The following is a 55,168-nucleotide window of genomic DNA, read 5'->3' on the forward strand; positions in this document are numbered from 1 at the left end:
GGGGGCCGGGGCGGCCCCGGGCCCGGGGCGGGGGGGGGGTTGGGGGGGGGGGGCCGCCCAAAAGCAACTAGTGCTTTGCGACGGCCCCTCTTCCGTTTACCCACCTGCGTCTTTTGGGAATCGTCGCAGGTTGCACTACTGTTGGTGAACAGTCCCAAGATGTGTTTGGGAGTTGACGACATCACCCGGTAGGCCAGCGAGAGCGGCTGACTGGGTTTCGCACGTTTAAAAACCGATCCTCCACGCGCGACCGGACGGACACCGCCGTGTGATCGGAACGAACAAGAAAGAGGCTTCATGCCCACTATTCAGCAGCTGGTCCGCAAGGGCCGCCACGACAAGAAGTCGGCCACGTCCACGGCCGCCCTGAAGGGCTCGCCGCAGCGCCGTGGCGTGTGCACCCGCGTGTACACCACCACCCCGAAGAAGCCGAACTCGGCCCTCCGAAAGGTCGCCCGCGTTCGCCTGACCTCCGGCATCGAGGTCTCCGCCTACATTCCGGGCGAGGGCCACAACCTGCAGGAGCACTCGATGGTGCTCGTCCGCGGTGGCCGAGTGAAGGACCTCCCGGGCGTCCGCTACAAGATCGTCCGCGGCTCCCTCGACACCCAGGGCGTCAAGGACCGCAAGCAGGCCCGTTCCCGCTACGGCGCGAAGAAGGAGAAGTAAACATGCCTCGTAAGGGTCCCGCCCCCAAGCGTCCCGTCGTCAACGACCCGGTGTACGGCTCGCCGCTGGTCACCCAGCTCATCAACAAGGTGCTGCTGGACGGCAAGAAGTCCACGGCCGAGCGCATCGTCTACGGCGCCCTCGAGGCCTGCCGCGAGAAGACCGGCACCGACCCGGTGCTGACGCTCAAGCGCGCCATCGAGAACGTCAAGCCGGCCCTCGAGGTCCGCTCCCGCCGAGTCGGCGGCGCGACCTACCAGGTCCCGGTCGAGGTCCGCCCCGGCCGCGGCAACACCCTGGCCCTGCGCTGGCTGCTCATGTTCTCGCGCCAGCGCCGCGAGAACACCATGATGGAGCGTCTCGCCAACGAGATCCTCGACGCCTCCAACGGCCTCGGCGCGTCCGTCAAGCGCCGCGAGGACACGCACAAGATGGCCGAGGCCAACCGCGCCTTCGCCCACTACCGCTGGTAGTGACCGCGAACGCCGGATGAGGCCCCCAGGGGCCCCGCGTCCGGCGCGGCTCCCGGGGGCCTTCGGGCTCCCGGGGGGATTCACGGCGAGCCACCGGGCCTGATCGGTGGCAAGATAGATCGAGCAACCCGACCGCTGGCGGTCGAGGCGAAGACGCGAATACGTCCTGAGCCCCCGCCACACGATTTGAAACGAGTGGGGAATCAAGTGGCAGAAGGCGCACTTCCCGTCAAGAAGGATCTGAAGAAGGTCCGCAACATCGGCATCATGGCTCACATCGATGCCGGCAAGACCACCACGACCGAGCGCATCCTGTTCTACACGGGCATCAACCGCAAGGTCGGCGAGACGCACGATGGCGCCTCGACCACCGACTGGATGGAGCAGGAGAAGGAGCGCGGCATCACCATCACGTCCGCCGCGGTCACCTGTTTCTGGAACGACAACCAGATCAACATCATCGACACCCCGGGCCACGTCGACTTCACCGTCGAGGTCGAGCGCTCCCTGCGCGTGCTCGATGGCGCCGTCGCCGTCTTCGACGGCAAGGAGGGCGTCGAGCCCCAGTCGGAGCAGGTCTGGCGTCAGGCCCAGAAGTACGACGTCCCCCGCATCTGCTTCGTCAACAAGATGGACAAGCTGGGCGCCGACTTCGAGTACACCGTCGGCACCATCATCGATCGCCTCGGCGCCAAGCCGCTGGTGATGCAGCTGCCGATCGGCGCCGAGGATGACTTCGACGGCGTCGTCGACCTGCTCGAGATGCGCGCGCTGACCTGGCGCGGCAAGACCGAGATCGGCACCGAGGCCACCGTCGAGGAGATCCCGGCGGATCTGGTCGACAAGGCCAACGAGTACCGCGAGAAGCTGCTCGAGTCCGTCGCCGAGTCCGACGAAGAGCTCATGGAGAAGTACTTCGGCGGCGAGGAGCTGACCCTCGACGAGATCAAGGGCGCCATCCGCAAGATGGTCATCAACTCCGAGATCTACCCGGTCTACTGCGGCACCGCCTACAAGAACAAGGGCGTCCAGCCCCTGCTCGACGCGGTCGTCGATTTCCTGCCGACCCCGCTCGACGTGGGCGAGGTGCACGGCCACCAGGTCGGCGACGAGTCCGTCGACATGGTCCGCAAGCCGTCCGCCGAGGAGCCGTTCTCCGCGCTGGCGTTCAAGATCGCCGCGCACCCGTTCTTCGGCAAGCTGACCTTCGTGCGCGTCTACTCCGGCCGCGTGGAGCCGGGCGCCCAGGTGCTCAACTCCACCAAGGAGAAGAAGGAGCGCGTCGGCAAGCTCTTCCAGATGCACGCCAACAAGGAGAACCCGGTCGACGAGGCCGTGGCCGGCAACATCTACGCGTTCATCGGCCTGAAGGACACCACCACCGGTGACACCCTCTGCGCCCAGGACGCCCCGATCGTTCTCGAGTCCATGACCTTCCCGGATCCGGTCATCTCCGTGGCCATCGAGCCGAAGTCGAAGGCCGACCAGGAGAAGCTGGGCACCGCGATCCAGCGCCTGGCCGAAGAGGACCCGACCTTCACCGTCCGCCTGGACGACGAGACCGGCCAGACCGTCATCGGCGGCATGGGCGAGCTCCACCTCGACGTCCTGGTCGACCGCATGAAGCGCGAGTTCAAGGTCGAGGCCAACGTCGGCGCCCCGCAGGTCGCGTACCGCGAGACCATCCGCAAGCCGGTCGAGAAGTACGACTACACCCACAAGAAGCAGACCGGTGGTTCCGGTCAGTTCGCCAAGGTCATCGTGTCGCTGGAGCCCTACGCCCCGTCGCAGGATGAGCTGGAGGAGGGCGAGTCGGCCACCTACAAGTTCGAGAACGCCGTCACCGGCGGCCGCGTGCCCAGGGAGTACATCCCCTCGGTGGACGCCGGCATCCAGGACGCCATGCAGTACGGCACCCTGGCGGGCTTCCCGCTGGTCAACATCAAGGCCACCCTGCTCGACGGCCAGTACCACGAGGTCGACTCCTCCGAGATGGCCTTCAAGATCGCCGGCTCCATGGCCCTCAAGGAGGCCGTGCAGAAGGCGAAGCCGGTCCTGCTCGAGCCGATGATGGCCGTCGAGGTCATCACGCCCGAGGAGTACATGGGCGAGGTCATCGGCGACATCAACTCCCGCCGTGGCCAGGTCAACTCCATGGAGGACCGCACGGGCGTCAAGGCCGTCAAGGCCCTGGTCCCGCTGTCCGAGATGTTCGGTTACGTCGGCGACCTGCGTTCCAAGACGCAGGGCCGCGCCAACTACACCATGATCTTCGATTCCTACGCCGAGGTCCCCTCCTCGGTGGCGCAGGAGATCATTTCCGACCGCACCGGCAACTAAGCCGGCGCCCGGCCCCGCCGGCCGCGTCGCCCCAGCGCGACACGGCCGGCGGAGCCGGAACCCGCTGATCCGCAGTGCCGCGGATCGGGCAGGGTAGCGGCCCGCACCACCCACCGCCGACCGGGACTTCTGGTCCCGCCGACGGGCGGTGCGCGGTGCCGGCCGTTACCCCGTAAGCGATGCTGGGGGCCGAGTTTGATATGGGCCCGGCCCTACCATTAGTATCGTGTAACTGGCACAGTGAAAATGCACTGTCCGCTCCCTTCTTTGCGTCCGAAAACGCCGCCTTTCGTCGGCATTTCACATGGCGTGGGGAGTGGGCGACCACAATCTGTGGCTACGAAAGTCGTGGCCACCATGACGTCCAGGAGGACTAACAGTGGCGAAGGCGAAGTTCGAGCGTACGAAGCCGCACGTCAACATCGGCACCATCGGTCACGTCGACCATGGCAAGACCACCACCACGGCTGCCATCACCAAGGTTCTGGCCGACGAGTACCCGGAGCTCAACGAGGCCTTCGCCTTCGACGCCATCGACAAGGCGCCGGAGGAGAAGGAGCGTGGCATCACCATCAACGTGTCCCACGTTGAGTACCAGACGGAGAAGCGCCACTACGCGCACGTCGACGCCCCGGGTCACGCCGACTACATCAAGAACATGATCACCGGTGCCGCCCAGATGGACGGCGCGATCCTGGTCGTGGCCGCCACCGATGGCCCGATGCCGCAGACCCGTGAGCACGTCCTCCTGGCCCGCCAGGTCGGCGTCCCCTACATCCTCGTCGCCCTGAACAAGTGCGACATGGTCGACGACGAAGAGATCATCGAGCTCGTCGAGATGGAGGTCCGCGAGCTGCTGGCCGAGCAGGACTACGACGAGGACGCCCCGATCGTCCACATCTCCGCGCTGAAGGCGCTGGAGGGCGACGCCGAGTGGACCAAGTCCATCGTCGAGCTCATGCAGGCCGTCGACGACAACGTGCCGGACCCGGTCCGCGAGACCGAGAAGCCGTTCCTGATGCCCGTCGAGGACATCTTCACCATCACCGGCCGCGGCACCGTCGCCACCGGTCGCGTCGAGCGCGGTCAGCTCAACGTGAACGATGAGGTCGAGATCCTGGGCATCAAGGAGCAGTCCCAGAAGACCACCGTCACGGGCATCGAGATGTTCCGCAAGCTGCTGGACTACACCGAGGCCGGCGACAACTGTGGCCTGCTGCTCCGCGGCATCAAGCGCGAGGACATCGAGCGCGGCCAGATCATCGCCAAGCCGGGCGCGTACACCCCGCACACCGAGTTCGAGGGCTCCGTCTACATCCTGTCCAAGGATGAGGGCGGCCGCCACACCCCGTTCTTCGACAACTACCGCCCGCAGTTCTACTTCCGCACCACCGACGTCACCGGCGTCGTGAAGCTGCCGGAGGGCACCGAGATGGTCATGCCGGGCGACAACGTCGACATGTCCGTCACCCTGATCCAGCCGGTCGCGATGGACGAGGGCCTGCGCTTCGCCATCCGCGAGGGTGGCCGCACCGTCGGCGCCGGCCGCGTCACCAAGATCACCAAGTAATTCCCGGTGTTCTAGCGGACTGATCCCGCCGGCTCGTCCGGCGGCATCGCCCGCGGCCTGAATGAGGGCCCTTCCCCGAGTTTCTCGGGGAGGGGCCCTTTTTCGCGTCCGGGGCGGGGTGGTGCGCGCGGGGCCGTTGTCAAGCATGTCGTCAAGCACCTGCTTTGCGACGGCCACCGCGCAGCTGGAGCGACCTTCGTCACAGTCTGCCGGGAGATTTGGGTGAAGGGGCCCGGTCGTGCTTTAATGGCCGGGTTGCTTTAACACGGCGTCACCGCCGCGAGCCCCGCCAGGCCCCAGGGAACCGGCGAAGTCGCGGACCGCGCCGATGGTGAAGTGAGCATGGCCACGAGAGCCGGAGACCGGGAAACCGGGCGACGGCGACGTGTCCTGCGGTCGAAAAGAGGGCGACACGCCCGACCGCGGGGACCGGTGTTGGCATGGCAAATACACAGCGGCAGTAGGCGAAGGGCACCCACGCTTTCACGGGGGAGCCTCTCCTTCAACTGGGATATCGGTCGTGAACCGCGCGCATGCGCACGGGGATCGCCGTCCTCTCGGAATGCATCGGCGCTGTGCTGCGCCATGCCCGACGACGGTGGTCACACGACAAATCGATAAACCAGCATCGACATTCTGGCGCTGGCCATGACCGGCTAGGCACACCGGCGCACAGAAGACAATGACAGGGTCGACGCCCCTCGAGGGCGCGCCGACCGAGGAGAGGACAAGCGTGGCGGGACAAAAGATCCGCATCAGGCTGAAGGCCTACGACCACGAGGCGATTGACGCGTCCGCGCGTCGCATCGTCGAGACGGTGACCCGTACGGGCGCCCGAGTGGTCGGCCCCGTGCCGTTGCCCACCGAAAAGAACGTGTACTGCGTCATCCGCTCGCCGCACAAGTACAAGGACTCGCGCGAGCACTTCGAGATGCGCACCCACAAGCGCCTGATCGACATTCTCGACCCGACCCCGAAGACCGTCGACGCCCTCATGCGCATCGACCTTCCGGCGTCCGTCGACGTCAACATTCAGTGAGCCTGGACTACGGCAGCGGAGACTAGATAATGAGTGAAAACGAGATCAAGGGCATCCTGGGCACCAAGCTCGGCATGACCCAGGTCTTCGACGAGGACAACCGGGTCGTCCCGGTGACCGTCGTCGAGGCCGGGCCGTGCGTTGTGACCCAGGTGCGCACGAAGGACGTGGACGGCTACGACGCCGTCCAGATCGCCTACGGCGAGATTGACCCCCGTAAGGCCAACAAGCCCCAGGCCGGCCACTTCAAGAAGGCCGGCGTGACCCCGCGTCGCCACACCGTGGAGATCCGGACCCCCGACGCCTCCTCGTACGAGGTCGGCCAGGAGGTCGGCGTGGACGTGTTCGGCGACATCGAGTTCGTCGACGTCACCGGCACCTCCAAGGGCAAGGGCTTCGCCGGCGCCATGAAGCGCCACGGCTTCGCCGGCCAGGGCGCCTCCCACGGCAACCAGGCCGCGCACCGTCGCGTCGGCGGCATCGGCGCCTGCGCCACGCCCGCCCGCGTGTTCAAGGGCAAGCGCATGGCCGGCCGCATGGGCAATGACCGGGTCACGACCCAGAACCTGAAGATCCAGAAGATCGACGCCGACGCCAACCTGCTCCTGATCAAGGGTGCGGTTCCGGGCATTCGCGGCGGCCTTCTGGTTGTCAAGACCGCTGTGAAGGGTGGTGCTCACGCATGACGAACCTCAAGCTTGACGTCCACACCGCCGACGGTGGCGTGAACGGCTCCGTGGAACTCCCGGCCGAGATCTTCGACGCCGAGGTGTCGACCGCCCTGATGCACCAGGTCGTCGTCGCCCAGCGCGCCGCGGCTCGCCAGGGCACCCACAAGACCAAGACCCGCGCCGAGGTGCGTGGCGGCGGCCGCAAGCCGTGGCGCCAGAAGGGCACCGGCCGCGCCCGCCAGGGCTCGATCCGTGCTCCGCACTGGACCGGCGGCGGCGTCGTCCACGGCCCCACGCCGCGCGACTACTCGCAGCGCACCCCCAAGAAGATGAAGGCGGCCGCCCTGCGCGGCGCCCTGACCGACCGAGTCCGCCACGACCGCATCCACGTGGTCGAGGAGCTCGTCGCCGGCCAGACCCCGTCCACCAAGACGGCGCGCACCTTCATCGAGCGTCTGACCGACCGCAATTCCGTGCTGGTCGTCCTCCCGCGCGAGGACGTCACGGCGTGGAAGTCCGTCAACAACCTGGCGAACGTCCACACCCTGTCGCAGGACCAGCTCAACACCTACGACGTGCTGAAGGCCGATGACGTCGTGTTCGCCGTGCAGGCGCTCAACGAGTTCATCGCCCGCAACGCCGGTGCGGAGGAGGAGAAGTAATGGCCACCATCGCGGATCCCCGTGACATCATCATCGCCCCGGTCGTGTCGGAGAAGTCCTACGGGCTGATGGAACAGAACGTGTACACGTTCCTGGTCCGTCCCGACGCCAACAAGACCCAGATCAAGATCGCGGTCCAGGAGATCTTCGGCGTGCAGGTCGCCAGCGTGAACACCGCCAACCGTGAGGGCAAGCGCAAGCGCTCCCGCACCGGTTACGGTCAGCGCAAGGCCACCAAGCGCGCGTACGTGACTCTCGCGGCCGGCAGCGATCCCATCGACATCTTCGGCGGTTCGGCCGCCTAAGGCTGGTCGACGAGGAAGTTAAGGAAGAGCAAAAGTATGGCTATTCGCAAGTACAAGCCGACTACGCCGGGTCGCCGCCAGAGCTCCGTCTCCGAGTTCAGCGAGGTCACTCGCTCGACTCCCGAGAAGTCTCTGCTGCGCCCGCTGTCGAAGACCGGTGGCCGCAACGTGCACGGCCACATCACCACCCGCCACAAGGGTGGTGGCCACAAGCGCCAGTACCGCGTCATCGATTTCCGCCGCAACGACAAGGACGGCGTGCCGGCCAAGGTCGCTCACATCGAGTACGACCCGAACCGCACCGCCAACATTGCGCTGCTGCACTACGTCGACGGCGAGAAGCGCTACATCGTTTCGCCGAAGGGCCTGAAGCAGGGCGCCATCGTCGAGTCCGGCGCCAACGCCGACATCAAGGTGGGCAACAACCTGCCGCTGCGCAACATCCCGACGGGTACGACCATCCACTGCGTCGAGCTCAAGCCGGGCGCCGGCGCCCAGCTGGCCCGCTCGGCCGGCACCTCCATCCAGCTGCTGGGCAAGGAAGGCAAGTACGCCATCCTGCGCATGCCGTCTTCGGAGATCCGCCGCGTCGACGCGCGCTGCCGCGCCACCGTGGGTGAGGTCGGCAACGCCGATCAGATCAACATCCGCTGGGGCAAGGCCGGCCGCATGCGCTGGAAGGGCTGGCGCCCGACCGTGCGCGGTGTCGTCATGAACCCGGTCGACCACCCGCACGGTGGCGGCGAGGGCAAGACCTCGGGTGGCCGCCACCCGGTGTCGCCGTGGGGCCAGAAGGAAGGCCGCACCCGCAAGCCCAACCGCCCGAGCGACCGGCTGATCGTCCGCCGCCGCCGCACCAACAAGAACAAGAAGCGCTAAGGAGGGAACAGAGAATGCCACGCAGCCTTAAGAAGGGCCCGTTCGTCGATGAGCACCTCCTTGCGAAGGTGGACGCTCAGAACGAGAAGGGCACCAAGCAGGTCATCAAGACCTGGTCCCGCCGCTCCACGATTCTCCCCGATTTCATCGGCCACACCTTCGCCGTCCACGACGGTCGCAAGCATGTGCCGGTGTTCGTGGACGACTCGATGGTCGGCCACAAGCTGGGCGAGTTCGCGCCCACGAAGACCTTCAAGGGTCACATCAAGGACGACAAGAAGGGACGTCGATAAGCCATGAGCAACGACATCACCTCCGCCCGCGCCACCGCGCGCTTCGTCCGCGTCACCCCGATGAAGGCCCGTCGCGTGCTGGACACGGTCCGCGGCAAGTCGGTCTCCGAGGCGCTCTCCATGCTGGAGTACGCCCCGCAGACCGCGTCCCAGCCGATCTCGAAGCTGGTCGCCTCCGCGGCGGCCAACGCCGAGAACAACTTCGGCCTGGACCCCCGCACCCTCGTCATCGCCCAGGCCTGGGCCGATGAGGGACCGACCATGAAGCGCTTCCGCCCCCGTGCGCAGGGCCGTGCTTTCCACGTCCGCAAGCGCACGAGCCACATCACCGTGGTCGTCGAGAGCCAGAAGGGAAGTGCTCAGTAGTGGGACAGAAGATCCATCCCCACGGCCTCCGGCTGGGAATCTCCAGCGACTGGAAGTCCCGCTGGTACGCCGACAAGCAGTACGCCGACTACCTCGCCGAGGACATCAAGATCCGTGATCTGCTGTCCACCGGCCTGGAGCGCGCCGGCATCTCCGACGTCGTCATCGAGCGCACGCGTGACCGCGTTCGCGTCGACATCCACACCGCCCGACCGGGCATCGTCATCGGTCGCCGCGGCTCGGAGGCCGACCGCATCCGCGGTGAGCTGGAGAAGCTCACCGGCAAGCAGGTCCAGCTGAACATCCTCGAGGTCAAGAACATCGACGCGGATGCCAAGCTGGTCGCCCAGTCCATCGCCGAGCAGCTGACCAACCGCGTGGCGTTCCGCCGCGCGATGCGCAAGGCCATCCAGTCCTCCATGCGCCAGCCGCAGGTTAAGGGCATCAAGGTCGTGTGCTCCGGTCGTCTGGGCGGTGCCGAGATGGGCCGCACCGAGCGCTACCACGAGGGTCGCGTGCCGCTGCACACCCTGCGCGCGGAGATCGACTACGGCACCCACGAGGCCCACACCACCTTCGGACGCATCGGCGTCAAGGTGTGGATCTACAAGGGTGACGTCATCGGTGGCCGCCGCGAGTCCGAGATGAACGCCGGTCGCGACGGTCAGCGCCGCGGCGACCGCCGTGAGCGCCCGCGTCGTGGTGGCCAGCGCCGCCAGCGGGCCTCCGAGAAGAAGGAGGGCTAAATGCTCATCCCGAAGCGCGTCAAGTACCGCCGCCAGCACCGTCCGCACCGTTCCGGCGTCGCCAAGGGCGGCACCCAGGTGACGTTCGGCGATTACGGCCTGCAGGCCCTGGAGCCGGCGTACATCACGAACCGCCAGATCGAGGCCGCCCGTATCGCCATCAACCGCCACGTCAAGCGTGGTGGCAAGGTGTGGATCCAGATTTTCCCGGATCGTCCGCTGACCCAGAAGCCGCTCGGCGTGCGCATGGGTTCCGGTAAGGGCCCCGTCGAGAAGTGGGTCGCCAACGTCAAGCCGGGTCGCATCATGTTCGAGATGTCCTACCCGGACGAGAAGACCGCAATGGAGGCGCTCAAGCGCGCCGGCGCGAAGCTTCCCTGCAAGACCCGAGTCGTCCGGAAGGAGGATCAGTACTGATGTCTAACGGCATTCCCGCCCACGAGCTCCGCTCGCTGGATAACGATGGCCTGGTCGCCAAGCTCAAGGAGTCCAAGGAGGAGCTGTTCAACCTCCGATTCCAGATGGCCACCGGTCAGCTGACCAACAACCGTCGACTGAGCGCCGTCCGCAAGGACATCGCCCGCATCTACACCGTGATGCGCGAGCGTGAGCTCGGCCTGTCCGCCGCCCCCACCGATGGTGATGCGGCATGAGCGAGGAAAACATGAACCAGACCGAGTCCGGCGCCCGCAAGGTCCGCTCCGGTTACGTCGTGTCCGACAAGATGCAGAAGACCATCGTCGTCGAGCTCGAGGACCGCAAGCAGCACCGCCTGTACGGCAAGATCCTGCGCACCAACTCCAAGGTGAAGGCCCACGATGAGAACGGGGAAGCCGGCATCGGCGACCGCGTGCGCATCGAGGAGTGCCGTCCGCTTTCCAAGGACAAGCACTTCCGCCTGATCGAGATCATCGAGAAGGCCCGCTAAGCGGTTCTTCGCGAGAGTCTCTTTCGCTTGACGACGCCCCCGTCCCCCCGGTTCGCCGGGGAGGCGGGGGCTTCGTCGTATCCGGGTGCGGGCACCTCGGCGGCGTCGTCAAGCAATCGGCGCGGATCCGCGACCGCGTGTACAAGGGATGCATGGGAGATGGCGGCGGTTCCGTGGACCGGGGGAAGATTGCGCTTGGCTGCATGGTCGCGGTGCTGGCGGTGATCGCGGCGGTGGTGATCCTGGGCGGCGTGCTTTTGTCGGGGCTTTCGGCGAAAGGCGATGGGGGAGAAACGAAGGCCGAGCTCGAGGAGCATGCGGCGCGGGAGTTGCCGGGCGTCGACGTGGAGGTCCGGGAGACCGTGGACAAGTCGCGCGACCTGTGGGTGACGGTCGGCGGGGAGGTGGCGTCGATCCCCGAGGTGATGGACGTCCACCGTGTGCTGGGGGAGATGGCGGCGATGGCCGAGGACGCGAACTGGGGGTTCGACGGCTCGGCGGCGGTGGAGCTCGATGACGCCCCGGTGCCCGTCGACGTGGCGTTCGACCACGGCACGGATGGCGCCGAATTGCGCGGGGTGCTGGAGGATCCGGCCGCACGGACGTTCCGGGCGCTGACGGTGCCGGCGCCGACGGAACCGATTGCGCTGGGCGGTGCGTCGTGCGACCTGTCCGACCCGCAGTGTTTCGGCGATCGCGCGAGTGCGGCGGCCACCGTGGAAGCGGCACCGTATCGGGCGCGGCCATCGGATTCCGGGCGGTTCATAGGGCACGTTGCCCTGGAGATCCCGGTATCCGATGCCGCGATGTCGGAGGAGGAGGAGGAGCGGCTCGAGCGCGGCCAGACGCAGGAGGGGGAGGAGATCCGCAGGTCCACTCGGGTGCGCATAGAGGTCGATGGTCCCGCCGACCGGGCGGCCGCCGCCGACATGGTGCGGTGGGCGGGTGATGCCGCCGGACGGATGGCCGTCGTCGGGCTCGCGGGGGATGGGCGGGTGCCGCCGCTGCGGATCGCCCCGTCGATGAGCATCGGTCACCTCGGCGTGCCGCGGGTGACCGTCGACGCGTACAACGTCGGGGACGGCCCGGGCGAGGTGCGTGCCGCCGTCGAGCGCGTTGCATCCGTGCTGGCCGAGTTGGAGCAGGCGTCGGGCGGCGTTCCGGGCGCGGACGAGGGCATCCACGTCACCGTCGACGGCCTGCCGGAGTACGGCAAGGTCGAGGTCGTGGTCGGCGGCTGTTCCGCGGAGCCGGCCGTGGAGGACGCGGAAAAGACGCTGCGGGCCCGGTTCGAGACATGCCGATGATGTAGGGGCTGCGGCGGGGCCCTCGCAAAGCAATGCCACCGCACCCGCGTGGCCCAGGGCGACCGGCGGGGGAGTGCGCCATACTGGGGGCATGAACATGCACCGCACGTGGTCCGAGATCGTCGCCGCCGACCCGGGGCATTCGCGCCGGTACGCGGAGCGGTGGGCGAATTTCGCCGCGCAGGGCCGCGACATCGACGGTGAGGCGCGGATGGTCGACGCGATGGCGCCGCGCGGTGGCCGCATCCTCGACGCCGGCTGCGGGCAGGGCCGCCTCGGCGGGTACCTCGCCGATCGCGGGCACCGGGTGCTCGGCGTCGACATCGACCCGTACCTCATCTCCGTCGCCCGCGAGGTCCAGCCGGGCGGCACCTGGAAGGTCGGCGACCTGGCGCGGCTGGGCGAGGTGCTTGCCGACGCTTCCGCGGACCCCGTCGCCGCCGAAGCCGGGCAGCACCCGACGGGCGATTTCGACGTCATCGTCGCCGCGGGCAACGTCCTGACGTTCATCGACCCCGCCGACCGCGGCGCCGTGCTCATCGGATTCCGCGACGCACTGGCCGGCGACGGCCGCGTGGTCATGGGGTTCGGCGCCGGGCGCGGCTGGTCGCTCGACGACTTCGAATCCGACGCGTTCGAGGCGGGGCTGCGCATCACCCACCGGTTCTCCACCTGGAACCTGCTGCCCTTCGGCGAAGACGCCAACTTCATCGTCGCCATCGCCGAACGGGCGTGAGGCCGGGGGCCTGTGCGCGGGCCGTCGCAAAGCAAGCACCCGCCCCGCGGCGATTTGGGCCGCCACCGGTGACCATGCAATAATTCACGGGTTGCGAGTGACGGTGTGCGTCAGCGCGGCGGCCACGCATGGTTCGATCCACGCCCCGGCCCCGGCTGAGACCCCCGAAACACCCGCAACCGAATCAGACCGCGTGCGCTCGGGACGGAAATCCGGCGCACACAGCAATCCAGGTCAAGGAGAACCGTAGTGATTCAGCAGGAATCGCGTCTGCGGGTCGCCGACAACACCGGTGCCAGGGAAATCCTGTGCATCCGCGTGCTCGGTGGCTCCACCCGACGCTTCGCCGGCATCGGCGATGTCATCGTGGCCACCGTCAAGGAGGCCACCCCGGGCGGCAACGTCAAGTCCGGCGAGATCGTCCGCGCCGTCGTCGTCCGCACCAAGAAGGAGACCCGTCGCCCCGACGGCTCCTACATCTCGTTCGACGAGAACGCCGCCGTCCTGATCAAGGCCGACAACGAGCCGCGCGGCACCCGCATCTTCGGCCCGGTCGCGCGTGAGCTTCGCGACAAGAAGTTCATGAAGATCGTGTCGCTCGCACCGGAGGTGATTTAAGTGAAGATCCGCAAGGGCGATACCGTCCTGGTCATCTCGGGTCCGGACAAGGGCGCGCAGGGCGAGGTCATCGAGGCCTACCCGACGCGCGACAAGGTCCTGGTCTCGGGCGTCAACAAGATCAAGAAGCACGTCGCGAACTCCGCTCCGGAGCGTGGCGCCTCGTCCGGTGGCATCGTCACCCAGGAGGCCCCGATCCACGTGTCGAACGTCATGCTCGTCGATGAAGAGGGCACCCCGACTCGCGTCGGCTACCGCTTCGATGAGGACGGCAAGAAGGTTCGCATCTCCCGTCGCACCGGGAAGGACATCTAAGCATGAGCGAGAACTACACCCCCCGCCTCAAGGCGCGCTACCGCGGTGAGATCCGCGAGAACCTGCAGAAGGAGTTCTCCTTCGAGAACGTCATGCAGATTCCGGGCGTCACCAAGGTCGTCGTCAACATGGGCGTCGGCGAGGCCGCCCGCGACTCCAAGCAGATCAACGGTGCGCTCCACGACCTGACCCTGATCACGGGCCAGAAGCCGGAGCTGCGTCGCGCGAAGAAGTCGATCGCCAACTTCAAGCTGCGCGAGGGCATGCCCATCGGCGCCCGCGTCACGCTGCGCGGCGACCGCATGTGGGAGTTCCTGGATCGTCTGCTGACGGTCGCCCTCCCGCGTATCCGCGACTTCCGCGGCCTGTCGGACAAGCAGTTCGACGGCCACGGCAACTACACCTTCGGTCTCTCCGAGCAGTCCATGTTCTACGAGATCGACATCGACAAGATGGACCGCCCCCGCGGCATGGACATCACGGTCGTCACCACCGCCACGAACAACGACGAGGGTCGCGCCCTGCTGCGCGAGCTCGGCTTCCCGTTCAAGACCGCCCAGCACCAGGACTAGTCTCCGACTGATCCGCGCCGGCAATCTGGCACCGAGACCCCCGCTTCCTTTCGAGGAGGCGGGGGTTTCGCGTTGCCGGGTTGCGCTTCGCGCCTGCTTTGCGACGCCGCCGTCGCCCCACGAGTGTGCGGCACACGGTCTCCACCGCACACTCGTCAGATGTGCAGCCCCTATCGTGCCCACGAGTGTGCGGTACGCGGCCTCCACCGCACACTCGTCAGATGTGCAGCCCCTGCCGGGCCCACGAGTGTGCGGTACAGGGCCCCTGGTGCACATTCGTCAAACCTGCAGCCCCGCCGCCCGTCGTTAAGCCGATGGTCGAGCGGCCGTCAGCCGTGCATTCCCATGCGAGGCTTCCGGGGCTGCCCGCCGGCCGAGGTTTCGTGCCGTGGAGATGCCAACGCGGCGTCGGCAAATGCGTTTGCGCAGGTCGGCGAAATCGGTGGCATCCATACGTCACGAGAGCCTGGCCGGCAGGGTCGACGTGGTGCGCGGTGGGGAGTGCGCTGCGGGGATGGGAGAAGGGGAAGCGGGGAAAGGGGGAGGGGAAGCGCGGAGGGAAGAAGGGGAAGCGGGGAGAGGGGGAAAGGGGGAGAGGAAGAGTGGATGGGAGAAGGGGAAGCGGGGAATGGGCGACGGGGAGCACCGGGGAGCGCGTCCCCATTTCGGGTGTGACGCGTGTGGTGTGACGCACCGCATACCCCGCGCAGGGGTGCGGGGGAAGCAGTGGCGGAAGGGGCGTGTGGCGGGCAAAACCGGTCGTCCGGGGCCGTCCGGAATCGCGCCAACCTGCGGTTTGTAACAAACCGATCACGAACGTCGGGCGACACGGTAACATCGGCATCCCTGGGCACTGGATGAAGATGCGGTAAGAACCGCAGGCCCACGACTTGACACGGCTCTCAAGAAACGGCACGGTTTCCACTCATGAAGAAGTCTCTCTCCACCAAGGTCCGCTCCGCGGCCATCGCCGCCGTCACGGTTCTGGGCCTCGGCCTGGGTGCCGCCGGCGCCGCCGCCCAGCCTGCCCTCCCGCCGCTCCCGGCCCTGCCGGCCACCCCGGGCATCCCGGCCCTGCCGGGTGTCCCGAACCTGAACCCGGCCCCGGCCACGGGCGCCAAGCAGGTCGTCGCGTTCGGCGACTCCTTCACCGCCAACGCCGGCAAGTCCGGCCCGCGCGGCCTGGAGCCGGGCCAGACCCCGGTCGTGGCCAACTGCGCCACCGACATGGAGAACTGGCCGAAGATCGCCGCGCACCAGGCCGGCAAGTCCATCGGCGACTGGTCCTGCAACGGCATGGGCGGCGCCCCGGTCGTGCAGCTGGTCGGCTACGTCGAGGCCGCCATCATGCACGGCGACCTGGGCCCGGGCACCGAGGACGTCGTCTTCATGTACGGCGGCATGGACGCCCTGCAGTGGGTCGACGTCGCCGGCAAGATGCAGAACATGGGCCAGCTGAACAACACGCTGTACCAGCAGGAGCTGCAGCACGTCGCCAACCGCATCCGCGAGGTTGCGCCGGGCGCGCAGATCCACCTGGCCTCGTACCCGGAGTACGCGACCAACGACCAGCTCTGCCTGGTCAACCTGCCGGGCCAGACCGTGCCGATCCCGGCGCCGGGCGGCACGCAGATCCAGCAGGCCTTCCGTGACTCGATCGCCAACGCCGCGCAGTTCATCGGCGCGAACTTCATCGACGTCTACCAGGCCACCATCGGCCACGGCACCTGCAATCCGGATGACAACCAGCGCTTCGTCGCCGGTTTCATGGACCCGGCCATGGGCCCGATGACGAACCACCCGACCATCAAGGGCCAGTACGCGATGGGCGACATCGTCGCCCCGCACATCCGCTAGACACGGACTTCTTCGCAGTTGCCCCGCCCGGGGCCGGTCACATGGCCGGCTTCGGGCGGGGTTTTGCGCGTCGCGGGCCAGGTCATGGCTTGACGACGCCCACGCGGGCCGTCGTCAAGCCCGATCTGCCGGAGGGGCGAGAGCGATTTGGGTGCGAGGCGTAGCTGCTGGTAGGTTGGACCGGTCCGCTCCACGGACGCGTATCCCGCCATGCCATCGGCACGGCGGCGCGCCCCGAGCAGGATTGCCAAGCTGAAACTTTGCTGAAGGCCCCCCGCCCCGATCCAGCGTCCCGCGCGTATCGGGTGGCGAGCCATCCGGGCTACTGAACCCGGCTGGCGCCAGTTGCCCCGAAAATCGCGTGGATCACGTGATGGGGTGGGAAGGAACCGCAGCGAGAAAGGAATGCGGTCACTCAACATGACCATGACTGATCCCATCGCCGACATGCTGTCGCGCGTGCGCAACGCCAACAACGCGTACCACGACACCGTCACGATGCCGTCGTCCAAGATCAAGGCGAACATCGCCGGAATCCTCAAGCAGGAGGGTTACATCGAGGACTACAGCGTCGAGGACGCCAAGGTCGGCAAGACCCTGACCCTGAACCTCAAGTACGGCCCCTCCCGTGAGCGTTCGATCGCCGGCGTCCGCCGCGTGTCGAAGCCGGGTCTGCGCGTGTACGCGAAGTCCACCAACCTGCCGAAGGTCCTCGGCGGCCTGGGCGTGGCCATCATCTCCACGTCCCAGGGCCTGCTGACCGACCGTCAGGCCACCGAGAAGAAGGTGGGCGGGGAAGTCCTCGCCTACGTCTGGTAAGGGGGATATCGAAAAATGTCGCGTATCGGCAAGAACCCCATCGCCGTCCCGAACGGCGTCACCGCCACCATCGAAGGCCAGGACGTCACCGTCAAGGGCCCGAAGGGCGAGCTGTCCGTCACCATCCCGGCGCCCATCACGGCGTCGCAGGAGGACGGCAAGATCGTCGTCGCCCGTCCGGACGACCACCGCAAGAACCGTTCCCTCCACGGTCTGTCCCGCTCGCTGATCGACAACATGGTCGTCGGCGTCACGCAGGGCTACACCATCAAGATGGAGATCTTCGGCGTGGGCTACCGCGTGCAGAAGAAGGGCAAGGACCTCGAGTTCGCCCTCGGTTACTCCCACCCGGTCCTCATCGAGGCCCCCGAGGGCGTGACCTTCGACGTCGACGGCAACACCAAGCTGTCGGTTTCGGGCATCGACAAGCAGCAGGTCGGACAGATCGCCGCCAACATCCGTCGTCTGCGGAAGGACGACCCCTACAAGGGCAAGGGCATCCGCTACGAGGGCGAGCAGATCCGTCGCAAGGTCGGAAAGACGGGTAAGTAATGAGCAACAACAACGAAAAGCGCCTCCCGGTCGGCAAGGACATCTCGACGCGTCGCCGCGTCGCCCGCGCCCGCCGCCACGCGCGCCTGCGCAAGAACATCCGCGGCACCGCCGAGACCCCGCGTCTCGTGGTCCACCGCTCCTCGCGCCACATGACCGCCCAGATCATCGACGACTCGATCGGCCGCACCCTGGCCTCGGCGTCGACGCTGGACGCGGACATCCGCGGCGTCGAGGGCGACAAGAAGGCCCGCAGCGCCAAGGTCGGCGAGGTCCTCGCCGCCCGCGCCAAGGACGCCGGCATCGATTCGGTCGTCTTCGACCGCGGTGGTTACCAGTACCACGGCCGCGTGGCCGCGCTGGCCGACGCCGCCCGCGAAGGTGGCCTGAAGTTCTAATGATGCAGACCAATAAGTTCTACGGAAGGAACGCGTGATGCCGGGACGTGAACGGCGTGACGGCGGACGTGGCTCCGCCGACAACCAGAACAACAACAACCGCCGCGACGATCGTCGCGACGGCGGCCGCGGTGGCCGCGACAACCGTCGCCAGCAGGACGAGCGCAACCAGTTCCTGGAGCGCGTCGTCACCATCAACCGCGTGTCCAAGGTCGTGAAGGGCGGTCGTCGCTTCAGCTTCACCGCTCTCGTGATCGTGGGCGACGGCGAGGGCAACGTGGGCGTCGGCTACGGCAAGGCGAAGGAGGTGCCGGCTGCGATCCAGAAGGGCGCCGAGGAGGCTCGCAAGAACTTCTTCCGCGTCCCGATGATCGGCGGCACCATCACCCACCCGGTTCAGGGCGAGGCCGCTGCCGGCGTCGTCATGCTCCGCCCGGCGGCGCCGGGTACCGGCGTCATCGCCGGTGGCGCCGTCCGCCCGGTGCTCGAGTGCGCCGGCGTGCAGGACGTGCTGTCGAAGTCCCTGGGCTCCGACAACGCCATCAACGTCGTCCACGCCACCGTGGACGCCCTCAAGCAGCTGGTGCGCCCCGAAGAGGTCGCCGCTCGTCGCGGCAAGACCCTCGAAGAGGTCGCCCCGGCCGGTATGCTGCGCGCTCGCGCGGGTCAGGGAGCGTGATTGACATGGCTCTGAAGATCACCCAGCTCCGCGGCACCGCGGGAACCAAGCAGAACCAGAAGGACTCGCTGCGCACCCTCGGCCTGAAGCGCCGGCACCAGTCCGTGGTCCGTCCGGATACCCCGGAGGTCCGCGGCCTGATCAACGCCGTGCGTCACATGGTCGAGGTCGAAGAAGTGGCGGGGGAGTAGGCACATCATGACTGATCCCATCAAGCTCCACGACCTGGCTCCGGCCCCGGGCGCCAAGAAGGACAAGACCCGCGTTGGCCGCGGTGAGGCGTCCAAGGGCAAGACCGCCGGTCGCGGCACCAAGGGCACCAAGGCCCGCAAGCAGGTTTCGGCGGCGTTCGAGGGCGGCCAGATGCCGCTGCACATGCGCCTGCCGAAGCTCAAGGGCTTCAAGAACCCGGCGAAGGTGACCTTCCAGGTCGTCAACGTCGCGGATCTGGCCCGTCTCTTCCCGGAGGGTGGCGACGTCACCGTCGCCGACCTGGTCGCCAAGGGCGCCGTGCGCCCGAAGCAGCCGGTGAAGGTCCTCGGCAACGGTGACATCGACGTCAAGGTCAACGTCACCGCCGACAAGTTCTCGGGCTCCGCGAAGTCCAAGATCGAGGCCGCGGGCGGTTCCGTCACCGAGGCGTAAAACCCTCTGGCGCGATCGCACCAGCGACCCACGAAGAACCGCGGTTCCGGCTCCGGCCGGACCGCGGTTTTTTCGTGCCCGCAGACGCAGGGGTAGCCCGTTTTCGGCCGTTACCGCGCCGTGATGGGACCGGAATCGGGCGGCGCTGCTAGACTCACAGAGTCCAATTACGTCCACTATCAGTTCGCCCGCGAACCAGGCCCGCAGCGTCACACCGCGCAGGCCACGGACGACGCCCCTCCCGCCCCCACCGCCTCACGGCGACGGGCGCCGGGCCGTCGTAAAGCGGGTTCAGGAGGATGCACGTGCCTTCCGGTTTCCTGGCGGCCCTGCGCGACCCCGATCTGCGGAAAAAGATCCTGTTCACCCTGGGCATGATCATTCTGTACCGCATCGGCGCGCAGATCCCCACCCCGGGCGTCGACTACCAGACGGTGGCGGCACGCCTTGAGCAGATCACGCAGGACCAGTCCAGCGTGTACTCGCTCATCAACTTGTTCTCGGGCGGCGCCCTGCTGCAGATGGCCATCTTCGGCATCGGCATCATGCCGTACATCACCGCGTCGATCATCGTGCAGCTGTTGACGGTGGTGATCCCGCACTTCGAGCAGCTGAAGAAGGAAGGCCAATCCGGCCAGGCCAAGATGACGCAGTACACGCGCTATCTGACGGTCGCCCTGGCGCTGCTGCAGTCGTCCGGCATCGTCGCCATGGCCGACCGCGGCGCCCTGCTCGGCGGCAACCAGTCGCTGCTGGTGGAGGGCGCGGGCCTGTTTGACATGATCGTCATGGTCCTCGTGCTCACCTCCGGCGCCGTGCTGGTGATGTGGTTCGGCGAGCTGATCACCGACCGCGGCGTCGGCAACGGCATGTCGCTGATGATTTTCGCCGGCATCGCCGCCCAGATGCCCGCCGAGGGCGCCGGCATCCTGCAGTCCGCCGGCGGCCTGGTCTTCGCCACCGTCATGGCCGCCGTGCTGGTGCTCATCATCGGCGTCATCTTCATCGAGCAGGGCCAGCGCCGCATCCCGGTGCAGTACGCCAAGCGCATGGTCGGCCGCCGCCAGTACGGCGGGTCGTCGACCTACCTGCCGCTGAAGGTCAACCAGGCCGGCGTCATCCCGGTCATCTTCGCGTCGTCGCTGATCTACGTGCCGGTGCTGATCACCCAGATCGTGCAGTCCGGCCAGGAGAACCCGTCGCAGGACAACTGGTGGCAGCAGAACGTCATCCAGTACCTGCTGTCGCCGTCGAGCTGGCAGTACATCGTCATCTTCTTCGCCATGATCGTGTTCTTCTCGTACTTCTACACCTCGGTGCAGTACGACCCGAACGATCAGGCCGAGAACATGAAGAAGTACGGCGGCTTCATCCCGGGCTTCCGCCCCGGCCGGCCCACCGCCGAGTACCTCGGCTACGTGATCACCCGCCTGCTGGCGGTCGGCTCGCTGTACCTGGCGCTCATCGCCGTTCTGCCGAACTTCATGCTCGATCTGGGCATCGGCAGCAACCAGGGCGGCATGGCCGGCGGTATGTTCGGTGGTACGGCCCTGCTGATTCTCGTGTCCGTCGCGCTGACGACCGTGAAGCAGATCGAAAGCCAGCTCATGCAACGCAACTACGAAGGGTTCTTGAAGTAATGCGACTCGTTCTCCTTGGTCCCCCCGGTGCCGGCAAGGGCACCCAGGCCGCCATTCTTTCCGAGAAGCTGGGCGTGCCCCACATTTCGACCGGTGATCTGTTCCGCGCGAACATCGGCGAGGGCACCCCGCTCGGCATCGAGGCGAAGTCCTACATGGACGCCGGCAACCTGGTCCCCGACGACGTGACGGTCCGCATGGTCGAGTCGCGCCTGGAGGAGGACGACGCGAAGGCCGGTTTCCTGCTGGACGGTTTCCCCCGCACGGTGCCGCAGGCCGATGAGCTCGAGCGCATCCTGAAGGGCCTCGGCCTGGAGCTCGACGGCGTCGTGCAGTTCGACGTGTCGGAGGACGTCGTGGTGGAGCGCATGCTCGCCCGCGGCCGCGCCGACGACACCGAGGACGTCATCCGCAACCGCATGCAGGTCTACGCGCGCGAGACCGCGCCGCTGCTGGACCACTACGCGGACAAGGTCGTCAAGATCAAGGCGGAGGGTTCCGTCGAGGAGATCAACGCGGCCACGATGACCGAGCTGGACAAGCTCAAGTAGTTCTCCACTTCGCGTGACCCGGGGCCCCGTGCCCCGGGTTTTTGCTTTGCGACGTCACGGTGCCCCGCCCGTGCGCCCGCGGGCGGCGGGGGTAGTCTTTCGGATCGTGATCAGAATCCGACGCAAGCGCCCCACCGTCCCCGCGAAGTCCGCCGCCGAGCTCGATGCGATGCAGGCGGCCGGCGAGATCGTCGGCCGCGCGCTGGTGGCGGTGCGCGATGCCGCGGTGCCGGGGGCGACCACGCAGGACCTCAACGACGTCGCGCACGAGGTCATCACCTCCGCCGGCGCGGTGCCGTCGTTCCTCGGCTACGAGGGCTTCCCGGCGTCGGTGTGCGCCTCGGTCAACGAGGTCATCGTCCACGGCATCCCGTCGCGCGACCGCGTGCTCGCCGAGGGCGATCTGGTGTCCATCGATTGCGGCGCGATCCTCGATGGGTGGCACGGCGATTCGGCTCTCACGTTCGGCGTCGGAAAGCTCCCTGAAGAGTGGGAGAAGCTCAACGTCGCAACCTCCGAGGTGCTCGACGCCGGCATCGCGGCGATGGTGCCGGGCGCGCGGCTGACGGACATTTCCCATGCGCTCGAGCAGGCGACGCGGGCCGCGGAGCTGCGCCACGACATCGAGCTGGGCATCGTCGACGGTTACGGCGGCCACGGCATCGGCCGCGAGCTGCACATGGAGCCGTTCCTGGCCAACGAGGGCAAGGCCGGCAAGGGGCCGGTGATCCAGGAGGGGTCGGTGCTGGCCATCGAGCCGATGCTCATCCTCGGCGGCGAGTGGGGCTCCGACGAGCTCGGCGACGGCTGGACCGTCGTGTCCGCCGACGGCCAGCCGTCGTCGCACTGGGAGCACACCGTCGCTGCTACGGCGCAGGGCCCGCGGATTCTCACGCCGCGGCCGTAGGCGGTTCCGGGGCCCGCTTGGCGACGCCCACCGGTGACCCCCGCCACCCGGGCCGTCGCAAAGTGACGCAACAGTCGCCCGGTGCGCGGGAGGCGGGAATACCTGAAGTATTCTCAGGTCCATGCCCGCGCCCGGTGACCCCACCTGCGCGACCCGCGGCGACGACCGCGGGCCCGCACGTGGCGCGGCCCCGAACTCCGATTGATCGAGGTCCGATGAATTCCTCCCGCATACTCAACTCGCTGCTGTTCAAGATCATCGTGGCGATCCTGCTCGGCATCGCCTGCAGCTTCTTCTTCCCGGACTGGCTGGCGAGGGTGTTCGTCACCTTCAACTCGCTGTTCAGCGGGTTCCTCGGGTTCTTCGTGCCCGTGCTGATCTTCGCCCTGATCACGCCCGCGATTTCGTCGCTGGGGCGCGGCGCCGGCAAGTGGCTCGGCGTCACCGTCGGCATCGCGTACGCGTCGACGATCATCTCCGGGCTCATGGCCTACGGCGTGTCCGTGGCCACGTACTCGTGGCTGCTGGCGGACCAGCAGCTGTTCGAGGCCGCCGACATCGACGAGGGTGGTTTGTCTCCGTACTTCACCATCGAGATGGATCCGCCGTTCGCGGTGATGTCGGCGCTGCTGCTGGCGTTCACCGTCGGCATCGCCATGACGGCCGTGAAGTCGGACACGCTGCAGGAGGCCGCGGAGGAGCTGCGGTCGGTGATCATGAAGGTGATCGAAAAGTTCGTCATCCCGCTGCTGCCGCCGTTCATCTTCGGCATGTTCCTGTCGATGGGCATGAACGGCAACCTCACCGAGACCCTGTCGGCGTTCCTGAAGGTCCTGGTGCTGGCGACGCTGATGACGTGGGTCGTGCTGATCCTCCAGTACCTGCTCGCCGGCGCGTACGCGGGCGTCAACCCGTTCCGGGCGCTGAAGAACATGCTGCCGGCGTACTTCACCGCGCTGGGCACGTCGTCGTCGGCGGCGACCATCCCGGTGACGCTGAAGTCGACGCGCAACAACGGCGTCAGCGAGTCCGTCGCCGGTTTCGTCGTGCCGCTGGGCGCGACGGTGCACCTGTCGGGTTCGATGATGAAGATCGGCCTGTTCGCCTTCGCCGTCATGTACCTCACCGACGCCGAGCTGTCGTTCGGCATGGCGCTCGGGTTCATCCTGATGCTGGGCATCATGATGGTCGCGGCGCCGGGCGTGCCGGGTGGCGCCATCATGGCGGCGGTCGGCCTGCTGCAGACGCAGCTCGGTTTCGACGAGTCGCAGATCGCCTTGATGATCGCCGCGTACATCGCCATCGATTCCTTCGGCACCGCCTGCAACGTCACGGGCGATGGTGCGATCGCGCTGACCGTCAACAAGATGGCGCGCGGCGATCTGGGCGGCGAGAAGTTCAACGATCCGCTGCCGGCCGCCGCCACCGCCGATGACGCCAAGGTGGATAGCGCCAACACCAACGTCGACTCCGCAGGCTCCGCCGACTCGGCCAAGCCCGCCAACCCCGCCGACTCGGCCAACCCCGCCGCCGGGTACGACCCCCTGCGTTCCGACGACTCCGCCTGGGGCCCGAACCGCTAGCTGCCGCCCGGCCCGCTTGGTGACGGCCGACGGGGCTGCACGTTTGACGAGTGTGCGCCACGAGGCCCGTACCGCACACTCGTGGGCGGCATGGGGGCTGCACGTTTGACGAGTGTGCGCCAGGGGGCGTGTATCGCACACTCGTGGGGGAGATGGGGGCTTCAGGTTTGACGAGTGTGCAGTAGAGGGCGTGTGCCGCACACTCGTGGGGGAGCGGCGTCGTCGCAAAGCTGTGGGCGGGTCCGTGCCCGCGTGCCCGTGCTCGCATAGGCGGACAGCTCCCGGAGTGCGCCGCCCGGCCCGCGCCATCTCCCATCTTTCATCTCCCATTGCCCTGCGCCGGCACCCTCCCGCTCCCGTGTGCTGGCCGTCCGAGAGCGGTCCCGTGCCCTATGGGTGCCACCGATTTTCGCGACCTGCGGAAATGCGTTTGTCAAGCGGCGTTGGTATCTATAGGGCACGAGACCCGTGTGCGGATCGTGGGAGCCGCTCGGGGAATGGTCGGATGATGGTCGGGGGCCGGCCGGAGTGTGGGCGCGGGGCTGGCCGGGGAGGGGACGCGGGGCCGAGGGGTGCCTCGCCTGCCGCACTTCGCTTGCTTGACGACGGCCGGCGGGGCTTCACATTTGACGAGTGTGCGCCAGGAGGCCTGTACCGCACACTCGTGGGCGAGATCGGGGCTTCACATTTGACGAGTGTGCGCCAGAGGGCGTGTACCGCACACTCGTGGGGGAGCGGCGTCGTCGTAAAGCTGTGGCCGGATCCGCGTGCGTGCCCGAGCGTTCGTGCCGGTCCTTGTGTGGCGGTGGCCGGGTCCGTGCCCGTGCCGGCGCGTCCGTGCCAGTCCTCGCTTGGCGGAGTCGGATGCCGGAGCGCGCGCGGCGGCCCGCGCGGGACGTGACCAACGCCATTTTGAATAACCGCAGCTCGCGGGTAGGGTGGTCCGTTGGCGAGGGACACGTGTGCCCGAGCCGCGCCGCGGCATTGCCGCGCAACGTAGCAAAGACATCAGCCAACGGGCCCATAACGGGGCCCGAGAAACGTGGAGGACATGGCTAAGGAAGGCGCAATCGAGGTTGAGGGCCGCGTCGTCGAGCCCCTGCCGAACGCGATGTTCCGAGTGGAGCTGGACAACGGGCACAAGGTGCTCGCCCACATCAGTGGAAAGATGCGCCAGCACTACATCCGCATTCTCCCGGAGGACCGGGTCGTCGTGGAGCTTTCCCCGTACGACCTGGAACGCGGCCGAATCGTCTACCGCTACAAGTAAGACTCCATCACTCCACCGTCCTAGCGGAACGTGACGCCCACCCAGGTGGGCACGGGGAAGACCAGCACGCCCGGCACTCGCCGGAACCGCGCCCTTCCCGGCGTCCCGTCAGAACACCTCCGGCAACGGTGGCCGGAGCCCCGCGCTTTTCAACCCGCCCACCCGGCGTCCGACCGGGCCACGGCGGGGTCTCGGGCGGGGACGGCAGTGGAGCAAACCACCGCACCAACCGGAAGGAATTGCCTAATGGCACGCCTTGCTGGAGTTGACCTGCCGCGCAACAAGCGCATGCAGGTCGCTCTCACCTACATCTACGGCATCGGCCCCGCCCGTGCCTCCGAGCTGCTGGACAAGACCGGCATCTCCCCGGATCTGCGCACCGACGATCTGTCGGATGAGCAGGTCTCGTCCCTGCGCGACGTCATCGAAGCCACCTGGAAGGTGGAGGGCGACCTCCGCCGCGAGGTTCAGGCCGACATTCGCCGCAAGATCGAGATCGGCTGCTACCAGGGCCTGCGCCACCGTCGTGGCCTGCCCGTCCGTGGCCAGCGCACCAAGACCAACGCTCGTACCCGCAAGGGTCCGAAGAAGACGATCGCCGGGAAGAAGAAGTAAACATGGCAGCTCCGAAGTCCGCCCGCGGCCGCCGTACCGGCCGTCGCGTCGCGAAGAAGAACGTGGCCCAGGGCCACGCCTACATCAAGTCCACCTTCAACAACACCATCGTGTCCATCACGGACCCGAAGGGTGCCGTCATCTCGTGGGCCTCGTCGGGCCACGTCGGGTTCAAGGGCTCCCGCAAGTCCACCCCGTTCGCCGCTCAGATGGCCGCCGAGAACGCTGCGCGCAAGGCGCAGGAGCACGGCATGAAGAAGGTCGACGTGTTCGTCAAGGGCCCGGGTTCGGGCCGCGAAACCGCCATCCGTTCCCTCCAGGCCGCCGGCCTCGAGGTCAGCTCGATCTCCGACGTGACCCCGCAGCCGCACAACGGCTGCCGTCCGCCGAAGCGTCGTCGCGTCTAAGAGAAGGGAAAGAGGAGAACAAAATGGCCCGTTATACCGGACCCGCAACCCGTAAGTCCCGTCGTCTCCGCGTCGACCTCGTCGGCGGCGACATGTCCTTCGAGCGCCGCCCCTACCCGCCCGGGCAGGCCGGCCGCGCCCGCATCAAGGAGTCGGAGTACCTGCTCCAGCTGCAGGAGAAGCAGAAGGCCCGCTTCACCTACGGCGTCATGGAGAAGCAGTTCCGCCGCTACTACGCCGAGGCGAACCGTCGCACCGGCAAGACCGGCGACAACCTCGTCATCCTGCTCGAGTCGCGCCTGGACAACGTCGTGTACCGCGCCGGTCTGGCGCGCACCCGCCGCCAGGCCCGTCAGCTGGTGTCGCACGGCCACTTCACCGTCAACGGCAAGAAGATCAACGTGCCGTCGTTCCAGGTGACGCAGTACGACATCATCGACGTGCGCCCGAAGTCGCGCAAGATGCTGTGGTTCGAGGAGGCCCAGGAGACCCTGGTCGACGCCGTCGTCCCGGCTTGGCTCCAGGTCGTCCCCGAGACGCTGCGCATCCTCGTGCACCAGCTGCCCGAGCGCGCCCAGATCGACATTCCGCTGCAGGAGCAGCTCATCGTCGAGTTCTACTCGAAGTAAGGCTTCGCGCGGGCCCCTCGCGGGTGCCCGCCGGACCACTTCGACCCGGCTTTGCGACGACGACGGTCACCGTCGTCAAGCGGAAAAGCCGGGGCACCTTCGCATCCCCATTCCCTAGGCGTCAAATAGCGGTCGCCACCAGGAGGATCACATCTCATGCTCATTTCCCAGCGTCCCACGCTCACCGAGGATTTCATCGATTCCTCCCGCTCCCGGTTCGTCATCGAGCCGCTGGAGCCGGGTTTCGGCTACACCCTCGGCAACTCGCTTCGCCGTACCCTGCTGTCGTCCATCCCGGGCGCGGCGGTCACGAGCATCCGCGTTGACGGCGTGCTGCACGAGTTCACCACCATCCCGGGCGTGAAGGAGGATGTCTCCGACATCATCCTGAACATCAAGGGCCTGGTGCTGAGCTCGGACTTCGACGAGCCGGCCACCGTGTACCTGCGTCGCGAGGGCGGCGGAGCCGTCACCGCGGCCGACGTGGAGTGCCCGGCGGGCGTGGAGATCCACAACCCGGATCACCACATCGCCACGCTCAACGAGTCGGGTCGCCTGGACATCGAGATGGTCGTCGAGCGCGGCCGCGGTTACGTTCCCGCCCAGCCGAACTCCGGCGGCGAGATCGGCCGCATCCCGGTCGACCAGATCTACTCCCCGGTCCTGAAGGTCAGCTACAAGGTCGAGGCGACCCGCGTCGAGCAGCGCACCGACTTCGACAAGCTGGTCATCGACGTGGAGACGAAGAACTCCATCACCGCCCGCGACGCCATGGCGTCGGCCGGCAAGACCCTGGTGGAGCTCTTCGGCCTGGCCCGCGAGCTCAACGAGGCCGCCGAGGGCATCGAGATCGGCCCGTCCCCGCAGCAGAACGAGGACATCGCCGCCTACTCCATGCCTATCGAGGACCTGGACTTTTCCATGCGCTCCTACAACTGCCTGAAGCGCGAGGAGATCCACACGGTCGGCGAGCTCGCCGCCCGCACGGAGTCGGATCTGCTGGACATCCGGAACTTCGGCGACAAGTCCATCAACGAGGTCAAGGTCAAGCTCTCGGAGCTGGGCCTGTCCCTGAAGGATTCGCCGAACGATTTCGACCCGTCCACCGTTGAGGGCTACGACGCCGAGACCGGCGAATGGACCGAGGACGCGGAGGTCGGCTACGACGAGTAGCCGCTGACAGCGCACGCGACTTAAAAACACGAGGAGAATCCCATGCCCAAGCCCAAGAAGGGCGCCCGTCTCGGCGGCTCCGCTTCCCACCAGAAGAAGATTCTGGCGAACCTGGCGAAGCAGCTGTTCGAGCACGGCCAGATCAAGACCACCGACACCAAGGCCAAGCTGCTGCGCCCCTACGCGGAGAAGCTGATCACCAAGGCCAAGGGCGGCACCCTGGCGGACCGCCGCAACGCCGCGAAGCTGCTGAACGACAACTACGTCGTCCAGCACCTTTTCGACGAGCTGGCGCCGAAGTTCGCCAACCGCGAGGGCGGCTACACCCGCATCATCAAGCTGGGTAACCGCAAGGGCGACAACGCCCCCATCTCGCTGATCGCCCTGGTCACCGAGGAGACCGCTTCCGCCGAGGCGACCCGCGCCACCCGCGCGGCCGCGTCGAAGAAGGCCGAGGAGGCCGAGCAGGCCGAGCCGACCGAGGAGGAGGCCCCCGAGGTCGAGGCCGAGGAGTCCACCGACGCCGAGGCTGAGGCCGAGGCCAAGGACGCCGAGAAGGCCGACGAGAAGTAGGCCCCCGCGGCTCCGCTTTTCACGCGAGCGCCCCACCACCCGTTGATCCGGGAGGTGGGGCGCTCGCCGTTTTCGTCCCGGGCGCGGTTTTCGTCTCGGACGCGGTTTTCGTCCCCGCCTGGTTTGTGCCCGGGCGCCGGGGCGGGGGAGGATTGGCGCGTGCATGATGCGGACGTGAATGAGCGGGAATCCCCCGAGATGGTGCGCCTGCGCCTGGACATCGCCTACGACGGCACGGATTTCCACGGCTGGGCGGCGCAGGGCGGGGCGTCGGGGGCGAGCCTGCGGACGGTGCAGGGCACCATCGAGGATGCGCTGTCGAAGGTGCTGCGCCAGGATGCGCAGCTCACCGTCGCCGGCCGCACGGATGCCGGGGTGCACGCGCTGGCGCAGGTCGCCCACGTCGACGTCACGCGGGAGTCCCTGGACACCCGTTCCATCGCGGGTGATCCGACCCGGCTGGTGCGGCGGCTGGCGCGGCTCTTGCCCGATGACGTCTCCATTCGGGCCTGCTCCTTCGCCCCGGATGGCTTCGACGCGAGGTTTTCCGCTTTGCGACGCCACTACGTCTACCGCATCACCACCGCAGATGCCGGGCCGCTTCCGACCCGTTCGCGGGACACCGCGGCATGGACCAGGAAGGTCGACCTGGACGTGCTGCAGGCCTCGGCGGAGGTCCTCGTCGGCCTCCACGACTTCGCCGCGTTTTGCAAGCACCGCCCGAATGCCACGACCATCCGCGATCTGCAGGCCTTCGAGTGGCGCGATGCGTCGACCCCGTCGGAGCCGGAACTGTACGAGGCCCGCGTCACCGCGGACGCCTTCTGCTGGTCGATGGTGCGGTCTCTGGTCGGTTCCTGCTTGGCGACGGCCGAGGGACGGCGCGCACGCGACTTCACCGAGGGGCTCCTCGAGGAGCGCGAGCGGTCGCCGCTGGTGCCCGTCGCGCCGGCCAAGGGCCTGGCGCTGGCCGGGGTGGATTACCCCGATGACGGCGAGCTGGCGGCCCGCGCGATGAGGACCAGGGACGTCCGCGTACTGCCCGGCGAGGAGCACCGCGCCGTGGGCAAGGGCTGCCCGGACACGAACCCGTGGTTCGACGGAATGCCCGACCGCTAGACTGGCCGGGTCCCGCATTCCCCCAGTGTCCCCGGAGGCGCATCAACCGTGATCTGGCCCGCCATCGTGATGGTCCTGCTTCTCGTCGCCCCCGGGGCGATCCTCGCCGTGGCCTCGGGCCTGCGCACGGGGTGGGCGGTGGCCGCCGGCCCCGCGCTGACCTTCGCCGTCACCGGCCTGGCCGGGTGGCTCTTCGGCGCCGTCGACGTCGCCTACACCACCGTCACCGTCGCACTGGCGTGGCTGGCGATGGTCGCCCTCGCGCTGGTGTGGCGGCTGCTCTGGCGCAAGCGCGGCAGGGCGTCCGACGAAGCATCTGCAGAGGCACCGGGGGAGGTACCGGCAGAGGTCTCCGGGGAATCGTCGTCACGCAGGGAGCCGGGCCGATGGGGGCGCGCCCTCATCGCGCTGCCGGCCGCCGTCGGCGTTGTCGTGGCCTTCACGACCCTCGCCTGGGCGTCCCTGTCGCGGATGAACCGGTCGCCCGGCGGCATCGAATCCATCCAGCAATCCTGGGACGTGCACTGGCACGGCGCCGTGATCAAGTACGCGCTGGACACCGGCATGGTGTCCTCGGCGCGCATGGGCGAGATCCAGAACCTGGAAACCGGCGGCGACATGTACTACCCGGCCGCCTGGCACGCCTTCGGCGCCACGCTTTCCGACGTGTCGGGGATGAGCGTGCCGGCCACCGTCAACATCCTGGGCCTGGTAGCCCCGGCCCTGCTGCTGCCTATCGGCGCGGCGGCGCTGGCGTGGCGGATGATCGACCGCGGCGGGTGGACGGCGTCCATCGGCGCGGGCCTGGCCGCCGTGGTGACCACCGCACTGCCGGTGCTGGCGCCCATCGGCATCTACGTCGGCGCCTGGCCCTACCTGTTGGGCATCGCGCTGACCGGCGTCGCCTTCGCGGTGCTGTCGTCGGTGCCGCACGCGCCGATCCGCATGTTCGCCGGCGCGCTGGCGCTCATCGGCATCGGCCAGCTCCACCCCTCCGGCGTGCCCGCCACCGCGCTGCTGCTGGGCATCTGGTGGCTGTTCGGCCGCCTGTGGCGCCCGGCCCGCCCGGAGCTCGGGGCGGTCAAGGCGCGGCTGCGCGACGTCGGGCTGCTGGCGGTGCCGGGCGTGGCCGCCGCGGCGCTGCTGCTGCCGCAGTGGCTGTCCGGCGAGCGCCAGGCCGAGGACATCCGCGCCGAGACCGCCACGGTCGACGTCGACCGCTTCGGCGCCTGGTACCGCGCGGTGACCATGCTCACCCGCCACGCGGAGGACTTCGGCACCGTCAAGCCGGCGGTCATCATCGGCCTGCTCGGCCTGGTCGTCGTCGCCGTGCTCATGCGCCGCGCCTGGCCGGTCGTGGCGTGGGCGGTGTCGGTGGTGTTCACCGCGCATGCGATCAACACGTTCGGCGGGGCCTTCGGCGACGCGCTGGGCATCTACACCGGCCTGCACTACTCGACGCCGCACCGCCTGGTCCTGCAAACCGCGCTGCTCTACGCCGCTGCCGCCGGCGCCGCCGTGGCCCTGGTGCTCGCGGCGGTGGGGGCGTACGCGGGCCGTCGCAAAGCAACGGGCGACACCTTCGCCGACCGGCTCGCCCGCACGCGGACCGGCCAGGTGCCCGTGATCGGCCTGCTCGTCGCGGCGGCGCTGACCGCCGGCTTCGTGCCGTGGGCCGTCCACCGCATGGCGCCCGTCAACGACCACGCGTACCTGCAGATCCGCGACAACCGCCTGACCAGCGAGCGCGACCTGCGCGCCTTCGACTGGCTGGCGCAGCAGCCGGAAGCCCACGAGCACCGGGTGTTCACCAACCCCAACGAGGGCTCGGCGTGGATGTACATGCGCAACGACATCCCGACCGTCTTCCGCCACTTCGTGTGGCCCGACGCCGACAAGACCACCGCGACGTCGATGGTCTACTGGCACACCGACAAGATCGGCTGGGGCGAGCCGTGGAGCCCGACCGCCGCCAACCAGGTCGACCTGGCGCTGAAGAAGCTCGACATCGGCTTCATCTACGTGTCGCCGCCGTACTTCTGGGGCGACCAGCGCATCAACATGCGCATGCAGGAGGGCGCGTGGTGGTCGCGCGGGCTGACGCCGGTGTACCGCGACGGGGAGGTCACCATCTACGCCGTCAATGCGGCGATCGACCCGGAGCGCATCGAGGAGATGCGCAAGCAGTCGCCGATGGACATGCCGCCGATGACCACCCGCGGCGAGGCGGGCGTGGCGCAGCCCGGCGACGACGATTACGACGACCCGCACGCCTGGGTGCCGGACTTCTCCGAGGCCTACCGCGGCGAGGGCTCGATCCTGCCCGAGGGGCAGGAGCCGCTGACGCTGAAGGCGAAGTAGGGGAGACCCCGGCCGGCCGCCCGATCACACCCGCCACATCCGTGACATGCATCACGGGGTGGCGGGTTCGCCGCTTTTGGGTGGGTTCACCCGCCGCGACAACGTAGGGTGTGTGACCATGCGCAAGTTCCCCACGTTCGCCGCCCTCGCCGCTTCGGCCATGCTGCTCGCCGGTTGCTCCGGCGGCAGCGTCGACACCGGGTCCGAGACGATCGCCGATACGTCGGCGACGCCGCAGCCCAGCGCCAGTGAGCTGGCCGAGCGCCCGGAGACCCCGCAGGCGCCGTCGTCGGGCCCGACCGTGGCGGAGGTCCCCGAGGATCGCTTCATGCCGCCGGGCGCCCAGGGCGCGCGGATCTTCCGCCTCGCCGATGGGGCGACGGAGTGCTTCGCCAACGCGCTCGGCCCGGATTCCTTCCTCACGTGCCGCACGAACTTCGCCAACCCCCCGATGGTGCAGAGCTACGACGGCGGCGACGTCCCCGCCAACGCCGTGACGTGGTCGCCGGGTGCGGCGCCGACGTTCGCGCACATGAACTTCCCGGACAACGGCTTCGCCCCGGAGACCCTGCACCCCTATGAGCGCGTGAGCTTCTTCGGCTTCACCTGCACCGCCTACGGCGACGCGACGGTGGAGTGCTCGGGACCGGGCGGCCGCGCGTCGCTCGACGCCGGCAACGTCACGGGTGCGGAGGTCCCGGAGGCCAAGCCGGCCCCGGCCCCCGCCCCGGAGCAGGCTCCCGCGCCGGCCGCCCCGGAGCTGCCGGGCATCGAGCTGCCGGGCGTGCCGGACATCTTCGGCCCGCAGCCGGGCCAGTAGGGCACGGCTTTACGACGACGCCCGTCACCCCTTCGCTGGAATCTTGAACCGTACCGTTTTCGGTACGGTTCAAGCGTTTCTCGGGCTCCAGTAAACGTTGACCTGCTCAAAGCGTACCGATAATGGTACGGTTTAAGCATGGTGGGAACGTATCGGGACAGGCTTCGCGCCGTGGCGGCCGACAACGACGGCTATGTCACGCCACGGTTGGCCGAAGATGCCGGTGTGCCGGCCGTCGAGCTGCGCAAGTTGGCGGCTCGCGGTGCCTTCGAAAAGAAAATGCGGGGCGTTTACCGCGATGCGTTTCATCCGGCGGGCGTGAACGATCCGCTGAGAGAGCTTCTCCTGTCGTTGGGCGAGGGGGCACATTTGGCGGCCGAGACGGTGCTTGCCCTGCATGGCCTCGGGGACGTCAATCCCCGCCGCGTGTACGTGGCATCCCCGCAGCGTCACCAGCGTGCGCTTCCGGAGAATGTCGTCCTGCTCAAGGCAATCGACGGGGCCCGGGTGACCTACGTCGACGGGTTGCCGTGCCAACCCGTATCTGATGCACTTGGGGCAGTGCGGGGGAAGCTGCTCGGGGAAAGGTTCGATGAGGCGCTCGACAGGGCGCTGCACGAGGGGTTGATCCGTGCTCGCGACCATGACGAGCTAAGAGAAAGTTCCTGAATGACGTATGCCAGCGAACCCTCCAACCTTTCTTCCCTGAACCGGCGATGCAACAACCTCGAAGGGAACGATCAGCTCTCCGTCACTCGCAGGCAAAACCTGATGGCGTTGGTCGTCGTCGGACAATTGCTTCCGGAGGGCGTGGCGAAAGGTGGGAGCGCCATGGCCCTTCGATATGGGGCTGAGGCGCGCTTCACTTCGGATTTCGATGCGACGCGGAGACGTGCGGAGAGCGAATTCAAGGAACAATTTGCCAATCGGTTGGAGGAAGGCTGGTGCGGCTTTACCGGCGTACTCAAGCAACTGCCTGCGCCGGTGCCGCGAGGTGTTCCCGGTGAGTACGTGATGACCCCGTTCGAGATCAAGCTTCAGTTCAGGGGCAAGAGCTGGAAGACAGTGAAGTTCGAGCTGGGCCACGATGAGGTCGGCGGGGCAGAGGCCGGCGAACGCATGATGTCCGAAGATCTGGCGGTGCTGTTCACCGACCTCGGTTTTCCTGAACCTGGTCCGGTGAAGGTCATGCGCGCCGAGAATCAGATCGCGCAGAAACTCCATGCGGCGACATGCCCGGGGAGCGACCGGGCCCACGACCTGATTGACCTCCAGCTCCTTTTGTCCAATGAAGACATCGACTTCGTTTTGGCGCGGGAGCTGTGCGTGCGCACATTTCGCTACCGGCGTGGGCATGCCTGGCCACCAAAGGTCACCGAGAACGAATCCTGGAAAACCGTCTACGAGGCTGCTGCCGACGAGCTCGGGCCGGATGCGAAGGTCGGTGACCTGTCGGAAGCCATTACGTGGACTCGGCGATTGATCGACAAGATCGACCGCGCCTAGCCGTCAGACCTTCGCCGAAAAGATCGGCAGTGGCCTGACGGGCGTTTTCTCGTCCCCGATGGCCAGATGCCACGCATGGTCCCCGATGATCAGGCGCGGCACCGGGACCGGGCCGGGGGCGGATGAGGGGGCGGCGGGGTCGTCGCAAAGCATGATCGTGGCGACCGGCGCGGGCCTGGCCACGCGGGCCCTGCCGTCGAGGACGAGCACGTCCAGGGTTGCATCGCCGGCGGTGGTGACCAGGACCGCGCCGTGGTCGAGCAGCGGCCCGAACGCGGCCGGGCGGTGCGTGCGGATGCCCACGCGCGCGCCGGTGATGAGCGTGGGCACGAGGAGATCCGGAAGCCGTGCGGGAGCGGCGACGACGTCGAGGCGCTCCAGTGACGGCAGCGACATGACCAGCGGGCCTCCGTCGCGCGAGGTGCCGACCAGCTGGGCCGGGGCGCGCGGGACGTCGACGTCATGGGCGGGCGTGAACCAGAGATGCGGGCGGCGGACGTGGCCGCGGCCCGGGGCGCGCGCCAGCAGGCGATCGGGAGTGGTGGCGGACGCGGTGTCCGAGCCGGTGCCGGCGACCGCGCCGAACTCCCCGGCGGACAGCGGCCGCGCGCGGAAGCCGAGCAGCCCCAGGCGGTGAATGAAGAATTCCAGGCGCGCCCCGTCGTGCTCCGCGGGGCCTCCGACCAGCACCGAGGTCCACGGTGCCTCGGCGACGCCCAACTGGTCGGCGAAACCCCGGTAACGGTGCGCGGCCTCGCCCGCGTGGCGCGCCGGGCTGCGGTGCACGGCGACGACGTCGACGGGGACGGGGCATTCGGCCACGGCGTCGACCAGCGCCGACATGGGCAGGACGTCGTTGGCCGCGGCGACGATGCGGGCCCCGTTCGACGGCGCGGGATGCGGGCCGCGCCACCGGTCGCGCAGTGCCCTGCCCCGGACCGGGACGTGCACTCCGGCGACGGTGGCCGCCGAACCGCCGACCAGCAACGCCGCAGCGTTGTCCCCGATGAACCCGGCCAACGCCGACCAATCCATTGCGCCACCCCCGGCATCCCCGCGCGCCGCCCCAACGGCGGCCGTCGACGGGCAGCGTAACCGCGGCTGGCCTAGGCTGCCCGGCGAAGACATTGGGTGCCGACGATTCGGGGGGACGTCTCATGCCTCGCACTCCAACCACGCCCGCGCAGATCAGCGGGCACCGATTCCTGGTCCGACGCGTGGAGCACGCGCTGGTGCGCGCCGATGCCCGGATGCTCCACGATCCGCTGCGCACGCGCGGCCGGGCGGTGGCCGCGGGGGCGGCGCTGCTGGTCCTGGTGCTGGCCGGGACGGTGATCATGGGGCTGATCCGCCCGCGCGACGGTGCCGCCGACGGCGACCTCGTCCTGGTGCGCGACACCGGCGCGCTGCACGTGCGCATCGACGACCGCATTCACCCGGTGGCCAATCTCGCCTCGGCCCGGCTGGTCCTGGGCCAGCCGGTGGAGCCGGTGCGGGTGGGCCCGGGTGCGCTTGACGACGTCGTGGCCGGCCATCCCGTGGGCATCCCCGGCGCACCCGCGATCGCCGCGGCCGAGCCGCCGGGAGCCCCGGCGGCGGTGGGCGTGTGCGAGAACGCCGAACCCGCGCTGCACGAGCCGATCGCCGTCCGGGAGACGGTGGCGCGCACCGGCGCGCTGCCCGCCGACGATGGCGTGGCGGCGCTGCTGCACGACGGCGACCGACTGTGGCTGGTCCATGGCGGCCGGCGGGCGCTCATCGATGCCTCGGACCCCACGGTGGCGCGGGCGCTCGGGCTGGCGGCGGCGCCGGTGCGGCCGGCCGGGCCGGCACTCCTCGGGGCGCTGCCGGAGATCGCTCCCGTCGCCGTCCCGGAGCTGCCCGGTGCCGGTGAACCGGCGCCGTGGCCGGCGCCGTTCGACAGGGTCGGCCGGGTCGTCGAGGTCGCCGAGCGGCGCGTGGTGGTGCTGGCCGACGGCGCCGTGGATGTGCCGCCGGTGGTCGCCGAGGTTTTCGCCGCCCGCTTCGGCACGGCGGTCGCCACCGAACCGGACTTGGCCGCCGTGCCCGTCGCCGCCGCCCCCGATGCCAGCTCGCTGCCCGCGGACATCACGGGGTGGGCACCTGCCGACGGCTGGTTGTGCGTGGACGCGGATGAGAGGGCGACGGTGGTGACCGTCGGGAAGCAACCCTCCGGGGTCGTGCCCTACCCGCAGGCGGACGGCGCGGGCCCGGCCATGGACGGGTTCGCCGGCGGCGCGCCGGGCACCGTCGCCGTGGACACCGGCGCCGGCGTGCACCTGGTCACACCGGAGGGCACGCGGCACCAGGTCGAGGATCGGCGCACGCTGGCCGCGCTCGGCTATCCCTCGGCGGTGCCGGTGCCGTGGCGGGTGCTGTCGTCCCTGCGCGAGGGGCCGGAGCTGACGCGAGCGGCGGCGTTGGCGGCCGTGTGAGCGGTGCCCGCTGACCATAGGATTGCGGCGGTGACCACCGCCGCAACGACCAGGGCCAGCGCCCGCACCCGCAGGCCGGGCGCCGGATCGACCGGTTCGGCCGGAGGGGGAGGTGCTGCGGCGGCATCGGTGCCGCCGTCGGGGCCGCCCGCCCACGTCACCGCCGCGACGGGGTCGACCATGCCGACGCCGATGCCCGGCGCAGAGGACACCGGCGACGACGTCGCGGTGATGATGCCCCGGACCTGAACCGGCGACAATTCCGGGTGGCGCGACAGCAGCAGCGCCGCCGTTCCGGAAACCAGCGGGGCGGCGAAGCTCGTGCCGACGATCGGGGCCGTGCGCGACCCCGTGATCTGGAGATCGGCCATGGTCTCGCCATCGGGTGCGGGGCCCACGACCGGTCCGCCCGGGGCGGCGACGTCGACCCAGTCGGCGGCCACGGCGTACCCGGCGGGGACGGCCTCTGCGGGGGCTGCGTCGGCTGGAGCGGCCTCGACGGCGACGGATTCTGCGGCGGTGACGGCGATGACCTCGTCGAGGATCGCCGGCCACGCCACGGCCCCCTCGGGGCAATCGCCGCCGGTGTTGCCCGCGGCGGCGACGATCACCGCACCGGACTCTTCGGCGCGCAGCACGGCGGCGGTGACCTCCGGGGCACCGGGCGGGACGACGCCGGGCGGCGCGCACGAGGTCAGCGACACGTTGATGACCCGCGCGCCGCGCTCCACCGCCGCATCGATGGCGGTGGCCAGCGACCCCAGCGTCCCCTCTTCGCCGGTGGTGTGGCGGATGCTCAGCAGCGTCGCCCCCGGTGCGACGCCCGCGACCGTGTCGTTGCCAGGGCGACCGGCGGCCAATCCCGCGACGAAGGTGCCGTGGGCATCGCAGTCGTGGAACGCCCCGGCCCCGCCGGTGACGTCGCCGCCGTCGAGCACCCCGCCGAGCCGAGGATGGTCGGCCACCCCGGTGTCGATGATCGCGATGGTCACCCCGGCGCCGTCGGCCAGCGCCCATGCATCGCGGAAGCGCAGGGCCCGCTCGGCGACGGTCGGCCGGGCCAGGATCGCCGGCGACGATGCCGCCGTGGTGGTGCAGCGGGTTTGGGCGAGGGCGGTGTGGGTGGAGACCGTGGAAGGAAAGGGGGCGGAGGGGAAGAGGGTGGCCGTCGCAAAGCAGCACAGTGCCGCCGACCAGGCGGCGGCGCGCATCGCCGGCCTCACCGGATCAGCCCCGCGGCGAGGTCCGGGATGCCCGCCACCACCGCGGCCAGGGGCAGGGACACGGCGATGGCGACGGCCTCGACGAGCTCGAGTATGCGGCGCATCGTCGGGGTGATGCGCGTGGCCGGCACCGCCGTGATGGCCGTCGCCGCCAGCAGCGGGGCGAGGATCAGTAGCGCGATCGCCCACCGGCCCGCGTCCCACTGCGACAGGGCCAGGCCGACCAGCAGCAGCGCTCCGGCGCAGGCCAGCGCGGCCGAGGGGATGAGGCGGGCGTGGCTGCGCGACTGGATCAGGCACAGGACCGTCACCGCCGCCAGCAGGCCGATCGCCCAGCCGCCGGGCGAGCCCGCCACGATCGGGGCGGCCGCGGCGACGAGGACCATCGCGGCGCCGGCGACCATGCCGTCGAGCAGGCGGCCGGCGCGCGAGGCGATGACGTCGACGGGATCGTCAGGGTCGGGGTCATCCGGGAACGGCTCGCCGGCCGCCGGGATGCGCGGCACCCGCACGCCCGCCACCGCGACGCCGATGCCGGGTGCGGCGGCCAACCCGATGACCGCGACGGCGATGGCCAGCGCGGCCGCCGGGACCAGCGCATCGAACCAGGCCAGGCCCGCCGCGAACCCCGCCGCGCCGATGGCCGCCGCCGCGCCCGCCGACCCCGCCACCGTCAGCGCCGCGGCGACGTCGCGCCGGGCCGGGCGCAGCACCAGCAACGCCAGCGACGCGACGAGCCCGCCGGGGATCAGCCCGGCCGCAAACCGCCAGTCCGCCCCGGCCCCGCCTGCCGGGATGCCGGTCAGCGCGGCCCCCGCCACGGCGGCCAGGACCAGCACCTGGCAGGCCAGCAGCAACGCGGCCGCCGCGCTCCCGCCCCGGCGCAGGGCGATGCGCAGCCCACCGCCGGCGGCCAACGCCAGCAGCCCGGCCACGCCCGCGGCGAGCACCGCGTCATGCGGCGACATCGCCAGCACCCCGGCCACCGCGACGGCGGTGGCCGCCGCCGCGACGACCAGCCCCACCGCCGCGTCGGCGACGCCCACCCCGGGCGCATCGTCTGCGAGCACGTCGGCGACGTCGACGACCATCGGCGGCGGCGCCGGCCCGGGATCGTCGGCGATGACGATCCGATCGCCGTCGCACACCCCCGCATCGGCCAGGCCGATTTCGGGGTCGGCGACGGTGCCGTCGGGAAGCCTCACCCGCCACGACGCGCCCGGCGCGTCCCCGGCCCCGATGACGTCGATCATCTCCGGCAGCACCGCCGCCACCGGCGCATGCGCCGGCACGAGCAGGTCCGCCCGGCGCGTCCCGGCACCGTCGCCGGCCAGCAGGTCGGCGCGGATCCGCAGCATGTTGGCGCGCGTCGTCGCAGTGTGCGACATGTTTTCTCCCCATCCCCGCGCGGGCCCCGCCCCCGCGTGTCGGTGCGCCCGTTCCCCCGTTGGCCGGGCGCGTCCCATCAGGGTGGCTTATGCTCTGCGTCGCGTCCAGCCGAAGGCGGCTGGGGTCACTCGGGGGAGGGCTTTGACGATGGGGGATGCGCGTTCGCGCTTGACGACGGCCACCGGTGCCGCCACCACGGCCACCGCATCGGGGGCGCCGGGGGCCATTGCGGAACAGCCGGTGCCAGCGTGGGACGGCGGGCGCGGCCCGCGGATCCCCGGCCCGGCGCCGCGGCCGGGGGACATCCGGCCCGACGCGCCGCCGGAGGCGCCGGAGCCGAAGCAGGTGCCGCTGATGCGGGCGCTGCTGCCGGTGGTGATGCTCGTGGCGGTGGTGGGCATGGTCGCGGTGATGGTGGTGTCGGGGTCGGCGCGCAATCCGATCACGTTCATGTTCCCGCTGCTCATGGTGGTCTCCACGTTGGGGATGATGGCCGGCGGCGCGTCCGGGTCGGCCGACGTCGGCCCCGCCCGGCGCGACTACCAGCGGCATCTGGCCAGCGTGCGCCGGGCGGTGGCCGATGCCGTGGGGATGCAGCGGGCCAGCGTCGTCCACGTCCACCCCGATCCGTCGGATGCGTGGACGCTGGCGGGGACGTGGCGGATGTGGGAGAGGTCGCCGGACGACGATGATTTCGGCGCGGTGCGCATCGGCACCGGCCCGCATGGTCCGGCGACGCCGGTGACGCCGCCGGCGGTGGCCGCCCCGGAGAAGCTCGACCCGGTCTCCGCGGTGGCGCTGCGCCACGTGGTGCGGTCGGCGCGGTCGGTGCCGGATCTGCCCGTCGCCGTCGACGTCGGTGCGTTTCCGCTGGTGGCGGTGCGCGGCGAGTGCGGCGACGCGTTGTCGCTGGCCCGCGCCATGATCGCCCAGCTCGCGGTGGCGCACCATCCCGGGGATTTGGCCATCGCGGTGGCCGGGGTCGGTCCGGAGTGGGAGTGGGTGAAGTGGCTGCCGCACAACGCGCACCCGCGTCGGGCGGATGCCTCGGGCCCGGTGCGGTTGCGCGCGTCGTCGGCGCCGGAACTGGCCGGGCTCCTCGACGGCGTCGACGCCCCGCTCACCGTCATCGTCGCCGATGGCCGCGATCTCGACCGGGATCCGGCGCACCTCGACGTGCTGCTCGCCGCCCGCCCGGAGGACGGCGCCACCGTCTCGGTGATCGCGGTGCCCGTCCCCGATGGTGACGGTGCTGGTGCGACGTCCGCGGCAGCTGTGTCGTCCGGGTTGGCGCTCACCGTCGCCGCCGGACGGGTGCTGGCCACCACGGCCGCCGGCGACGAGGACATCGCCGCTGCCGACGGGCTCGGCGCCGGCGCCGCGGAGTCGCTGGCCCGGCGTCTGGCGCGCCACGCCCCGCCGCGCTCGGCGGGGGAGGAGGGCCCTCGCCGCGACCCCGTGCTCGCCGAGCTCGACCTGGCGCCGCCTCCGGAGCAGCTGCGGTTCCGGCAGCGCCTCGGGGCCGAACGGTTGCGCGTGCCCGTCGGCGTCGACGCCGATGGTTCGGTGCTGCACCTGGACCTCAAGGAGTCGGCCGAGGGCGGCGTCGGCCCGCATGGGCTGTGCATCGGCGCGACGGGCTCGGGCAAGTCGGAGTTCCTCAAATCGGCGGTCCTCGCGCTGGCCGCCACGCACGGTCCCGACCAGCTCAACCTGGTCCTCGTGGACTTCAAGGGCGGCGCGACATTCCTGGGCCTGGAGAGCCTGCCGCATGTGTCGGCGGTGATCACCAACCTCGCCGACGAGCTGTTCCTGGTCGACCGCATGCAGGACGCCATCCGCGGCGAGAAGACCCGCCGCCAGGAGCTGCTGCGCGCGGCGGGCAACTTCCCGGGTGTCGCGGAGTACGAGGCCGCCCGCCGCGCCGGGCGCACCGACTTGGCGCCCCTGCCCGCGCTGGTCATCGTCGTCGACGAGTTCTCGGAGCTGCTCGGCCACCGCCCGGAGTTCGCCGAGCTCTTCGTCGCCGTCGGCCGCCTGGGCCGCTCGCTGCACATGCATCTGCTGCTGGCCAGCCAGCGCCTGGAGGAGGGGCGGTTGCGCGGCCTCGACAGCCACCTGTCCTACCGCATCGGCCTGAAGACCTTCTCCGCCGCCGAGTCCCGCAGCGTCCTCGGCGTCCCCGACGCCCACCACCTGCCGGCCACTCCCGGCGCGGGTTTCCTCAAGACCGATTCCGGCGCGCCCGTGCGCTTCCACTCCGCGTACGTCTCCGGGCCGGTGCCCGCCGATGCCGCGCCCGGTGCGCGGGGGCCGGGGGCGGCCCACGGCCTGCGGGTGTCGCGGTTCGCGGCGGCCTGCGGGCCGGGCGGTGCCGACGCCGATTCGCGTGACGACGCCGTGGAGGCGCCGGTGAACCGGGGGCCGTCGCAAAGCATCTTGGAGGCGACCGTCGGCGCGATGGCCGGGCACCCGCATGCCGCGCACCGGGTGTGGCTGCCGCCGCTGCCCGCGCGGACCGCGCTGGCCGATGCGGCCGACTCGTCGCTGCCCGCGCTGACGGCGTCGGTGGGGCTCGTCGACCGGCCGCTGGAGCAGCGGCAGGACCCGTTCGTCGTCGACCTGTCGGGCACCGGCGGGCACGCCGCGATCGTCGGGGCACCGAGGTCGGGCAAGTCGACGGCGGTGCGCACGCTCGTCGCGTCGATGGCGCTGACCACGCCGCCGGAGCAGCTGCACGTCCACGTCATCGACTACGGGGCCGGCGGTCTGGCGGATCTGGCGGGGCTGCCGCAGGTGGCGTCGGTGGCGCATCGGGGGGACGTCGACAAGCTCAACCGGGTGATCTCGGCGGTGTCGGGCGAGGTCGCGGCGCGGGAGGAGCGGCACCGCGCCCGCGGGTGGCACACCATCGCCGAGGCGCGGGCCGGTGGGGAACCGGACGTGCTGCTCGTCGTCGACGGGTGGCCGGCGCTGCGGCAGGAGCACCAGGCGCTGGGCGACCGCGTGCAGGCGATCCTGTCGGACGGGCTGGCCGTCGGCGTGCACGTGGCGCTGACCGCGCACAGGTGGACCGAGCTGCGCCCGGCCGTGCGCGACCTGCTGGGCACGCGCATCGAGCTGCGGCAGGCCGAGGCCATCGACTCCGTCGTCGACCGCAAGGCCGCCAAGCTCGTGCCCGACGCGCCGGGCCGGGGGCTGTCGCCCGACGGGTGCGGCGTGCTCGTCGCCCATGCCGGGCCCGCCGATGTCGCCGAGGTTGCGGCGGCGTGCCGGGCCCGCGGCGATGCGCCCGTGCCGCCGCTGAAGATGCTTCCCGCGCGGGTCGGATGGCCCGAGGTGGAGGCCGCGGTGGCCGCCGGGGCCGTGGCCGTGGGGCTTGACGAGGACGCGCTGGCGCCGGTGCACTTCGACGCCGCCCGCGACCGCCACCTGCTCATCTTCGGCTCGGCCGGGTCGGGGCGGACGACGGCGCTGCGGACGGTGATCACCGGGCTGCTGCGGACCCGGCCGACGCTGAAATTCCTCGTCGTCGACTACCGGCGCGGCCTGCTCGATGCGGTGCCGCCGGAGCGGCTGGCCGGGTACGCGGGCTCGCCGGCGGTGGCCGAGCCGCTGGTCGCCGAACTGGCCGCGGCCCTGCGCGGCCGCCTGCCGGGCCCCGACGTCACCCCGGAGCAGCTGCGCGCGCGGGATTGGTGGACCGGGCCCGACATCGCGGTCGTCGTAGACGATTACGACCTCGTCTCCGGCACGCGCGGGTCGCCGCTGACGCCGTTGGGCGAGTTCATCCCGCACGCCGCCGACATCGGCCTGCACGTGGTGCTGGCCCGGCGCACGGGTGCGGCGACCCGATCGCTGCACGACCCGGTGCTCGGGGCGGCGAAGGACCAGGGCGCGACGGGCCTGGTGCTCGACGGCTCGCGCGACGACGGCCCGCTGCTGGGCGTGGCCCTGCGCCAGCGCCCGCCCGGCCGCGGCACGTGGGTCGCGCACGGCCGGCCGCCGCGGGTGGTGCAGGTGGCGCTGCCGCCGGAACCGGGCCCGGCCAATGCATCGGAGGTGAGCGGCGATGGCGAAGGCTGACGCGCGATCGACGCCGACGGTCCTCCACGCGTGGGGTCCCGCGGCCTGCGCGCCGGAGGGGGATGCGGCGCTCATCGATGGTGCCGGGGCGGCGCCGGACGTCGTCATCACCCCGTCGAATTGGGGTGGCCGGCGTCGCGAGCTGTTCGCGCAGGAGCTGGTGCGCCGGGGTTTCGACCCCCGCATCGGCGACTTGGCCACGGAGCTGATGGGCCTGGAGCGCCCGTCGGTCGCCCACAGCATCCTCGTGGAGGTCGAGGCCGGCCGGATCTGCGTGTCTCGCCTCGTCTTCGATGCCGGGCTCGCCGATTCGCGGTTGTCCTTCCGCGGCGGCGACGCACTGGAGATCATCCGCGAGGTCGCCGCCGAGTTGCTGGCCGGCGCCGACGTCGTCGACGAGGTTCTGGACACCTCCGACGTCGAGTTCATCGTCGCGTCCGGCTCCGATCACCTCGTCGCCGACATGCGCCGCCGCGGCTGGCTCGCCTTCCCGGTCCCGATGGAGCTGGTGGGCACCGCATCGCGTGACGACGCCTCCGCCCACCCCCTTCGCCCCGGAGCCGACCGCGACGTGGTGTCCCGGCAGTCTGCGTCCGGGCGGCCGGTGGCCGGTGGGGCGGGGTCCGAGCGGCCGGGGTCCGGTCGGGCGGTGGCCGACGATGCTCCGCAGGAAGCGGGCGCAGATGGGGGATTGGCCGCCTGGGGCTTGGCCGACGGGGGATTGGATGTGGCCGCATTGCGGCGTCGGGCCCGGGCCAGGGAGAACACTCGTCGCCGCCCGTCCCATCCGGCGCAGGTGATGGCGTCGGTGGCGGGCGCGGTGGTGGCGTGCGTCCTCGCGGTGACGGCGATCGCGCTCATCGTCGATGGACCCGTGGGGACGGCGTGGCGCGACGACGCCGTCCTCGCCGCCGCCGCGGGCGACGGGAGTGGTGGCCCCAATGGCGGCGAGCCGGATCCGGGTGATGCGGCCGGGTCAGGTCCAGGAGACGGTCCCCATGCCGGTACTCACTCTGAGGCTGGCGCAGATCCGGGCGCAGATGCCGATGCCGGAGCGCATGGAGGCCCCGACACCCGGACCGAACCGAAGAGCGCGGAGCTGGCCGGCAAGGGCGTCCGGGTGGAGCTGCCGGATGGTTGGCGCATCGACGATCGCGCCGCCGCCGATGGCTTGGTGCTCGTAGACGGCGGGCCGATGCGCATCCTCGTGTCCGCCGGCGAGGTGGCGTGGGGCATGGACGCCGAGGGCATCGTCGCCGGCCTCACCGCGCATGCGGCGGGCGATCCCACCATGGATCGGGTGCGGCGGGAGACGATCGAGGGGCTCGACGTCGTCGTGCACGAGGAGCGCCCCGACGACGGATCCGTCGTTCTGTGGCAGCACCGCCTCATCGACGGGTGGCAGGTGTCGGTCGGCTGCCAGTTCCGCGGAGCCACGATCCCGCAGGTGAGACCCGTATGCGGCCAGGCGCTGCGCACCGCGGGCGTGGCGGCGCCGCAATGACGGGCACGCCGTGACGGGGGTGCGCATGGGGGTGTGCGAGGGGATGTCCGGAAAAAAGATGGAACCGATCGGGCCCGGGGCGCGTCCATTGATGTGGCGGCCGGGGAAGGGATCCCGGCTTCCGGAACCGGTGCGGGGACCGCCGCACCGGAACCACGGCCGGCGGCTGATGCCGCGGGCCACAACCAGATGCACTCCGAATTGCACATCGAGATGCACATCAAGCTGCACACCGAGAACCACACACGAGGGGGAATCACATGACCGGCGGGATCTTCACCACCGAATCAAGCACGATGACCACGACGGCGGGCGACGTCGACGGGGTCAACCAGGAAGTCTCCGGCGAGCTGGCGCGGCTGCGCGGCGTCGTCGACGGCATGGCCGGGGAGTGGAAGGGCCAGGCCAAGATGGCGTTCGACGACGTCATGCTGCGGTGGGACGAGGCGGCGGCGAAGCTGTCGGGCGCGCTCACCGAGATCGCGGAGAACATCCGCGCCAACGCCGGCAGCTTCGATGCCGGCGAGGAGTCCGGCGCGGCCGACTTCAACCGCGTCGGCGCCGCCGGCGGCGGGCTGCTGAACCTGTAACACCCGGCACGACCCGGCGCCCGATCGGGCTCCGGCCACCAATTCACGAGGGGGACCACATGACCGACACCATCCGCTACCAGTTCGGCTCCATCGCCGCGGGCGCCGCCGACATCCGCACCACCTCCGGGCACATCCAGACGCTGCTCGGCGACCTCAAGGCCCGCATCGCGCCGATGACGTCCACGTGGGAGGGCGATTCCGCCGTCGCCTACGAGGACGCCCAGCGCAAGTGGGACGAGTCCGCCGGCGAGCTCAACCAGATCCTGGAGACCATCGCCCGCACCGTCGAGGAGGGCAACGACCGCATGTCCGACATCAACCGCCGCGCCGCCGCCAGCTGGGGCTGATCGGCGACGCAGCACGACTCCGCTTTACGACGGCCGATGCCACCGTCCCCCACCGGGACCCCGGCATCGGCCGTTCCGCATGCGCCCACGCGTTTTGGTCTCCGGCGCCGCCACCGGTAAAGTGGACCGCCTGTGTGCACCAGACTCCCGCACGCACTACGGCGCATGCGAACAGACAAGCCGTCGTAAAGCGACAAGCGGGAGCGACAACCTCCCCGGGTCTCCACCGGCCGCCGGGGGCAGGGCACGCGGCGCACACCGGCCGGCAGAATCACACGGACCCGTAAAGGAGTCATGTTGTCTACTTTCCACCCCAAGGACGGTGACATCGAGCGCAAGTGGTACGTCATCGACGCCACTGACGTCGTGCTCGGTCGCCTCGCCACCCACGCCGCCGACCTGCTGCGCGGCAAGGGCAAGGCCTACTTCGCCCCCAACGTCGACTGCGGCGACCACGTCATCGTGATCAACGCCGACAAGATCCACATCTCCTCGAACAAGCGGGACCGCGAGATGCGCTACCGCCACTCCGGCTACCCCGGTGGCCTGAAGTCGATGACCCTCGGCCGCTCCCTCGAGCTGCACCCCGAGCGCGTCATCGCCGAGGCCATCGAGGGCATGATGCCGCACAACAAGCTGTCGCGTCAGTCCATCAAGAAGCTTCACGTCTACGCCGGTGCCGAGCACCCGTACGCCGGCCAGAAGCCCGAGAACTACGAGATCAAGGCGGTGGCGCAGTGACCAACCCCCAGGACACCAACGAGGCCCAGGTCGACAACACCGAGGCCACCTACGACGACGTCCAGGCCGCGGCCGAGGCCGCCACCGAGGACTTCACCTCCACCATCGGCGACGCGCTCGTCGATGAGACCGCCGAGGTCGAGGGCGACGAGACCGCCGCCGTCGCCGAGCCCGCCGTCCTGGATCGCCCGATCCAGACCGTCGGCCGCCGCAAGCGCGCCATCGCGCGCGTCAACGTCACCGCCGGCTCCGGCAAGATCACCTGCAACGGCCGCGACATCGAGGATTACTTCCCGAACAAGCTGCACCAGCAGGAGATCAAGGACCCGCTGGTCCTGCTCGAGCGCGAGAACCAGTTCGACATCGCCGCCAACATCCACGGTGGCGGCCCGTCCGGCCAGGCCGGCGCCCTGCGCCTGGCCATCGCCCGCGCCCTCAACGAGTACAACCCGGAGGAGCGCGGCCAGCTGAAGAAGGCCGGCTTCCTCACCCGCGACGCCCGCGCCGTCGAGCGCAAGAAGGCCGGTCTGCACAAGGCCCGCCGCGCGCCGCAGTACTCGAAGCGCTAAACCGAAGCTCCGGAGCCGCGCTCCAGCTTCCGTCGCCGCCGCCGGTTCGCTCACGCGGGCCGGTGGTGCGCAACGAGGCGAGTCGCCCCGGTGCCGTACGGTGCCGGTGGTCGGCTCGAACGCTTCACCGCAACGCCCCATCCCGGGATTTCCCGGGGTGGGGCGTTGTGGCGTTCGGGGCGGGGTCCGTCAGAGGTGAGGTGGGCAGGGGCGTTTCATGTGGACGGTGCTGCGCCGGATGGGCGGGATGGGGCCTTCGATTGCCGCGATCTCTCCCACTCCGCAGAGATACCTACGTATCGGCCAGATACTCACGTTTGAACATGAGTATCTGGCCGAAACGTAGGTGTCTGTGGCTGAAACGTAGGTTTTTGGCCGGACGAGCGGCGCCCGCGGCTCCGTGGGGCCCGGCCTCGGTGAAGAAAGACGCCGGCTGGACAGAAAGACGTGGTTGACCAACTCTTTCTGTCCAGCCGGCGTCTATCTGTGCGGCGGGGAGTCCCGGACTCAGGCGCTCGGGTCGGTCGGGACGGTCGGGTAGATCGGGACGGTAGGGGCGCTCGGTCGGTCGGGTCGGTCGAGTCGGTCGGGGCGCTCGTTCGGTCAAGGCGGTCGGGGTGGCCGGTCTCTGCACCCTTCTGCACTAGTGGCATTACTGGTATTATTGAGGCATGGCGGAAGTGCCGGTCAACGTCGACAAGCGATTGAAGCGCATCAAAAGGAAACCCGGATCCGTCTCGTTCGAGGACCTGCGGACGGTGTGCGACCACTTTTTCGAGCGGCGACCGGGAAAAGGCTCCCACCTGGCCGTCTATAAGATGCCCTGGCGCGGAGATCCGCGGATCAACATCCAACGGGGCCGCGGCGGCGAAGCCAAGCCGTATCAGGTCCGGCAAGCGCTGAAGGCCATCGATCGGCTCATCGACGAGACGGAAACAAGCAACTGAGGAGGAGCACCATGCACAGCCAGCGATACACCTACCAAGTCGCGTGGTCCGAAGAGGACCAGGAGTTCGTCGGCACCGTGCTCGAGTTCCGGTCGCTGTCGTGGCTCGATGCCGACCGGGATGCCGCACTCGCCGGAATCACCTCTCTGGTGGAAGAGGTCATCGCGGACATGTTGGAGACCGGGGAGGAGATCCCGGCCCCGTACGGGGAGCGGGCGTTCTCCGGCAAGCTCCAGGTGCGGATGCCGTCGGAAGTCCATCGGCGGCTGGCCATGGAGGCGGCCCGTGAGGGGATCTCGTTGAATCGGTTGATCAACAGCCGTTTGACGTCCGCGTAGTGCGGAGGTGATGCGGTCGGCGTAGGGCGGAGGTGGTGTGATCGGCGTCGGGTTCGTAGACACCTACGTTTCGGCCAGATACTCACGTTTGAACATGAGTATCTGGCCGAAACGTAGGTGTCTGGGGCTGAAACGTAGGTATCCGGTCGGACGATCGGTGCCCGCGGCTCCGTGGGGCCCGGCCCCGGTGAAGAAAGACGCCGGCTGGACAGAAAGACGTGGTTGACCAACTCTTTCTGTTCAGCCGGCGTCTATCTGTGCGGAGGAGCGGTCCTCGGGGACTGAGCCCCGGGGTTTTGGGGCGAGAGAAGAGCTACCGGGGCGTTCGTTTCGGGAGCTGCGGGCGAGAGTGCTCTGCCCCGACGTACCCCGCGAGGCGCTGGCCGGGGAGTTCGGGGCCGTTGCCCGCCCACCTACGCCCCGACGTACTCCGCGAGGTGACGGCCGGTGATGGTGCCGTCGCTGCTTCCGCTGCCGCTCGAGACGGCGACGAGGTCGGACGGAGTGCCCTCGAAGACGACGCGCCCACCCTCGACGCCGGCGCCCGGGCCGAGGTCGATGATCCAGTCGGCGTGGGCCATCACGGCCTGGTGATGCTCGATGACCACCACCGACGACCCGCCATCGACGAGGCGGTCGAGGAGCGCGAGCAGGTTGTCGACGTCGGCGAGATGCAGGCCGGTCGTCGGCTCGTCGAGGACGAAAACCTCGCCGGAGGTCTTCGCCGCCTTCCCCGTCTTGCGCCCCTTCAGGTGCGTGGCCAGCTTGAGGCGCTGGCGTTCGCCGCCGGACAGCGTCGGCAGGGTGCGCGAGAGGGTGAGGTAGCCGAGGCCGACGTCGTCGAGGGTGGCCAGGATCTTCACGGCGGCGGGCAGCCGCGCGTCGCCGTCGCCGAAGAACTCGAGGGCGTCGGCGACGGTCATGTCCATGACCTGCGCGATGTCGCGGCCGCCGAGCTTGTGCTCGAGCACGGCGTCCTGGAATCCGCGGCCTTCGCAGTCTTCGCAGGGGGTGGCGGCGCCGCCGCGGAAGGACACCTCCGGGTAGATCATGCCGGCGCCCTTGCAGGTGGGGCAGGCGCCGTCGGAGTTGGCGCTGAATAGGCCGGGCTTGACACCGTTGGCCTTGGCGAATGCCTTGCGCACGGGGTCGGCGAGCCCGGTGTAGGTGGCCACGTTGGAGCGCCGCGAGCCCTTGATCGGCGCTTGGTCGACGAAGATGACGTCGAGGTCGCCGGCGCTTCCCGCTTGCTTTGTGACGCCTCCCTCCCCGAGTGCGCCGTGGATCAGGGAAGACTTGCCGGATCCGGCGACGCCGGTGACGACGGTGAGCACGCCGAGGGGGACGTCGACGTCGACGTCGCGGAGGTTGTGGTCGGCGGCGCCGCGGATCTCCAGCGCCCCGGTGGCGGGGCGGACGTCGGCGGCGGTCTTGAGTTCGGCGCGGTGGTCGAAGTGGCGGCCGGTGAGGGTGCCGGAGGCGCGCAGCCCGTCGACGTCGCCCTGGAACTGGATTTCGCCGCCGGCGGAACCGGCGCCCGGGCCGACGTCGACGATGTGGTCGGCGATGGCGATGGTCTCCGGCTTGTGCTCGACGACGAGGACGGTGTTGCCCTTGTCCCGCAGTTGCTGCAGCAGTTCGTTCATGCGGGCGATGTCGTGGGGGTGCAGGCCGACGGTCGGTTCGTCGAAGACGTAGGTGACGTCGGTGAGCGCCGAGCCGAGGTGGCGGATCATCTTCACGCGCTGGGCTTCGCCGCCGGACAAGGTGCCCGACGCACGGTCGAGCGACAGGTAGCCGAGGCCAATGGAGGCGAAGGAGTCGAGGGTCTCCTGCAGCGTCTTCAGCAGCGGCGCCATCGTCGCGGACTGCTTGGTCGCCGAGAAGTCGCGCACCCACTCGGCCAGGTCGGTGATCTGCATGGCGGCCAGCTCCGCGATGTTCTTGCCGTGGACGGTCACCGACCGCGCGGAATCGTTGAGTCGGGTGCCTCCGCAGTCGGGGCAGGGGCGGAAGACGATGGCGCGTTCGACGAATGCCCGGACGTGCGACTGCATCGACTCGACGTCCTTGGACAGCATGGACTTGCGGATCTTCGTGATCACGCCCTCGTAGGTGACGTTGATGCCGTCGACCTTGACCTTCGTGGCCTCCCGGTACAGCAGGTCATCGAGCTCGGCGTCGGTGAACTCGCCGAGCGGCTTGTCCATGTCGAAGTACCCGGACCCGGCGAAAATGCGGCCGTACCAGCCGTCCATCGAATAACCGGGCACGGTGAGGGCGCCTTCGGACAGCGATTTGGAGTTGTCGAAAAGCGCGGTGAGGTCGAAGTCTGAGACCGTGCCGCGGCCCTCGCAGCCGGGGCATTGGCCGCCGAGGATGGAGAACTCGCGGCGCTCCTTCGTGCCGTCCGCCTTGGTCAGCGCGCCGGCGCCCGACGCCGAGGCGACGTTGAAGGAAAAGGCGTTGGGCGGGCCGATCTGCGGGTCGCCCAGGCGGGAGAAGAGGATGCGCAGCAGCGCGCCGACGTCGGTGGCGGTGCCCACCGTCGAGCGGGCGTTGGAGCCCATGGGCTCCTGGTCGACGACGATGGCCGTCGTCAAGCCGGACAGGACGTCGACGTCCGGGCGCGCCGGCGTCGGCATGAAGCCCTGCACGAACGACGGGTACGTCTCGTTGATCAGGCGCTGCGACTCCGCGGCGATGGTGTCGAAGACCAGCGACGACTTGCCCGAACCGGACACGCCCGTGAACACGGTCAGGCGGCGCTTGGCCAGGTCGAGGTCGACGCCGCGCAAGTTGTTCGCGCGGGCGCCGCGGACGGAGATGACGTCGTGGGAGTCGGCGGGATGAGCGGCGGGATGGGCGGCGGGGGTCGCGTCGGTCATGGCGCCCTTTCGTCAGGCTGGAGGGGGAAGAACCGGGAACGCCCCATTGTCCACCGGTTGGGGGTGGGGCGGCAACGAACGCCGCGGGTCGCTGGTGTGGGGGCGCGCGGAGGGTGGCACAATGTCGGGATACGGAAATCGGCCCCGCGACCCGGAGGCCGTCACCCGACGATCAGGAGTTGCATCTGACATGGCCCGTCTCTTCGGCACCGACGGTGTCCGCGGACTCGCGAACAAGACCCTCACCGCGCCTTTGGCGATGAAGCTGGGGGCCGCGGCCGCCACCGTCCTGACCCGGGGCGCGAACCCGGTCAAGCGCCGCCCGACGGCGATCATCGGCCGCGACCCGCGCGTGTCGGGCGAGATGCTCGCCGCGGCGATGGCGGCGGGCATGGCCTCCAAGGGCGTCGACGTGCTGCGCGTGGGCGTGCTGCCGACGCCGGCGGTGGCGTACCTGACGGACGATTACGGCGCCGACATGGGCGTGATGATCTCCGCGTCGCACAACCCGATGCCGGACAACGGCATCAAGTTCTTCGCCGCCGGCGGCTCGAAGCTCGACGACACGGTGGAGAAGGAGATTGAGCAGGCCCTGCTGCAGCTGGAGGAGGGCGGCCCGACGGGCACCGGCATCGGCCGCGTCATCGAGGAGGCCACCGACGGCCTGGACCGCTATCTGTTCCACCTAGCCAAGGCCGTGCCGGCGAAGATCGACGGCATCCGCGTGGTCGTCGACTGCGCCAACGGCGCCGCGTCGGAGGCCGCGCCGCTGGCGTACGCCGCGGCGGGCGCGGACGTGGTGGCCATCCACAATTCGCCCAATTCGTACAACATCAACGACGGCTGCGGTTCGACGCACATCGACGTGCTGCAGAAGGCGGTCCTGGAGCACGGCGCGGATCTGGGCCTGGCCCACGACGGCGACGCCGATCGCTGCCTGGCGGTCGACTCCGAGGGCAACATCATCGACGGCGACCAGATCATGGCCGTGCTGGCGGTGGCCATGAAGGAGCAGGGCCTGCTGCACCACAACACATTGGTGGCCACGGTGATGTCGAACCTGGGCCTGAAGCTGGCCATGCAGGACAACGGCATCGATCTGCGCACGACGAAGGTCGGCGACCGCTACGTCCTGGCGGACCTCAACGCGGGCGGCTACTCGCTGGGCGGCGAGCAGTCGGGCCACCTGGTCATCCCGGATTTCGCCACGACGGGCGATGGCACGCTGACGGGCCTGTACCTGATGGCGCGGATGGCGCAGACGGGCAAGTCGCTGTCGGAGCTGGCGTCGGTGATGAAGGTGCTGCCGCAGACCCTGATCAACGTCCCGGTCGCCGACAAGTCGCGCATCGGCGATGCCCCGGCGGTGAAGGAGGCCATCGCGAAGGCGGAGCAGACCCTCGGCGACACGGGCCGCGTCCTGCTGCGCGCGTCGGGCACGGAGGAGCTTTTCCGCGTCATGGTCGAGGCCCCCGACGCCGAGACCGCGCGCCGCATCGCCGGCGAGCTCGCCGCGGTGGTCGCCTCGGTGTAGGTTGCCCGTTCCGGTCCCGCTCGGCGGGGTTCCGGCTGCTTTTTTGCTTGACGACGTCCCATGTCCGCGTGGGACGTCGTCAAGCTTTTTCATGCCCTTTGTGCAGCGGCGGCGGGGGCGGCCACCCCCGGACCGGGGCGGCGGGGAAATCGGATGGAACCGACGGCGGCCGGGGCGCGTCTAAAGGGGATGTCAGGGCGGGCCGCGGAGGACGCGGCGCGCGGGAAATCCGAAGAGGGGGAAGTCACGTGGGAGAAATGGGAGCCGGGGACGGCATGCGGATGTCGGGGGACCGGGTGGCGCGGGTCGCCGCCGAGGTGTCCGGGCGGGCCGGCGACGGCGATGGGCGGTGGGCCGGGGTGCCCGGATTCTCGCCGGTCGCGGCGGGGGCGGCGTTCGCCGACCGGGGCGCGCGGCTGGAGGCGGCCGTCGAGGCGATGCGCGGGCGCGGGCGGCGGGCGCACGGTGAGCTGGCGCAGTACGCGCCGGGGGTCGCGGCGCAGTTCGGTGCGCTCGGCGACGCCGACGCGGTGTCGCGCGAGGCCGTGCGGCGGATGGGCGTCGGGGGAGGGGAGACGGCGTGAACGGGGGATTCATCAGCACGGGGGCGTCGGGGCTCGGGGCGGTGCTCGGGGCGGCGGATGCGGTGGCGGTGCCGTTCGGTGCGCCGGCGTCGGCGCCGGTGGCCGTTCCGGAGGTGACGGCGGCCGCGGCGGCCGTCGACGGATTCGACCCGGCGGCGTTCGGGGCGGTGGCCGATGGCGTGAACCTGGGGTGCGCCGAGGCTGCGGGCAACGGCGCCGTGGATTTCGCGGGGCTCGGTGGTGCGGCGGCCGAGGCGATGGCCGGTGCGGTCGGCGGCGCGGATGCCGCCTGCCTGGGCCAGTGGGCGTCGGCGGCGGGTGCCGGGCTGGGCATGCGGTGCGCCGGTGACGCGGCGGCGACGGTGGCGGCTGCGGCGGATGCGTCGATGGCCGGTGCGATCGGCGCCGCCGGCGGGGTCATCGGCGGGTGCGAATCGGCGGCGGCGCTGCCGGGCGCGGGGCCTGCGGCGGCACAGGTCGCCGCGCAGGTGTCGGGGTCGCTGGTGGCCTGCGTCAATGGGATCATCACCGCCCGCGATGCGTGCGTCGGCGAGATGCTCGATTGCGCCATCGCCGACGTGGAGGCGTGCGTCGCCGAGTCCGACGCCGCGCCCGTGCCCGAGTGCCCCGAGGTCGTGGCGGAGTGCGAACCGGCCGGTGCCGTGGCGCCGAAGCCGGTTGCACCAGAGCCGGTTGCGCCAAAGCCGGTTACGACAGAGCCGGTTGGGCCTCCCGCGTCGACGGTGCCGGCGGCGGTCGCGCCGGAGCCTGCCGCACCTGCCGGGTCGGCTGCTCCCGCTGGACCCGCCGCACCGGCCATGACGGGAGCCGCCGCGGGTCAGGCGGCCGGCAGCGTGGTCGGCGGCATCGTCGGCAACATCGCCGCCCAGGTCACCGGTGCCGTCGTCGGTGGGGTGTCGGCGGCGGTCAACGCGGGAGGCATGCTCGATCTGTGCATGCCGCCGGCCGCGGCCGAGTGCACCCCGGTGCCCGCCGCATGCCCGGAGCCCGCTCCGGCGCCGGTGGACTGCCCCGAACCTGAACCGGCGCCCGAGCCGGAACCGGCACCGGAACCGGCGCCTGAGCCGGAACCCGAGCCTGAGCCCGAACCTCAGACGGAACCCGAGCCAATTCCCGAACCTGTGCCGGAGCCGCCGCCGCCCGCGGGCAAGCTCGAGCACATGAACGCCGCCGGCGCCGCGCCCGCTCCGGAACCGCCGCCGAAGCCGATCCCGGAGGCTGCTCCGGCGCCTGCTCCGGCCGCTGAACCTGCGCCTGCCGCAGTGCACGCGCCGTCCGCGGGCGGGTGGTCCTGATGAACAACTTCGTCGACGCGGACCGGCTGGCGGGGATGGATCCGCTGCAGCGGGCCCGTT

59 protein-coding genes (1 of these 59 cut by a window edge) are annotated in these 55,168 nt (G+C 69.8%); 55 read left to right on the forward strand and 4 right to left on the reverse strand.

All coding sequences use genetic code 11. From position 1 onward, the window contains the following. The first annotated feature begins 297 nt into the window (after positions 1–297). The 42 genes from rpsL to ACFWGD_RS11605 all read left to right on the forward strand — a co-directional run bounded on the left by rpsL (position 298) and on the right by ACFWGD_RS11605 (position 34,593). Positions 298–669, forward strand: a complete 372-nt coding sequence (gene rpsL / locus ACFWGD_RS11400; protein ID WP_035121347.1) for a 30S ribosomal protein S12 — start codon at positions 298–300, stop codon at positions 667–669. Between the two features lie 2 nt (positions 670–671). Beyond that, on the forward strand, positions 672–1,142 hold the full coding sequence (rpsG, locus tag ACFWGD_RS11405; RefSeq protein ID WP_295628606.1) for a 30S ribosomal protein S7: 471 nt from the start codon (positions 672–674) through the stop codon (positions 1,140–1,142). Positions 1,143–1,349: 207 nt separating this feature from the next. After that, positions 1,350–3,482: an elongation factor G gene (gene fusA, locus ACFWGD_RS11410; protein ID WP_377778821.1), complete on the forward strand. Its 2,133-nt coding sequence runs from the start codon at positions 1,350–1,352 to the stop codon at positions 3,480–3,482. 379 nt (positions 3,483–3,861) lie between these two features. After that, positions 3,862–5,052, forward strand: a complete 1,191-nt coding sequence (gene tuf, locus ACFWGD_RS11415; protein WP_377778822.1) for an elongation factor Tu — start codon at positions 3,862–3,864, stop codon at positions 5,050–5,052. 733 nt (positions 5,053–5,785) lie between these two features. Next, a complete protein-coding gene (rpsJ, locus tag ACFWGD_RS11420) occupies positions 5,786–6,091 on the forward strand; it encodes a 30S ribosomal protein S10 (protein WP_035121337.1) in 306 nt (101 codons plus the stop codon). Positions 6,092–6,120: 29 nt separating this feature from the next. Further along, on the forward strand, positions 6,121–6,777 hold the full coding sequence (gene rplC, locus ACFWGD_RS11425) for a 50S ribosomal protein L3 (RefSeq protein ID WP_377778823.1): 657 nt from the start codon (positions 6,121–6,123) through the stop codon (positions 6,775–6,777). Further along, a complete protein-coding gene (gene rplD / locus ACFWGD_RS11430; protein WP_377778824.1) occupies positions 6,774–7,424 on the forward strand; it encodes a 50S ribosomal protein L4 in 651 nt (216 codons plus the stop codon). Before rplC ends, rplD begins: the two co-directional genes overlap by 4 nt. Continuing rightward, entirely contained in the window at positions 7,424–7,729 is a 306-nt protein-coding gene (rplW, locus tag ACFWGD_RS11435; RefSeq protein ID WP_377778825.1) for a 50S ribosomal protein L23, read from the forward strand. Before rplD ends, rplW begins: the two co-directional genes overlap by 1 nt. 36 nt (positions 7,730–7,765) lie before the next feature. After that, the gene (rplB, locus tag ACFWGD_RS11440; protein ID WP_377778826.1) at positions 7,766–8,608 is read left to right on the forward strand and encodes a 50S ribosomal protein L2; all 843 of its coding nucleotides are present in this window, start codon (positions 7,766–7,768) and stop codon (positions 8,606–8,608) included. Positions 8,609–8,622: 14 nt separating this feature from the next. Then, complete coding sequence (gene rpsS / locus ACFWGD_RS11445) at positions 8,623–8,901, forward strand: 30S ribosomal protein S19 (protein ID WP_013241207.1); 279 nt, start codon at positions 8,623–8,625, stop codon at positions 8,899–8,901. Between the two features lie 3 nt (positions 8,902–8,904). Next, positions 8,905–9,267 carry a 50S ribosomal protein L22 gene (gene rplV / locus ACFWGD_RS11450; protein ID WP_291343810.1) on the forward strand — a complete coding sequence of 121 codons (363 nt, stop codon included), beginning with the start codon at positions 8,905–8,907 and terminating at the stop codon, positions 9,265–9,267. Continuing rightward, a complete protein-coding gene (gene rpsC, locus ACFWGD_RS11455; protein WP_046650853.1) occupies positions 9,267–10,013 on the forward strand; it encodes a 30S ribosomal protein S3 in 747 nt (248 codons plus the stop codon). Before rplV ends, rpsC begins: the two co-directional genes overlap by 1 nt. After that, positions 10,014–10,430, forward strand: a complete 417-nt coding sequence (rplP, locus tag ACFWGD_RS11460; protein ID WP_290291165.1) for a 50S ribosomal protein L16 — start codon at positions 10,014–10,016, stop codon at positions 10,428–10,430. Beyond that, on the forward strand, positions 10,430–10,666 hold the full coding sequence (gene rpmC, locus ACFWGD_RS11465; RefSeq protein WP_035121313.1) for a 50S ribosomal protein L29: 237 nt from the start codon (positions 10,430–10,432) through the stop codon (positions 10,664–10,666). The genes rplP and rpmC overlap by 1 nt, the downstream gene beginning before the upstream one ends. After that, complete coding sequence (gene rpsQ, locus ACFWGD_RS11470; RefSeq protein ID WP_377778827.1) at positions 10,663–10,941, forward strand: 30S ribosomal protein S17; 279 nt, start codon at positions 10,663–10,665, stop codon at positions 10,939–10,941. Before rpmC ends, rpsQ begins: the two co-directional genes overlap by 4 nt. Before the next feature lie 152 nt (positions 10,942–11,093). Next, on the forward strand, positions 11,094–12,248 hold the full coding sequence (locus ACFWGD_RS11475) for a hypothetical protein (RefSeq protein ID WP_377778828.1): 1,155 nt from the start codon (positions 11,094–11,096) through the stop codon (positions 12,246–12,248). 91 nt (positions 12,249–12,339) lie between these two features. After that, positions 12,340–12,984 carry a class I SAM-dependent DNA methyltransferase gene (locus tag ACFWGD_RS11480; protein WP_377778829.1) on the forward strand — a complete coding sequence of 215 codons (645 nt, stop codon included), beginning with the start codon at positions 12,340–12,342 and terminating at the stop codon, positions 12,982–12,984. Positions 12,985–13,233: 249 nt separating this feature from the next. Beyond that, the gene (gene rplN, locus ACFWGD_RS11485) at positions 13,234–13,602 is read left to right on the forward strand and encodes a 50S ribosomal protein L14 (RefSeq protein ID WP_377778830.1); all 369 of its coding nucleotides are present in this window, start codon (positions 13,234–13,236) and stop codon (positions 13,600–13,602) included. After that, positions 13,603–13,917 (forward strand): 50S ribosomal protein L24, encoded by a 315-nt coding sequence (gene rplX / locus ACFWGD_RS11490; protein ID WP_377778831.1) that lies wholly within the window; start codon positions 13,603–13,605, stop codon positions 13,915–13,917. Positions 13,918–13,919: 2 nt separating this feature from the next. Then, entirely contained in the window at positions 13,920–14,489 is a 570-nt protein-coding gene (rplE, locus tag ACFWGD_RS11495) for a 50S ribosomal protein L5 (protein ID WP_377778832.1), read from the forward strand. Positions 14,490–15,416: 927 nt separating this feature from the next. Then, a complete protein-coding gene (locus ACFWGD_RS11500; protein WP_377778833.1) occupies positions 15,417–16,346 on the forward strand; it encodes a GDSL-type esterase/lipase family protein in 930 nt (309 codons plus the stop codon). A gap of 420 nt (positions 16,347–16,766) precedes the next feature. After that, a complete protein-coding gene (gene rpsH, locus ACFWGD_RS11505) occupies positions 16,767–17,165 on the forward strand; it encodes a 30S ribosomal protein S8 (protein ID WP_377778834.1) in 399 nt (132 codons plus the stop codon). Positions 17,166–17,180: 15 nt separating this feature from the next. Next, a complete protein-coding gene (gene rplF, locus ACFWGD_RS11510; RefSeq protein ID WP_377778835.1) occupies positions 17,181–17,717 on the forward strand; it encodes a 50S ribosomal protein L6 in 537 nt (178 codons plus the stop codon). Then, positions 17,717–18,115 (forward strand): 50S ribosomal protein L18, encoded by a 399-nt coding sequence (gene rplR / locus ACFWGD_RS11515; protein WP_377778836.1) that lies wholly within the window; start codon positions 17,717–17,719, stop codon positions 18,113–18,115. Before rplF ends, rplR begins: the two co-directional genes overlap by 1 nt. A gap of 37 nt (positions 18,116–18,152) precedes the next feature. Next, positions 18,153–18,794 carry a 30S ribosomal protein S5 gene (gene rpsE, locus ACFWGD_RS11520; protein ID WP_377778837.1) on the forward strand — a complete coding sequence of 214 codons (642 nt, stop codon included), beginning with the start codon at positions 18,153–18,155 and terminating at the stop codon, positions 18,792–18,794. Positions 18,795–18,799: 5 nt separating this feature from the next. Continuing rightward, on the forward strand, positions 18,800–18,985 hold the full coding sequence (rpmD, locus tag ACFWGD_RS11525; protein WP_035121291.1) for a 50S ribosomal protein L30: 186 nt from the start codon (positions 18,800–18,802) through the stop codon (positions 18,983–18,985). Between the two features lie 7 nt (positions 18,986–18,992). Continuing rightward, complete coding sequence (rplO, locus tag ACFWGD_RS11530; RefSeq protein WP_377778838.1) at positions 18,993–19,439, forward strand: 50S ribosomal protein L15; 447 nt, start codon at positions 18,993–18,995, stop codon at positions 19,437–19,439. 299 nt (positions 19,440–19,738) lie between these two features. Continuing rightward, positions 19,739–21,079 (forward strand): preprotein translocase subunit SecY, encoded by a 1,341-nt coding sequence (gene secY, locus ACFWGD_RS11535; protein WP_377778839.1) that lies wholly within the window; start codon positions 19,739–19,741, stop codon positions 21,077–21,079. Next, positions 21,079–21,630 carry an adenylate kinase gene (locus ACFWGD_RS11540; protein ID WP_377778840.1) on the forward strand — a complete coding sequence of 184 codons (552 nt, stop codon included), beginning with the start codon at positions 21,079–21,081 and terminating at the stop codon, positions 21,628–21,630. Before secY ends, ACFWGD_RS11540 begins: the two co-directional genes overlap by 1 nt. Before the next feature lie 109 nt (positions 21,631–21,739). Then, positions 21,740–22,537, forward strand: coding sequence for a type I methionyl aminopeptidase (gene map / locus ACFWGD_RS11545; RefSeq protein ID WP_377778876.1), 798 nt, complete (start codon positions 21,740–21,742; stop codon positions 22,535–22,537). Between the two features lie 215 nt (positions 22,538–22,752). Next, positions 22,753–24,120 (forward strand): dicarboxylate/amino acid:cation symporter, encoded by a 1,368-nt coding sequence (locus ACFWGD_RS11550; RefSeq protein ID WP_377778841.1) that lies wholly within the window; start codon positions 22,753–22,755, stop codon positions 24,118–24,120. 1,051 nt (positions 24,121–25,171) lie between these two features. Continuing rightward, positions 25,172–25,390, forward strand: coding sequence for a translation initiation factor IF-1 (gene infA, locus ACFWGD_RS11555; RefSeq protein ID WP_035121276.1), 219 nt, complete (start codon positions 25,172–25,174; stop codon positions 25,388–25,390). A 246-nt stretch (positions 25,391–25,636) separates the two neighbouring features. Further along, a complete protein-coding gene (rpsM, locus tag ACFWGD_RS11560; protein WP_046650837.1) occupies positions 25,637–26,005 on the forward strand; it encodes a 30S ribosomal protein S13 in 369 nt (122 codons plus the stop codon). Between the two features lie 2 nt (positions 26,006–26,007). Further along, a complete protein-coding gene (gene rpsK, locus ACFWGD_RS11565; RefSeq protein ID WP_046650836.1) occupies positions 26,008–26,412 on the forward strand; it encodes a 30S ribosomal protein S11 in 405 nt (134 codons plus the stop codon). Positions 26,413–26,435: 23 nt separating this feature from the next. Further along, entirely contained in the window at positions 26,436–27,041 is a 606-nt protein-coding gene (gene rpsD / locus ACFWGD_RS11570; protein WP_377778842.1) for a 30S ribosomal protein S4, read from the forward strand. 156 nt (positions 27,042–27,197) lie between these two features. Continuing rightward, the gene (locus ACFWGD_RS11575) at positions 27,198–28,214 is read left to right on the forward strand and encodes a DNA-directed RNA polymerase subunit alpha (RefSeq protein WP_377778843.1); all 1,017 of its coding nucleotides are present in this window, start codon (positions 27,198–27,200) and stop codon (positions 28,212–28,214) included. A 42-nt stretch (positions 28,215–28,256) separates the two neighbouring features. After that, complete coding sequence (rplQ, locus tag ACFWGD_RS11580; RefSeq protein ID WP_377778844.1) at positions 28,257–28,787, forward strand: 50S ribosomal protein L17; 531 nt, start codon at positions 28,257–28,259, stop codon at positions 28,785–28,787. A gap of 198 nt (positions 28,788–28,985) precedes the next feature. Further along, positions 28,986–29,906: a tRNA pseudouridine(38-40) synthase TruA gene (gene truA, locus ACFWGD_RS11585; protein ID WP_377778877.1), complete on the forward strand. Its 921-nt coding sequence runs from the start codon at positions 28,986–28,988 to the stop codon at positions 29,904–29,906. A 48-nt stretch (positions 29,907–29,954) separates the two neighbouring features. Beyond that, positions 29,955–32,267 (forward strand): DUF6541 family protein, encoded by a 2,313-nt coding sequence (locus ACFWGD_RS11590; protein ID WP_377778845.1) that lies wholly within the window; start codon positions 29,955–29,957, stop codon positions 32,265–32,267. 118 nt (positions 32,268–32,385) lie between these two features. Further along, complete coding sequence (locus ACFWGD_RS11595) at positions 32,386–33,087, forward strand: hypothetical protein (RefSeq protein WP_377778846.1); 702 nt, start codon at positions 32,386–32,388, stop codon at positions 33,085–33,087. Between the two features lie 138 nt (positions 33,088–33,225). After that, entirely contained in the window at positions 33,226–33,756 is a 531-nt protein-coding gene (locus tag ACFWGD_RS11600; RefSeq protein WP_377778847.1) for a type IV toxin-antitoxin system AbiEi family antitoxin domain-containing protein, read from the forward strand. Then, a complete protein-coding gene (locus ACFWGD_RS11605) occupies positions 33,757–34,593 on the forward strand; it encodes a nucleotidyl transferase AbiEii/AbiGii toxin family protein (protein ID WP_377778848.1) in 837 nt (278 codons plus the stop codon). 3 nt (positions 34,594–34,596) lie between these two features. Here ACFWGD_RS11605 and ACFWGD_RS11610 read toward each other — a convergent pair whose 3' ends face one another. Continuing rightward, a complete protein-coding gene (locus ACFWGD_RS11610; protein WP_377778849.1) occupies positions 34,597–35,628 on the reverse strand; it encodes a hypothetical protein in 1,032 nt (343 codons plus the stop codon). Between the two features lie 122 nt (positions 35,629–35,750). Here ACFWGD_RS11610 and eccB point away from each other — a divergent pair, with 122 nt between their 5' ends. Then, positions 35,751–37,049 (forward strand): type VII secretion protein EccB, encoded by a 1,299-nt coding sequence (eccB, locus tag ACFWGD_RS11615; RefSeq protein WP_377778850.1) that lies wholly within the window; start codon positions 35,751–35,753, stop codon positions 37,047–37,049. Here eccB and ACFWGD_RS11620 read toward each other — a convergent pair. Together ACFWGD_RS11620 and eccD are read right to left on the reverse strand one after the other, a co-directional pair. Next, complete coding sequence (locus ACFWGD_RS11620) at positions 36,956–38,260, reverse strand: S8 family serine peptidase (RefSeq protein WP_377778851.1); 1,305 nt, start codon at positions 38,258–38,260, stop codon at positions 36,956–36,958. The two genes, eccB and ACFWGD_RS11620, sit on opposite strands and share 94 nt — an antisense overlap. An 8-nt stretch (positions 38,261–38,268) precedes the next feature. Then, positions 38,269–39,660, reverse strand: coding sequence for a type VII secretion integral membrane protein EccD (gene eccD / locus ACFWGD_RS11625; protein WP_377778852.1), 1,392 nt, complete (start codon positions 39,658–39,660; stop codon positions 38,269–38,271). A 169-nt stretch (positions 39,661–39,829) separates the two neighbouring features. Here eccD and eccCa point away from each other — a divergent pair, with 169 nt between their 5' ends. The 8 genes from eccCa to ACFWGD_RS11665 all read left to right on the forward strand — a co-directional run bounded on the left by eccCa (position 39,830) and on the right by ACFWGD_RS11665 (position 48,786). Next, positions 39,830–43,747, forward strand: coding sequence for a type VII secretion protein EccCa (gene eccCa / locus ACFWGD_RS11630; protein ID WP_377778853.1), 3,918 nt, complete (start codon positions 39,830–39,832; stop codon positions 43,745–43,747). Further along, the gene (locus tag ACFWGD_RS11635; RefSeq protein ID WP_377778854.1) at positions 43,734–45,251 is read left to right on the forward strand and encodes a type VII secretion-associated protein; all 1,518 of its coding nucleotides are present in this window, start codon (positions 43,734–43,736) and stop codon (positions 45,249–45,251) included. Before eccCa ends, ACFWGD_RS11635 begins: the two co-directional genes overlap by 14 nt. A gap of 260 nt (positions 45,252–45,511) precedes the next feature. Next, on the forward strand, positions 45,512–45,841 hold the full coding sequence (locus ACFWGD_RS11640) for a WXG100 family type VII secretion target (RefSeq protein WP_377778855.1): 330 nt from the start codon (positions 45,512–45,514) through the stop codon (positions 45,839–45,841). A 59-nt stretch (positions 45,842–45,900) separates the two neighbouring features. Next, positions 45,901–46,191, forward strand: a complete 291-nt coding sequence (locus ACFWGD_RS11645) for a WXG100 family type VII secretion target (RefSeq protein WP_377778856.1) — start codon at positions 45,901–45,903, stop codon at positions 46,189–46,191. A 297-nt stretch (positions 46,192–46,488) separates the two neighbouring features. Next, positions 46,489–46,932, forward strand: coding sequence for a 50S ribosomal protein L13 (gene rplM / locus ACFWGD_RS11650; RefSeq protein ID WP_377778878.1), 444 nt, complete (start codon positions 46,489–46,491; stop codon positions 46,930–46,932). Further along, positions 46,929–47,501 (forward strand): 30S ribosomal protein S9, encoded by a 573-nt coding sequence (gene rpsI, locus ACFWGD_RS11655; protein WP_377778857.1) that lies wholly within the window; start codon positions 46,929–46,931, stop codon positions 47,499–47,501. Before rplM ends, rpsI begins: the two co-directional genes overlap by 4 nt. A 671-nt stretch (positions 47,502–48,172) precedes the next feature. Continuing rightward, positions 48,173–48,448 carry a toxin HicA gene (locus ACFWGD_RS11660; protein ID WP_377778858.1) on the forward strand — a complete coding sequence of 92 codons (276 nt, stop codon included), beginning with the start codon at positions 48,173–48,175 and terminating at the stop codon, positions 48,446–48,448. An 11-nt stretch (positions 48,449–48,459) separates the two neighbouring features. Then, on the forward strand, positions 48,460–48,786 hold the full coding sequence (locus ACFWGD_RS11665) for a type II toxin-antitoxin system HicB family antitoxin (protein ID WP_377778859.1): 327 nt from the start codon (positions 48,460–48,462) through the stop codon (positions 48,784–48,786). A 413-nt stretch (positions 48,787–49,199) separates the two neighbouring features. Here the strand turns inward: ACFWGD_RS11665 and ACFWGD_RS11670 are convergent, their stop codons facing one another. Further along, positions 49,200–51,674 (reverse strand): excinuclease ABC subunit UvrA, encoded by a 2,475-nt coding sequence (locus ACFWGD_RS11670; protein ID WP_377778860.1) that lies wholly within the window; start codon positions 51,672–51,674, stop codon positions 49,200–49,202. 190 nt (positions 51,675–51,864) lie between these two features. Here ACFWGD_RS11670 and glmM point away from each other — a divergent pair, with 190 nt between their 5' ends. The 4 genes from glmM to ACFWGD_RS11690 form a co-directional block, all read left to right on the forward strand. Further along, a complete protein-coding gene (gene glmM / locus ACFWGD_RS11675; protein WP_377778861.1) occupies positions 51,865–53,208 on the forward strand; it encodes a phosphoglucosamine mutase in 1,344 nt (447 codons plus the stop codon). A gap of 257 nt (positions 53,209–53,465) precedes the next feature. Then, positions 53,466–53,792, forward strand: a complete 327-nt coding sequence (locus ACFWGD_RS11680; RefSeq protein ID WP_377778862.1) for a hypothetical protein — start codon at positions 53,466–53,468, stop codon at positions 53,790–53,792. After that, complete coding sequence (locus ACFWGD_RS11685; protein WP_377778863.1) at positions 53,789–55,108, forward strand: hypothetical protein; 1,320 nt, start codon at positions 53,789–53,791, stop codon at positions 55,106–55,108. The genes ACFWGD_RS11680 and ACFWGD_RS11685 overlap by 4 nt, the downstream gene beginning before the upstream one ends. Then, on the forward strand, positions 55,108–55,168 hold the 5' portion of the coding sequence (locus ACFWGD_RS11690) for a hypothetical protein (RefSeq protein ID WP_377778864.1). The gene runs 254 nt beyond the window's last position; only the first 61 of its 315 coding nucleotides appear in the window; its start codon is at positions 55,108–55,110; its stop codon lies off the right edge, out of view. The genes ACFWGD_RS11685 and ACFWGD_RS11690 overlap by 1 nt, the downstream gene beginning before the upstream one ends.

Origin of the sequence: Corynebacterium sp. NPDC060344 (genome assembly GCF_042725215.1) — a bacterium.
Lineage (GTDB): Bacteria > Actinomycetota > Actinomycetes > Mycobacteriales > Mycobacteriaceae > Corynebacterium.

Excerpts from the sequence above, each read along its gene's own strand:
- rpsL (WP_035121347.1), top strand. The coding sequence starts at position 298 with ATGCCCACTATTCAGCAGCTGGTCCGCAAGGGCCGCCACGACAAGAAG.
- rpsG (WP_295628606.1), top strand. The coding sequence starts at position 672 with ATGCCTCGTAAGGGTCCCGCCCCCAAGCGTCCCGTCGTCAACGACCCG.
- rplC (WP_377778823.1), top strand. The coding sequence starts at position 6,121 with ATGAGTGAAAACGAGATCAAGGGCATCCTGGGCACCAAGCTCGGCATG.
- rplD (WP_377778824.1), top strand. The coding sequence starts at position 6,774 with ATGACGAACCTCAAGCTTGACGTCCACACCGCCGACGGTGGCGTGAAC.
- rplW (WP_377778825.1), top strand. The coding sequence starts at position 7,424 with ATGGCCACCATCGCGGATCCCCGTGACATCATCATCGCCCCGGTCGTG.
- rplB (WP_377778826.1), top strand. The coding sequence starts at position 7,766 with ATGGCTATTCGCAAGTACAAGCCGACTACGCCGGGTCGCCGCCAGAGC.
- rpsS (WP_013241207.1), top strand. The coding sequence starts at position 8,623 with ATGCCACGCAGCCTTAAGAAGGGCCCGTTCGTCGATGAGCACCTCCTT.
- rplV (WP_291343810.1), top strand. The coding sequence starts at position 8,905 with ATGAGCAACGACATCACCTCCGCCCGCGCCACCGCGCGCTTCGTCCGC.
- rplP (WP_290291165.1), top strand. The coding sequence starts at position 10,014 with ATGCTCATCCCGAAGCGCGTCAAGTACCGCCGCCAGCACCGTCCGCAC.
- rpmC (WP_035121313.1), top strand. The coding sequence starts at position 10,430 with ATGTCTAACGGCATTCCCGCCCACGAGCTCCGCTCGCTGGATAACGAT.
- rpsQ (WP_377778827.1), top strand. The coding sequence starts at position 10,663 with ATGAGCGAGGAAAACATGAACCAGACCGAGTCCGGCGCCCGCAAGGTC.
- ACFWGD_RS11475 (WP_377778828.1), top strand. The coding sequence starts at position 11,094 with ATGGGAGATGGCGGCGGTTCCGTGGACCGGGGGAAGATTGCGCTTGGC.
- ACFWGD_RS11480 (WP_377778829.1), top strand. The coding sequence starts at position 12,340 with ATGAACATGCACCGCACGTGGTCCGAGATCGTCGCCGCCGACCCGGGG.
- rplE (WP_377778832.1), top strand. The coding sequence starts at position 13,920 with ATGAGCGAGAACTACACCCCCCGCCTCAAGGCGCGCTACCGCGGTGAG.
- ACFWGD_RS11500 (WP_377778833.1), top strand. The coding sequence starts at position 15,417 with ATGAAGAAGTCTCTCTCCACCAAGGTCCGCTCCGCGGCCATCGCCGCC.
- rpsH (WP_377778834.1), top strand. The coding sequence starts at position 16,767 with ATGACCATGACTGATCCCATCGCCGACATGCTGTCGCGCGTGCGCAAC.
- rplF (WP_377778835.1), top strand. The coding sequence starts at position 17,181 with ATGTCGCGTATCGGCAAGAACCCCATCGCCGTCCCGAACGGCGTCACC.
- rplR (WP_377778836.1), top strand. The coding sequence starts at position 17,717 with ATGAGCAACAACAACGAAAAGCGCCTCCCGGTCGGCAAGGACATCTCG.
- rpsE (WP_377778837.1), top strand. The coding sequence starts at position 18,153 with ATGCCGGGACGTGAACGGCGTGACGGCGGACGTGGCTCCGCCGACAAC.
- rpmD (WP_035121291.1), top strand. The coding sequence starts at position 18,800 with ATGGCTCTGAAGATCACCCAGCTCCGCGGCACCGCGGGAACCAAGCAG.
- rplO (WP_377778838.1), top strand. The coding sequence starts at position 18,993 with ATGACTGATCCCATCAAGCTCCACGACCTGGCTCCGGCCCCGGGCGCC.
- secY (WP_377778839.1), top strand. The coding sequence starts at position 19,739 with ATGCACGTGCCTTCCGGTTTCCTGGCGGCCCTGCGCGACCCCGATCTG.
- ACFWGD_RS11540 (WP_377778840.1), top strand. The coding sequence starts at position 21,079 with ATGCGACTCGTTCTCCTTGGTCCCCCCGGTGCCGGCAAGGGCACCCAG.
- ACFWGD_RS11550 (WP_377778841.1), top strand. The coding sequence starts at position 22,753 with ATGAATTCCTCCCGCATACTCAACTCGCTGCTGTTCAAGATCATCGTG.
- infA (WP_035121276.1), top strand. The coding sequence starts at position 25,172 with ATGGCTAAGGAAGGCGCAATCGAGGTTGAGGGCCGCGTCGTCGAGCCC.
- rpsM (WP_046650837.1), top strand. The coding sequence starts at position 25,637 with ATGGCACGCCTTGCTGGAGTTGACCTGCCGCGCAACAAGCGCATGCAG.
- rpsK (WP_046650836.1), top strand. The coding sequence starts at position 26,008 with ATGGCAGCTCCGAAGTCCGCCCGCGGCCGCCGTACCGGCCGTCGCGTC.
- rpsD (WP_377778842.1), top strand. The coding sequence starts at position 26,436 with ATGGCCCGTTATACCGGACCCGCAACCCGTAAGTCCCGTCGTCTCCGC.
- ACFWGD_RS11575 (WP_377778843.1), top strand. The coding sequence starts at position 27,198 with ATGCTCATTTCCCAGCGTCCCACGCTCACCGAGGATTTCATCGATTCC.
- rplQ (WP_377778844.1), top strand. The coding sequence starts at position 28,257 with ATGCCCAAGCCCAAGAAGGGCGCCCGTCTCGGCGGCTCCGCTTCCCAC.
- truA (WP_377778877.1), top strand. The coding sequence starts at position 28,986 with ATGGTGCGCCTGCGCCTGGACATCGCCTACGACGGCACGGATTTCCAC.
- ACFWGD_RS11595 (WP_377778846.1), top strand. The coding sequence starts at position 32,386 with ATGCGCAAGTTCCCCACGTTCGCCGCCCTCGCCGCTTCGGCCATGCTG.
- ACFWGD_RS11600 (WP_377778847.1), top strand. The coding sequence starts at position 33,226 with ATGGTGGGAACGTATCGGGACAGGCTTCGCGCCGTGGCGGCCGACAAC.
- ACFWGD_RS11605 (WP_377778848.1), top strand. The coding sequence starts at position 33,757 with ATGACGTATGCCAGCGAACCCTCCAACCTTTCTTCCCTGAACCGGCGA.
- ACFWGD_RS11610 (WP_377778849.1), bottom strand. The coding sequence starts at position 35,628 with ATGGATTGGTCGGCGTTGGCCGGGTTCATCGGGGACAACGCTGCGGCG.
- eccB (WP_377778850.1), top strand. The coding sequence starts at position 35,751 with ATGCCTCGCACTCCAACCACGCCCGCGCAGATCAGCGGGCACCGATTC.
- ACFWGD_RS11620 (WP_377778851.1), bottom strand. The coding sequence starts at position 38,260 with ATGCGCGCCGCCGCCTGGTCGGCGGCACTGTGCTGCTTTGCGACGGCC.
- eccD (WP_377778852.1), bottom strand. The coding sequence starts at position 39,660 with ATGTCGCACACTGCGACGACGCGCGCCAACATGCTGCGGATCCGCGCC.
- ACFWGD_RS11635 (WP_377778854.1), top strand. The coding sequence starts at position 43,734 with ATGGCGAAGGCTGACGCGCGATCGACGCCGACGGTCCTCCACGCGTGG.
- ACFWGD_RS11640 (WP_377778855.1), top strand. The coding sequence starts at position 45,512 with ATGACCGGCGGGATCTTCACCACCGAATCAAGCACGATGACCACGACG.
- ACFWGD_RS11645 (WP_377778856.1), top strand. The coding sequence starts at position 45,901 with ATGACCGACACCATCCGCTACCAGTTCGGCTCCATCGCCGCGGGCGCC.
- ACFWGD_RS11660 (WP_377778858.1), top strand. The coding sequence starts at position 48,173 with ATGGCGGAAGTGCCGGTCAACGTCGACAAGCGATTGAAGCGCATCAAA.
- ACFWGD_RS11665 (WP_377778859.1), top strand. The coding sequence starts at position 48,460 with ATGCACAGCCAGCGATACACCTACCAAGTCGCGTGGTCCGAAGAGGAC.
- ACFWGD_RS11670 (WP_377778860.1), bottom strand. The coding sequence starts at position 51,674 with ATGACCGACGCGACCCCCGCCGCCCATCCCGCCGCTCATCCCGCCGAC.
- glmM (WP_377778861.1), top strand. The coding sequence starts at position 51,865 with ATGGCCCGTCTCTTCGGCACCGACGGTGTCCGCGGACTCGCGAACAAG.
- ACFWGD_RS11680 (WP_377778862.1), top strand. The coding sequence starts at position 53,466 with ATGGGAGCCGGGGACGGCATGCGGATGTCGGGGGACCGGGTGGCGCGG.